This is a genomic window from Streptococcus cristatus (genome assembly GCF_003943535.1).
GTDB classification, from domain to species: Bacteria; Bacillota; Bacilli; order Lactobacillales; family Streptococcaceae; genus Streptococcus; species Streptococcus cristatus_L.
This window is the reverse complement of record NZ_RJPU01000008.1, coordinates 1-55,969: the sequence shown is the minus strand read 5'-3', so window position 1 is coordinate 55,969 and position 55,969 is coordinate 1. Positions and strand designations below refer to the sequence as shown.

Here is a 55,969-nt window from a genome sequence, read left to right as displayed (position 1 = left end):
TCCCAGTTTTCTTTGCTCTTGCCTTTGGTGGAGCTTTTGTAGAAACTGTTGTTACAGGTCTCGGTAATGTACAATGGTTGGCAAACGGTTTGAAACTTGCAGGTCAAATGCTTCCAGGTCTTGGATTTGCAATCTTGCTTCGTTATCTCCCAGTGAAACGCAACCTTCACTACTTGGCACTTGGATTTGGCTTGACAGCTATGTTGACAGTGCTTTACAGTAATGTTCAAAGCCTTGGTGCTGCAGTGTCTAGCATTGTTGGTTCTGAAGTGTTCTCTAAACTTCCAAAAGAACAAGCTATTACTTTTGTTAACAACTTCAAGAGTGTATCTATGATTGGTATCGCCATCATTGGCGTCTTCCTTGCAGTACAACACTTCAAAAACAGCCAACGTACAGTCGTAGCTGCTCCAGTAACTGAATCAGAAAGCGGGGAAATTGAAGATGACGAATTCTAATTACAAACTAACAAAAGAAGATTTTAAACAGATTAACAAACGTAGCTTGTTTACCTTCCAATTGGGTTGGAACTATGAGCGTATGCAGGCTTCTGGTTACCTTTACATGATTTTGCCACAATTGCGCAAAATGTATGGAGACGGTACACCTGAACTGAAAGAAATGATGAAATTGCATACGCAATTCTTCAATACTTCACCATTCTTCCACACTATTATCACTGGTTTTGACCTTGCTTTGGAAGAAAAAGATGGTGTGAAATCAAAAGATGCGGTCAATGGTATCAAGACGGGTCTCATGGGGCCATTCGCTCCCCTTGGAGACTCAATCTTTGGATCATTGGTACCAGCTATTATGGGTTCAATCGCAGCAACTTTGGCTGTTGCAGGAAACCCAGCCGGTATCTTCCTATGGATCGCTGTTGCAGTTGCTTATGACATTTTCCGTTGGAAACAATTGGAATTTGCCTATAAAGAAGGGGTTAACCTCATCAACAACATGCAAAGTACTTTGACAGCTTTGATTGATGCTGCATCTGTACTTGGTGTCTTCATGGTTGGTGCCTTGATTGCCAGCATGATTGGTGTTGAAGTTTCTTGGGCTCCACACATCGGGGACAAAGCAATTGAAATTCAAGATATGCTTAACCTCATCTTCCCACGCTTGGTACCAGCTATCATCACAGGTGTAATCTTCTGGTTGCTTGGACGTAAGGGTATGAACTCTACAAAAGCTATCTTGCTCATCATTCTTGCAGCGATTGCTTTCTCAGCGTTTGGTCACTTCTTCTTTGGAATGGCATAATGGTGTAAATTATGAGCAAACAATTAATTTTGATTAGTCATGGTCGCTTTTGTGAAGAGCTGAAAACAACCACTGAGATGATTATGGGACCTCAAGCGGATATCCATGCCGTTGCCTTGTTGCCAGAGGAGGGACCAGATGATTTCACAGCTAAGTTTTTAGATACAGTCAAGGATTTTGATGACTATATTGTCTTTGCAGATCTTTTGGGAGGCACACCATGTAATGTAGTCAGCCGCCTTATTTTAGAAGGCAAGGATATTGACTTGTACGCCGGCATGAATCTGCCGATGGTGATTGAGTTTCTCAATGCTTCTCTGACAGGAGCTGATGTTGACTATCCGAAAAATGCAGTCGAAAATATCGTTAAAGTCAATGATATTTTAGCAGGCTTATCAGATGATGAGGATGAGTAGGACTGTTTTCTAAGGAAAAAAGAAATGAAGGGGAGTGGGGAATTTTCCCATTCCCTCTTTTAAAGGCAAATAACTAATATATCAATGTTTATTTTTGAAAGGACTATCATGCTAGATTATTCAAAAGAGAAACTGGTTGAATTAGGCGCGGAAATCACCACGCGTGAAATCTACCAACAGCCAGATGTTTGGCAGACAGCTTTTAATCATTACAAGGCTCAGGCTGACCAAGTCGCTGCTTTTCTAAAAGGTATCGAAGAAAAGCATGACTATATAAAAGTTATCTTTACAGGTGCAGGAACTTCGGCTTATGTAGGGGACACGCTGCTGCCATATTTCAGAAAGCTTTATGATGAGCGCAAATGGAATTTTAATTCGGTTGCGACGACTGATATTGTGGCGAGTCCTGAAGTGCATCTGCACAAGGAAATTCCAACGGTTCTCGTTTCTTTTGCCCGCAGTGGCAATTCGCCAGAAAGTGTTGCGACAGTGGACTTGGCCAAGCAGTTGGTTGATGAGCTTTATCAAGTGACTATTACCTGTGCTGCAGAGGGGAAACTAGCTCAGCAGGCACATGGTGATGAGCGGAATCTCCTCTTATTGCAACCAGCTCCATCAAATGATGCTGGCTTTGCCATGACTTCTAGCTTCACCTCCATGATGTTGACAGCTCTTCTTGTTTTTGCCCCAGCAGATTTGGCTCAAAAAGAAGCAAGAGTAGCTGAGTTGATTGCCTTGAGTCAAAAGGTTTTGGCAGATGTAGCTGATGTTCAAGCTTTGACAGAATTAGACTTTAACCGTGTCATTTACCTTGGAGCAGGGCCATTCTTTGGTTTGGCGCACGAAGCACAGCTGAAAATTTTGGAGTTGACCGCTGGGAAGGTTGCGACCATGTATGAAAGTCCAGTCGGCTTCCGTCATGGACCAAAATCTCTGATTAACGAAAAGACGCTTGTGCTGGTATTTGGCTCAAGGGATGCATACACCAAACGTTACGACTTGGATTTGGTGCGTGAAGTGGCAGGAGATCAGATTGCTCGCAAAGTGGTCTTCTTTACAGAGCGCAGAGAAGATTTGGAAAATGTTGAGCAAGTGGTTCTTGAAAGTGATATCTTGGAAGATAGCTATCGAGCCTTCCCTTACATCGTCTATGCTCAGCTCTTCTCTCTCTTGACTTCTTTGAAAGTAAAAAATCGACCAGATACACCGTCTCCGACAGGTACGGTCAATCGAGTCGTTCAGGGAGTTATCATCCACCCTTTCCAGCAGTAGGAAGCTAAATATGGAAAAGTCAAACATTAGTCATGGGAAAGCTAGTTATTAAAAAGACTTTCAGATCAAAAGGATGGCCTTCCATCCTTGTCCCTTGACTAAGTCAAGAAAGAGAGTGGGACAGAAATCGGTAATTCGTTAGAATTCGATTTCATCGTCCCACCTCCGCACAGTTGAGTAGGGCTGTAAAAGCTGATGAAATCAGCGTAGTAGAGCCCACTCAACCACTGCGTCTTGCTCGACAATCCAAAGACAATTGAGAGGCTAGGACTTTTGTCCCAGACTCGAGACAGAGGGAGATTGTATGAAATCTTATCAAGAATCTATTTTTGGTACTTTTAAAGGACAGGATGTCTTAGCCTACACCTTTGAAAATAAGCTAGGCTATCGCTTCAAGGTCATGAACTATGGCGCAACGATTTTGGAATATCGGACGCCGGATAAAAATGGTGATTTTGCCAATATTATTCTAGGCTTTGAGCGTTTTGAGGATTATATTGGCAATAGTCCCAAGCATGGTGCCAGCGTGGGACCAGTTGCGGGGCGGATTGCGAAGGCTAGCTTTGAGCTGAATGGGCAGTCCTACCAGCTGGAAGTCAATAATGGTCAGAATTGTAACCACAGTGGTTCTACTGGCTGGGACAGTGTGATTTTTCAGACAGAAGAAGTCACAAACGAGGGCGTCACATTTTACACAGAGCGCCCAGATGGGACGGGCGGCTTCCCAGGAAATTTGAAAATCTGGATTTCCTATTCCTTATCGGAAAAAGGGGAGATTGAGATTTCCTATCAAGTCCAGACAGACCAGGATAGTCTGGTTAATCCAACCAACCACAGCTATTTCAATCTGTCAGGTAATTTTAGTCAGCCGATTGATCAGCATGTCCTCCAGCTGCATACCAAAGGGGTGTATCCGATTGCTCCTGACGGCGTGCCAGCAAAAGAAGTGGATGCAGATCGTGGCTTTGTCAAAGGTCTACAAAAAGGTCTGGCGCTGAAAGAAATTTTTGCAGACCAAGACGAGCAAATTCAGGTCGTGTCAGGGCTGGATCATCCCTTTGCTCTCGATAAAGAGCAGGAAGAGGCAGGATATCTTTATGATGCGGCATCAGGTCGTTACCTGACTTTCCGTACGGATGCTCCTTGTGTCGTGACTTATTCGGCAAATTTTGTAGATGAGTCAGTTATCATCAATGGACAGCCAATGATTCAGCATAATGGTCTAGCGCTGGAAGCACAAGCCTTGCCTGATGCGATTCATAGTGACTTGAAGGATCAGGTCATTCTCAAGGCAGGCCACATTTTCACCAGCACCACCGTTTATTTCGCAGGAGTGAAATAAATACTAAACTTGCTTCATTTGAAGTGTATCTAACATGGCGATACTAGCCTCAGATACAAGAAAACGGCAGATTCCCCCTCTGCCGTTTTTACTATTTATTTTATTGGTTGTCTAAGTCTTGTGGTTGGAAGAATTGATTGTAACGTTCTTCGTCTTCTTGGTTATCACGGATAACTTTTGCAAGAGTGAATGAAGAAGAAATCAGTCCGACAGAACCCATGAGATAGTATCCTTTAACCATCAAAGGTTCTTTCAAAGTATAGAGGCCGACGAGAACAAGAGTCACAAAGAAGGCGAATGAGCCCCAAGCCATAAACATAAAGGCTGGTGTATTCCGATAAGTTTTCTTTTTAAGGTTGTTCATATCTAAAATCTCCTTTTCGATTTTTTTCATTGTATCATGAGTTCCTGAGACAGTCAATGAAATAGAGGTTATTTTAATCAGACTGAACAATTCATATTAGTTTGTATCATCTTAGTAAGATGTTTAAAAGTATTTTATTTTTAAAAAATATTTTTTCTTTAAGCAAATTTTAAGATAAAGACGTTATACTAATACCATCAAATGAAGACCTCCTAACTTTATTTGATAGAAATCCTAAAACTTTTTCATAATAATCTCCCATAAGAGCCACCAATTTGGTGGCTTTTTTTGTGCTCAGAAGCGGGTCGGATTGCTTCCTCTGCCCTATTTTTTGCTATAATAGTCCTATGAGTAGAATTTTAGATAATGAATTAATGGGGGATGAGGAGCTGGTAGAACGTACCCTCCGTCCTCAGTATTTACGAGAATATATTGGTCAGGACAAGGTCAAGGATCAGCTAAAGATTTTTATTGAAGCGGCTAAATTGCGGGATGAGGCGTTGGATCATACTCTCCTTTTTGGTCCTCCAGGTTTGGGAAAGACGACTATGGCCTTTGTCATCGCCAACGAACTCGGTGTGAATATCAAGCAGACTTCTGGTCCGGTCATTGAAAAGTCTGGTGATTTGGTGGCCATTCTTAATGATTTGGAACCAGGCGATGTCCTCTTTATCGATGAGATTCACCGTTTGCCTATGGCGGTTGAGGAAGTGCTGTATAGCGCCATGGAGGACTTTTACATTGACATTATGATTGGGACTGGCGAAACCAGTCGCAGCGTCCACCTGGAATTGCCACCTTTCACTCTGATTGGGGCTACCACTCGGGCGGGCATGCTGTCCAATCCTCTGCGGGCTCGTTTTGGGATTACCGGTCATATGGAGTATTATGAACCTGACGATCTGACCGAAATCGTCGAGCGGACGGCAGAGATTTTTGAGATGGATATTACCCACGAGGCTGCTCGGGAGCTTGCTCTACGTAGCCGAGGCACACCGCGGATTGCCAATCGTTTGCTCAAGCGGGTGCGGGACTACGCGCAGATTATGGGCAATGGCCTGATTGATGATAAGATAACTGACCAAGCTCTCTCCATGCTGGATGTGGACCAGGAAGGTCTGGACTATGTGGACCAGAAAATCCTACGAACCATGATTGAAGTTTATGGGGGTGGTCCAGTGGGGTTGGGAACCCTCTCAGTCAATATTGCTGAGGAGCGCGAAACGGTGGAGGACATGTATGAGCCTTACCTGATTCAGAAAGGCTTTGTCATGCGGACACGGACTGGGCGCGTGGCGACTCGCAAAGCCTATGAGCATCTAGGATATGAGTATATGAAGGAATGATGACAGAAAAGGAGATTTTAGAGAGACTGGGTCAGGATCGGGATATCCGAGCGATTCTGGAAATAATCCGCAATCTGCAGCTAGAGGACTCTTGGCTGGCTGCGGGTAGTGTCAGAAATTTTATTTGGAATATCTTGTCTGGCAAGTCGGGCTTTGATGCTGAAACGGATGTGGATGTCATATTCTTTGATCCAACTGTGTCTTATGAGAAAACTTTGCAGCTGGAGATGGAGTTGAGAAAAGCTTTTCCCGCTTATTCTTGGGAGCTGAAAAATCAAGTCTATATGCATAGTCATAGTCCCAACACCCAGCCCTATACTAGCTCGAAAGATGCCATAAGCAAGTATCCTGAGTGCTGCACGGCTATCGGTCTTCGATTGCTGGAAAATGATAAGTTAGAGCTTTTTGCACCCTATGGTTTGGCAGATATTCGAGCATTTCAGGTGCGACCAACACCACATTTTTTGGCGGATGCGGAGCGAAAGAAGCTTTATATGGAAAGACTTAGCAAGAAAAATTGGCAGGCTAAATGGCCACAATTAAGTTTTGAAACTCTTTCTGAAGAAAAGTAAAGTTGAATCTGGTGCAAGCTAGATTGAGTGGGTTACTGCCTCAATGATCTGCACTTTTATGTAAGTCGGTATAATTAGCTGTTTTTCAGAGCCCGCTTCCGCTGTCACAGAATAATCAAGAAAGCTCCACTGTTTTCTTTTTATTCTGGTATAATAGATCTATGAAGAAAATTGTATTTGTTTGTTTAGGAAATATCTGCCGCAGTCCGATGGCAGAGTTTGTTATGAAAAGTCTGACCGATGACTTACATATTGAGAGTCGTGCAACGTCTAGCTGGGAGCATGGAAACCCTATACATCAGGGGACTCAGGCTATTTTTAAGAAACATGCGATTTCTTATGACAAAGGAAAGACTTCTCAGCAGATTTCAGCGCAAGATTTTGCAGAATTTGATTATATCATTGGCATGGATGAAGCCAATATTCGAGATTTGAAGAAAATGGCGCCAGCGGATTTTCAGGATAAAATCTACCAGTTTGCCGATATCGGTGTTCCGGATCCTTGGTACACGGGTGATTTTGATGAGACTTATGAGCTGATTTTGGCTGGTTGCCACAAGTGGCTAGAACGCTTAAATGGGTGAAAAATGGATAAAATAAAAGAATTTTACGATAAATATAAAATCTATCTGACCCGTCAGAATCTAGAAATCCTAGCGGTGACAGTGATTGCCTTGTCAGCAATTTTAGTGTTTACCTCCAATATCCCTAGCAAGGGTGCGCTAACGCTGGATCAAGGTAAGATAAAATATGAAGGCAGTCTAGTTCACGGAAAAATGAATGGCGAAGGTACCCTGACTTTTAAAAATGGGGATAGCTACAAAGGTCATTTCAAAAATGGTACTTTTGATGGTAAGGGTACTTTTACATCGAAGGCTGGTTGGAAATATGAAGGTGAATTTGCCAACGGTCAGGCCAATGGTAAAGGAAAACTGACGACAGAAAGTAATGTCGTCTATGAAGGAACGTTCAAGCAAGGAATTTATCAAAATGCGCATTAGATGGTTTTCACTGGTTCGGATTACTGGACTGGTCTTGGTGTTACTCTATCATTACTTTCAGGGAGTTTTTCCTGGAGGTTTTATTGGAGTGGACATCTTTTTCACTTTTTCAGGATTTTTGATTACTTCATTATTGATTGATGAGTTTACAAGAAGTCGTACGATTGATATTATGGGCTTTCTGAAACGGCGCTTTTATCGTATCGTTCCTCCGCTCGTTTTTATGATTTTGGTCATCATGCCCTTTACTTTATTGATCCGTCGGGACTTTGTAGCAGGTATCGGGACGCAGATTTCAGCTGCTCTTGGTTTTGTGACCAATTTTTATGAAATGATGTCGGGCGGTAGTTATGAAAGCCAGTTTGTACCGCATTTGCTGATTCACACTTGGAGTTTGGCACTGGAAGTGCATTACTATATCCTCTGGGGCTTGGCTGCTTGGGGAATTAGCAAGATTAGCAAGTCAGTTGCTCAGTATCGGGGGCTGATTTCTCTGACTTCAATTGCTCTGTTTCTGTTCAGTTTCTTGGCTATGTTTATCGGAGCCTTTTTCAGCAAGAATTACTCCAATATTTATTTCTCAAGTTTGACCCATGTCTTTCCTTTCTTTGCTGGGACAGTGCTAGCGACTTTCTCTGGAGTCGGAAATGTAGGCGTTCAGATGAGGAAACTGGAAGAAAAGGTAGAAATCAAGCAAGTCTTGATCGCTTTAGCTGGCAGTTTTGTTCTTCTTATTTTGCTCAGTTTTATTTTGAAATTTGACAGCCTGTGGACTTATTTATTTGGTTTCTTGATTTCAACACTTCTGGCTTGTGTCATGATAGCAGCAACTCGCATCTTGCACGATAAATTGCCAAATATTAAGGAGCCTAGTCCTCTCAACTTTATTGCAGACACTAGCTATGGAGTTTACCTCTTCCATTGGCCTTTCTATATTATTTTTACTCAGTTGATGAGCAATGGATGGGCTGTGCTTTTGACTACAATCTTGAGTTTTGGTTTCGCGGCTCTTTCCTTCTATATCTTAGAGCCGACTTTAGCTGGACGGAAGCCTCGGATTTTTGGCAAGGAGATGAATGTGAGTTCCATCACCAAGCCGATTTTCTACAGTTTCATTCCGCTGACATTTATCTTGCTTATTATCACCATCACAGCTCCGTCTGTTGGTGCCTTTGAGGAAAGCCTGATTGTCAACTCTTTGAACCAATCCGATACGAAAATGCAGACAACCCGTAAGCACGCAGACCAGAAAACTGCAACAAATTATAACGTGGCAGAGGGAACGACTGTTATCGGTGATTCGGTCACCTTGCGCTCTGCTGAATGGATCCAAGAGGCTATACCTGACGCTCAAGTCGATGCAGTTGTTAGTCGTAATTTAGTGTCTGGTCTGGAATTTTTCAAGAACGATATTGCTAACCAAACACTGCTTCAAAACGTCGTCTTGGCATTGGGAACCAATCCAGTTGACAATTATGAAGAATTGCTGGATCAGTATATCGAGCTCTTGCCAAAAGGCCATCGCTTGATTTTAGTCACGCCATATGATGGCCGGACAGCCAATGATCCAAGTAGTATTCCTGTTAAGATGCGACAATACGAACTTGAACTTGCTAAGAAATACGATTTTGTATATGTAGCAGACTGGTATCAGGTAGCGATTAATAATCCGCAGATTTGGATTGGAACAGACTATGTCCATTATGGGGCAGATTCAGAGTCCATGGCAGAGGGAGGTAAACTCTACTCTAACATGATAAAAGAAGCTTTGGCTGCCGCTTCAAATGGCAGTGTTAAGCCATAAAACTAGCTCGGTTATTTAGCCGAGCTAGTTTTATAACAAAAAAGAAAGCGCTAACACATTTTTAAAGAAAAGTATGTGAAATTTTTGAGAATAAATAGAGACTTTAGTAAAAAAGCTTGAAGTATCAGTGCTTAAAAAATAATCCATAAAAAGTTTGTGAACTTTTGTTGAAAGTGTTTACAAATTTGTAGGAATAGAGTATAATTATATTGTGAAATAATTAACAAAGGTTGAAATCTCTATTTAACCTTTTGGCAGAAACCATTGGAGGACTATGATGGCTGATAAGAAGAAAACTGTTGAACAAGAAGATAAAGTGCTAGCGGCTGAAAAACATGTTGACGAGCTTGTGCAAAAAGGTCTCCTAGCTCTTGAAGAAATGAGAAAACTAAATCAAGAGCAAGTAGATTACATCGTAGCAAAAGCTTCAGTTGCAGCTCTTGATGCACACGGGATCCTTGCTCAACATGCGGTTGAAGAAACTGGTCGTGGTGTATTTGAAGACAAGGCAACAAAAAACCTTTTTGCCTGTGAGCACGTTGTCAACAACATGCGTGGTGTGAAAACTGCTGGTGTTATCGAAGATGATCCTGTTACTGGATTGACAAAGATTGCTGAGCCTGTTGGAGTTATTTGTGGTATCACTCCAACAACGAACCCAACATCAACAGCAATTTTTAAAGCATTGATTGCCTTGAAGACACGTAATCCAATCGTTTTTGCCTTCCACCCATCTGCTCAAGAGTCATCTGCTCACGCAGCGCAAATCGTTCGTGACGCAGCAATCGCAGCTGGCGCACCTGAAAACTGTGTGCAATGGATTACTCAACCATCTATGGAAGCAACAGCAGCTTTGATGAACCACGATGGTATTGCAACAATTCTTGCAACAGGTGGTAACGCGATGGTTAAGGCTGCCTACTCTTGCGGAAAACCAGCTCTTGGGGTAGGTGCCGGAAACGTACCAGCTTACATCGAAAAATCTGCTGACCTTCGCCAAGCAGCTCATGATATCGTAATGTCTAAATCATTTGACAATGGTATGGTCTGCGCATCTGAGCAAGCGGTAATCATTGACAAGGAAGTTTATGACGAATTTGTAGAAGAATTCAAGTCATACCACACTTACTTTGTAAACAAAAAAGAAAAAGCCCTTCTTGAAGAATTCTGCTTTGGTGCTAAAGCAAACAGCAAAAACTGTGCGGGTGCCAAGCTCAATGCAGATATTGTAGGTAAACCAGCTACATGGATTGCAGAACAAGCAGGCTTTAAAGTACCAGAAGGTACCAACATTTTGGCTGCAGAATGTGCGGAAGTAGGTCCAAATGAGCCATTGACTCGCGAAAAATTGTCACCAGTTATAGCTGTCTTGAAAGCTGAAGATAGAGAAGACGGTCTTAAAAAAGCTCGTCAAATGGTTGAATTTAACGGACTTGGTCACTCAGCAGCTATCCATACAAAAGACGAAGAATTGGCTAAACGCTTTGGTACTGAAATCAAAGCGATGCGGATTATCTGGAACTCTCCATCTACTTTCGGTGGTATCGGGGACGTATATAATGCCTTCATCCCATCATTAACACTTGGATGTGGTTCATACGGACGTAACTCAGTTGGTGATAACGTGAGCGCTATTAACCTTCTAAACATCAAGAAAGTAGGGAAACGTAGAAATAATATGCAATGGTTTAAAGTTCCTTCAAAAATTTACTTCGAGCGCAACTCTATCCAATACCTTCAAACATGTGAAGATATTGAACGCGTTATGATCGTTACTGACAAATCTATCGAAAAACTTGGCTTTGTTCAACGTGTGATCGATCAATTGAACGCCCGTAGCAACCGTGTAACGATCCAAGTCTTCTCAGATGTTGAACCAGATCCAGACATCACAACTGTAGAACGTGGTGCTGAAGTGATGAAAGCATTTGAACCAGATACAATCATCGCTCTTGGTGGTGGTTCTCCAATGGACGCGGCCAAAGTTATGTGGCTCTTCTACGAGCAACCAGAAATCGACTTCCGTGACTTGGTTCAAAAATTCATGGATATCCGTAAACGTGCCTTCCGCTTCCCATCACTTGGTAAGAAAGCGAAGTACATCGGTATCCCAACGACTTCAGGTACAGGTTCAGAAGTAACACCATTTGCCGTTATCTCTGATAAGAAAAACAACCGTAAATATCCATTGGCTGACTACTCATTGACACCAACTATTGCGATTGTTGACCCTGCTTTGGTTGAGTCAGTTCCAGACTTCATCGCTGCTGATACAGGTATGGACGTCTTGACTCACGCGACTGAAGCCTATACTTCAAACTTTGCTAACGACTACACAGACGGTATTGCGCTTCAAACTATCAAGCTTGTCTTTGAATGGTTGGAAAAATCTGTTAAGACAGCTGACCCAGAAGCACGTGAAAAAATGCATAATGCGTCTACAATGGCTGGTATGGCCTTCGCCAATGCCTTCCTTGGTATGAGCCACTCAATGGCCCACAAGATCGGTGGTGTTCACCATACTGTTCACGGACGTACAAACGCAATCTTACTACCATACGTTATCCGTTACAACGGTACTCGTCCATCTAAGACAACTACATGGCCTAAGTACAACTACTGGAAAGCTGATGAGAAATTCCAAGACATCGCGAAAATGCTTGGCTTGCCTCACTCAACTCCAGAAGAAGCTGTTGAAGCTTATGCCAAAGCAGTTTACGATCTTGGTGAAGCAGTCGGAATTACAATGAACTTCAAAGGCTTTGGAATCGATGAAAAAGTTTGGAAAGACAGCTTGCATGAAATCGCATTGCTTGCTTATGAAGACCAATGTTCTCCTGCAAACCCACGCTTACCAATGGTAGCTGACATGGAAGAAATCATGGCAGATGCTTACTATGGTTACGGAGAACGTCCAGGACGCCGTAAATAATGTAGAATCAATCCCTCACTAAGTGGGGGATTTTTCTTTCTTTAAAATGTATGAAATAGACGACTTTTTAAAAAACTAGGGAAAAGATAGGCCAGAAAGCTTTTTTGAAACTAGTTTCAAAAAGAAAAAGAATCATAGCAAAAACAGAAACTAAATTCTTAATATTGTAAAGGATTGAAAAAGGAAAGGTGCTGTGCTATTATTTTGTAAGGGTTTACAAAAAACAATATTGTTGGAGGATAAGATGCGCAATCCAGATTTATTAGCAGAAGCAAAAGATTATAGAGGTAGAGATGAAGTTCCAGCAGATTTTGATGCTTTTTGGGATCGTCAGATTAGCAGTTTGAGTGGCTTGCCGGACTATCAGCTGATTGAAAAAGACTTTCAAATCGCTGGGGTAACCTGCTATGAGCTAGTTTTTGAGGGGACGAATCAGGGGCGAACCTATGCCCGTATGGTCCTTCCTAAATCGAGTAAAAAAGTTCCGATTATCTTTCATTTCCACGGTTATATGGGGCGTGGCTGGGATTGGTCCGATATGCTAGCTTATACGGTTGCTGGCTATGGTGTTGTATCTATGGATGTACGCGGCCAGTCAGGCTATTCCTTGGATGGTGGAGCGCCTGTAAGGGGTAATACCGTCAAGGGACAGATTATCCGTGGGGCAGTGGATGGACCAGAGCGTCTCTTTTATAAGGATGTCTATCTGGATATCTACAGCTTGATTGAGATTGTGGCGAGTTTGGACCTTGTGGACGAGGATCATCTATCCAGTTACGGTGCTTCTCAGGGCGGAGCCTTGGCTTTGGTGGCAGCGGCTCTCAATCCGCGCATTAAGCAGACAGTGGCTATCTATCCTTTCTTGTCAGACTTTCGGAGGGTGCTGGAGATTGGCAATACCAGCGAGGCCTATGATGAGCTCTTTCGTTATTTTAAATTCCACGATCCTTTCCACGAAACGGAGGATGAGATTATTCAGACCTTGTCCTATATCGATGTGAAAAATATGGCTCACCGCATTCAAGGTAAGGTGCGGATGATAACAGGACTTGCTGACGATGTTTGTTATCCGATTACCCAGTTTGCGATTTACAACCGGCTGGAGTGTACTAAGGAGCACCATCTCATGCCAGAGTACGAGCATGAAGCTATGAATGTCTATGTCAATGATAGGGTCTTCAACTGGCTTTGTGGCTCAAAGATTAACCATCCATCCTTGCTGGAAGCTTTTAAAGACTGGTAAAAATAGATAGTACTAAGAAAGAAACTAAGCCTGAGATTAGCATAATCTCAGGCTTTTTATGATAAATATTCAAAAATCTATAGTAACTTTTTTGTAGAAACACTTCTAATCCTGAAAGTAGTTTCAGCTTTTAAGAAAGGAAGTCGGTTTTTAGAAACTAAAATCTAAATCTAAAAACATATTGAAAGCGCTTTATTTTTTGTATATAATGACATTATAAAAAGAACGGAGAAAACATAGAAAAAGGAGAGATTATTTATGTCACAGATTAGCAAAGATCAATTAATTGCAAAAATCAAAGATGGCATTATCGTTTCCTGTCAAGCTCTGCCGCATGAGCCCCTCTATACGGAGGCTGGCGGTGTCATCCCTCTCTTGGTCAAGGCGGCTGAAGAGGGTGGGGCAGTTGGTATTCGAGCCAACAGCGTGCGAGACATCAAGGAGATTAAGGAAGTAACCGAGCTCCCGATTATTGGGATTATCAAACGGGACTATCCGCCACAGGAGCCTTTTATCACTGCGACTATGCGGGAAGTGGATGAGCTGGCTGCCCTTGATATAGAGGTCATCGCTCTGGACTGCACCCAGCGGGAACGCTATGATGGTTTAAAGATTGAGGACTTTATCCGCCAAGTCAAGGAGAAATATCCGCAGCAACTGCTGATGGCTGACATCAGTACCTTTGAGGAAGGCGTGGCAGCTGTAGCAGCTGGCGTTGACTTTGTCGGTACGACCTTATCAGGCTACACTTCCTACAGTCCTAAGGTAGACGGACCAGATTTTGAACTGGTCAAGAAGCTCTGTGATGCGGGGGTAGATGTGATTGCTGAGGGCAAGATTCATTATCCAGATCAAGCCAAGAAAATCCATGATTTGGGTGTTCGTGGTATTGTAGTAGGCGGAGCTATTACTCGACCAAAGGAAATCACCGAGCGTTTCGTTGCAGCAGTAAAATAAAGTGAGGTAAAGCAATGACGACCTTAAAGTTAAATAAGCTCTACAAAAAATATCCTAATAGTGATTTCTACTCTGTAGAAAATTTCGACTTGCAAATCAAAGACAAAGAATTTATCGTCTTTGTCGGTCCTTCAGGTTGTGGGAAATCGACGACCTTGCGCATGATTGCGGGACTGGAGGACATCACTGAGGGCGAGCTCTATATCGATGAGACACTAGTCAATGATATTGCTCCTAAAGATCGTGATATTGCCATGGTTTTCCAGAACTATGCCCTCTATCCACACATGACAGTCTATGACAACATGGCGTTCGGATTGAAACTGCGCAAGTACAGCAAGGAAGATATCGACAAACGGGTGCAAGAAGCAGCTGAAATCCTTGGTTTGAAAGAGTTTCTAGACCGCAAACCAGCGGACTTGTCTGGTGGTCAACGTCAACGGGTAGCTATGGGACGGGCCATCGTCCGAGATGCCAAGGTTTTCCTGATGGATGAACCTTTGTCAAACTTGGATGCGAAACTGCGTGTGTCCATGCGTGCTGAGATTGCCAAAATCCACCGCCGTATCGGAGCAACAACCATCTACGTTACCCACGACCAAACCGAGGCCATGACCTTGGCCGACCGCATTGTTATCATGTCAGCGACGAAAAATGAAGCGGGCACGGGAACTATCGGTCGTATCGAGCAAGTCGGAACTCCGCAAGAGCTTTACAATGAACCAGCGAATAAGTTTGTTGCAGGCTTTATCGGCAGTCCAGCTATGAACTTCTTTGAAGTGATGGTATCTGGTCATCAACTGACTGATGGTGATCAACTCAATCTTACTCTGACGGGTGGTCAAGAGAAGCTTTTGACAGAAAAAGGCTACCAAGGTAAGAAAGTTATTTTGGGTATCCGACCAGAGGATATCTCAGCCGACTTGATTGTAGAGGATACTTTCCCTGGCGATGTGGTCGATGCGGAAGTTGTCGTGTCAGAGTTGCTGGGTAGTGACTCAGTGCTCTACTGTAAGGTGGGCAGCCAAGAGTTTTCAGCTAAGGTAGATGCTTCCAATTATCTGGAGCCAGGTTCGAAGCTTCGCTTCACCTTCAAACTACCTAAGAGTCATCTGTTTGATAGTGAGACTCAAAAACGAATTACTTTGTAAAACAACCTAAAATGAACTGACTGACTTTATTTTAGGATAAAAGAAAGGTCACAGAGAAGGAGTGATTGTACTTTTAAAAGTTTAGGATTTTAATCAAATATAGGTGGACGCTTGTCCAGAGAAATAACACAGGAAAAACGAGGCTGGGGCGCCTAATGAAAGAGGTCTGTCCCACTCTCCAATAGGCAGGTAAAAGCTGTTTAGGTCAGCTTGGAATCTTAATTTTAAAGGAGAAAAACAAATGAAAATGAAGAAATTGCTTTGTTCATTGGTAGCGGGAGCTGCAGTTCTTACGTTAGCAGCTTGTAGCGGTGGTGGTAGCTCAAATAAAGCAGCTAGCTCTGGTGATAAATCTGGTAAGACAGAGATTACTTGGTGGGCATTCCCGGTCTTCACTCAAGAAAATGCTAATGACGGTGTGGGAACTTATGAGAAATCCATCATTGAAGCATTTGAAAAAGCAAATCCAGATATTCATGTTAATTTGGAAACAATCGACTTCAAGTCAGGTCCAGAAAAAATTACGACAGCTATCGAGGCTGGAACAGCGCCAGATGTGCTCTTCGATGCACCAGGCCGGATTATTCAATACGGTAAAAACGGTAAGTTGGCAGACTTGAACGACCTCTTCACAGATGATTTCGTCAAAGATGTTAACAACGACAATATTATCCAAGCCAGCAAGGCTGGAGACAAAGCTTATATGTATCCAATCAGCTCTGCTCCATTCTACATGGCAATGAATAAGAAAATGTTGGAAGATGCTGGTGTCCTCAACCTAGTTAAAGAAGGCTGGACAACAGATGACTTTGAAAAAGTTTTGAAAGCGCTTAAAGACAAAGGTTATACACCTGGATCTCTCTTCAGTAATGGTCAAGGTGGAGATCAAGGAACTCGTGCCTTCATCGCTAACCTCTACGGTGGATCTGTTACAGACGAAAAAGTAACTAAATATACAACTGATGATCCGAAATTTGTCAAAGGTCTTGAAAAAGCAGTGAGCTGGATCAACAATGGCCTTATGATGAACGGTTCTCAATACGATGGCGGAGCAGATATCCAAAACTTCGCTAACGGTCAAACTTCTTATACTGTTCTTTGGGCACCAGCACAAAATGGTATCCAAGCTAAATTGTTGGAAGCAAGTAAAGTAGAAGTGGTTGAAGTACCATTTCCATCAGACTCAGGTAAACCAGCACTTGAATATCTTGTAAATGGTTTTGCAGTCTTTAACAACAAAGACGACAAGAAAGTAGAAGCAGCCAAGAAATTTGTGAAATTCATCGCTGATGACAAAGAATGGGGACCTAAGAACGTTGTTCGTACAGGTGCTTTCCCAGTTCGTACATCCTTTGGTAAACTCTATGATGACAAGCGTATGGAAACAATCAGTGGCTGGACTAAATACTACTCACCATACTACAACACCATTGATGGATTTGCAGAAATGAGAACACTCTGGTTCCCAATGTTGCAATCTGTATCTAATGGAGATGAAAAAGTTGAACCTGCTTTGAAGACATTTACTGAAAAAGCAAACGAAACGATTACTAAAAAATAAGCAAGTTTAAAATCCGCCCCTTTTTCTGTTGTCAGTCTCTAAAAATAGAAAAAGGGGTATTTTGTTAGAAAATCTTGAAAGAGGGGTACCTCATTGTGAAAGTCAATAAAATCAGAATGAAAGAAACCCTAATATCATATGCGTTTTTAGCTCCAATTCTTATATTCTTTACAGTATTTGTTTTGGCGCCTATGATAATGGGATTTATCACTAGTTTCTTTAATTATACAATGACCTCATTTACATTCGTTGGGTTTGATAACTACATTCGGATGTTCAATGATCCAGTTTTTGTTAAGTCACTCATTAATACAGTCATTATTGTAATCGGCTCTGTGCCGGTAGTTGTGCTCTTCTCCTTGTTTGTGGCTTCACAGACCTATGAGATGAATGCTGTTTCTCGCTCTTTCTACCGTTTTGTCTTCTTCCTACCGGTTGTTACAGGTAGTGTTGCCGTGACAGTCGTGTGGAAGTGGATCTACGATCCCCTATCTGGTATTTTGAACTTTGTTTTGAAATCTGGCCATATCATCAACCAAAACATTTCTTGGTTGGGAGACAAACAGTGGGCCTTAGCTGCTATTATTGTTATTTTGCTGACAACATCTGTCGGTCAGCCCATCATTCTCTACATTGCAGCTATGGGAAACATTGACAATTCTCTAGTTGAGGCTGCGCGTGTGGATGGGGCGACAGAGATGCAAGTTTTTTGGAAAATCAAATGGCCGAGTCTCTTACCAACGACACTTTATATCGCTATCATCACCACTATTAACTCATTCCAATGTTTCGCCTTGATTCAGCTGTTGACATCAGGTGGACCAAACTACTCAACTAGTACGCTTATGTACTATCTATATGAAAAAGCCTTCAAGCTATCTGAATATGGCTATGCAAACACCATGGGAGTCTTTCTGGCGATTATGATTGCGATTATCAGTTTCGCTCAGTTCAAGATTCTCGGTAACGATGTGGAATATTAAAGAAAGGAGCAGGAATATGAAACCAAAAAAATTTAATTCATTTAAAGTGTTCTCATCTGTTATTTTAGCACTTTTGACCGTGCTCTTTGTCTTTCCATTCTACTGGATTCTGACTGGAGCTTTTAAATCTCAGCCGGATACCATTATGATTCCGCCGCAATGGTGGCCACAAAACCCGACAACAGAGAACTTCCAGCAATTAGCCGTTCAAAATCCGGCTTTGCAGTGGATGTGGAACAGTGTCTTCATTTCTCTTGCGACCATGTTCTTGGTTTGTGCGACGTCATCCCTAGCTGGTTACGTTTTGGCTAAGAAACGCTTTTACGGGCAACGGATTCTCTTTGCTATCTTTATCGCGGCTATGGCCTTGCCTAAGCAGGTTGTCCTAGTACCTCTAGTGCGGATTGTCAATTTCATGGGAATCCACGATACCCTTTGGGCAGTTATTTTACCTTTAGTTGGCTGGCCGTTCGGGGTCTTCCTCATGAAGCAGTTTAGTGAAAATATCCCGACAGAGCTTCTGGAATCAGCTAAGATTGACGGTTGTGGTGAAATTCGGACTTTCTGGAGTGTAGCTTTTCCTATCGTCAAACCCGGCTTTGCTGCTCTAGCTATCTTTACCTTTATCAACACTTGGAATGACTACTTCATGCAGCTTGTAATGTTGACCTCGCGGAACAATCTAACGATTTCGTTAGGCGTTGCGACTATGCAGGCTGAGATGGCAACCAACTACGGTCTGATTATGGCCGGTGCTGCTTTGGCGGCGGTGCCAATCGTAGCAGTCTTCCTCATCTTCCAAAAATCCTTCACCCAAGGGATTACTATGGGAGCTGTCAAAGGATAAGGCACTCAATAGAGGAAATAAAACTATGATTTTTGATGATTTAAAAAATGTGACTCGTTACAAGGGCCTTCATCCAAATCTGGATAAAGCGATTGATTATCTCTATGAGCACCGCAAAGACAGCTTTGACTTGGGACGCTATGAAGTGGATGGAGATAAGGTCTTTCTCTTGGTTCAGGAAAATACCCTCAATCAAGAGGTCAATGATCAATTTGAGTATCATAAAAAATATGCAGATTTTCATCTGCTAGTAGCAGGGCATGAATATTCTGCCTATGGTAGCCAGGTGGTCGATGAGGCGGTAGCCTTTGATGAAGAGGCAGATATCGGCTTTGTTCATTGTCAAAATCGTTATCCTCTCTTGTTGGGTTATCATAATTTTGCGATTTTCTTTCCAGGAGAAGCTCATCAGCCGAATGGCTATGCGGGTCTGGAAGAAAATGTTAGAAAGTATCTTTTTAAAGTTTTAATAGACTAGCCCTAGGTGAGCGAGATTTTTGAGTGTGCCAGGCTAGCAGAGAAAGGAGAGACTTATGTCAGATAAGGGAACAGGACTCATCAGAGCTATATTTGATACAGATAATTTTTTCATGCAAATCTGTGAGAAAATCCTGGATTTGATGACAGTCAATCTTCTCTTTCTCTTGTCTTGCCTGCCCTTGGTGACCATTGGGATTGCCAAGCTCAGTCTCTATCAGACACTTTTTGAAATCAAGGGAAACCGTCGAGTAAAAGTAATCAGAACTTACACTCGAATCTTTCGAGAAAATTGGAGGCAAGGACTCAAACTGGGCTTGCTGGAATTGGCTTTAGTCGGCATCAGTCTCTTTGACCTCCTGCTTTTTCGGACGCAGGAAGCCCTGCCTTTCCAAGTTTTAAAGGCGGTTTGTTTTGGAATTATTATTTTTACAATCCTGCTTTCTCTTTGCGTCTATCCCTTGGCTGGTAAGTTTCTCATGTCTTTTAGAGACATTTTACAGACCAGCCTAGTGATTGTAAGTCTGAATTTTCCTCGGTTCTTTGTTATGATGGTGGTTATAGCTGCGATCCTTGTCATCATCTACAGTTCAGGCTTTGTGTTGCTGTTAGGATTTTCCCTCTTTGCCTTTATCGGCTTTGCAGGTCTGGCTTTTTTGCAGCTTCCTATTTTGGAAAAAATCTTCGCTAAATATAGCAGTCTATAATCTAGAATTAATACATTGGAGAAAATTTGAAAATGAAAGATTTAAAGAAATATCACGGTGTCATCCCAGCTTTTTATGCCTGTTATGACGAGGAGGGTGAGATCAGCCCGGAGCGGACTCGCGCTTTGGTGGAGTATTTCATCGACAAGGGCGTGCAAGGTCTCTATGTCAACGGTTCATCAGGCGAATGTATCTACCAGAGCGTGGCCGACAGAAAAGTAATTTTGGAAGAAGTAATGAAAGTTGCTAAGGGCAAACTGACTATAATTGCTCACGTAGCCTGCAACAATACTAAGGACAGTATCGAGTTGGCAAAACATGCGGAAGCTCTAGGAGTTGATGCCATTGCGGCTATTCCGCCGATTTATTTCCGACTGCCAGAATACTCTGTCGCTCAGTACTGGAATGATATCAGTGCGGCTGCCCCACACACTGATTTTGTGATTTATAATATTCCGCAATTGGCTGGTGCAGCGCTGACTCCGAGTCTTTATAAGGAAATGCTGAAGAATGAGCGCGTGATTGGGGTGAAAAATTCCTCCATGCCAGTTCAGGACATCCAGACCTTTGCAGCACTTGGTGGCAGTGACCATTTGGTCTTTAACGGTCCAGATGAGCAGTTCTTGGGAGGTCGTCTCATGGGAGCAGCAGCTGGAATTGGTGGTACCTATGGGGCTATGCCAGAACTCTTCCTCAAGCTTAATCAACTGATTGCAGACAAGGAGCTAGAAAGAGCTAAAGAGTTGCAGTTTGCCATTAACAATATTATCGGCAAGCTAACCAGTGCTCACGGCAATATGTATGCTGTTATCAAAGAAGTTCTCAAGCTCAACGAAGGACTGACTATCGGCTCTGTTCGTGCTCCTCTGACACCAGTCGTAGAAGCAGACCGTCCAGTCGTAGAAGCAGCAGCAGCCTTGATCCAAGAAACTAAGGAGCGCTTCCTCTAAAAAGAAAGAAGGATACTTATGGGAAATTATGTTACGATTGACATTGGCGGTACCAATATCAAATACGGCCTGATAGACGACCAAGAAACGTTAGTAGAAGCCCATGAAATACCTACGGAAGCCCATAAGGGTGGTCCAGAAATTATGCGTAAGGTTCAAAAGATAGTTGCGGACTATGCGCAGGCTGGTTTGATTGAGGGGATTTGTATCTCCTCAGCTGGCATGGTCGATCCAGACAAGGGAGAAATCTTTTACGCTGGCCCTCAGATTCCTAACTATGCTGGGACGCAATTTAAGAAGGTCTTGGAGGAGGAGTTTTTCATTCCTTGCGAGATTGAGAACGACGTCAACTGTGCCGGTCTGGCTGAGGTCATGTCTGGCCATGGTAAGGGAGCAAAAATTGCGGTCTGTCTAACGATTGGGACAGGGATTGGTGGCTGTCTAGTAGCGGATGGGCAAGTTTTTCACGGCTTTAGCAACTCAGCCTGCGAAGTAGGCTATCTGCACCTGCCGGACGGAGCCTTTCAGGATGTAGCTTCGACCACAGCCTTGGTTCAATATGTTGCTGACTTGCACGGAGAAGATCCCTCTCTCTGGAATGGTCGCAGGATTTTCAAAGAAGCGACCGAAGGCAATACCTTCTGTATCAAAGGAATTGACCGCATGGTAGGCTATCTGGGGCAGGGCATTGCCAATATCTGCTATGTCGTCAATCCGGAAATCGTCGTCTTGGGCGGTGGTATTATGGGGCAAGAGGCCATTCTCCGACCGCGGATCCAAGCGGCTCTCAAGGATGCTCTGGTGCCGAGCATAGCTGAGAAGACCAAACTAGCCTTTGCCTATCACCAAAATACGGCAGGCATGTTCGGAGCCTACTACCACTTTAAAAATAAACATCAGTAATCCAAGCAAACCTGGGGAGTGACCTCAGGTTTCTTGCTTTTAGACAAACTGCTTCTGTAGATGGCTAGACGATATTTTAGAAGGAATTGAAATGACAGGAAAAATTCGGTGGATAGAGCTAAATTTTCAAAAAATTTAACTTTGCCCACTTGTCTTTAGGAGTAGATTTAAAAGGTTGCCCAAGCCTTTTAAGAAGTAGCAGTCCCTCGAGGTTGAGCAATCAGTAACCCATCAAGGGGTTAAAAATAAGGCCAGAATTTTTGTCCTAGCCTTTTATTGATGTCTACGGTAATAACCGTTAAGTTTGTGGTTTTCCCAGTAACTATTGAAGATTTTTTCCTTTCTCTCTCGGTCAATTTCTAGGAAAAAGGCATAAAGTATATCGATCATCAGCAGCATTGGGAACTGAGCTGAGATTCGTTGGATGAACTGAGGTTTACTTTGCATTGCAACTGGGATGATTTCTGAAAAGTCTTCTTTAATCAAATCAGGCTGGCCAGTGATTAACACGGTCTTGGCCCCCATGCCTTTAGCATCAATCAGGCTGTCAATAATGGATGGGGTTTGACCTGAAAGAGAAAAGCCGATAACTAGGCAGTTTTTGTCTAAAATGCTCGTTGTCCAAGCAAAGCCATCCGCATCTGTCAGAGCTTCACAAATAACCCCTAAGCGCATGAAGCGCAGTTTCATATCGCGAGCGACGAGCCCCGAGCTTCCCGTGCCAAAAAAATAGACACGATCTGCTTTTTCAATCAGCTGGGCTACGCGCTCCAACCTTTTTTCGTCAATCAAGTCCTCGGTTTGTTGCCGAATTTGAATATAGTTGCGTAGCACCTGGCGGGACGAATCATTTTTCAGATTTGTATGCTCCGTTTTGCTGATTTTCAGCTGTTGGAGATATTGGAAGTTGAACTCTCGATAGCCCTTAAAGCCACATTTTTTTGCAAAACGGGTCAAGGCCGCCTGCGAGATGTGTAAAGTTTGGGCTACTTCGAGGGAGGACAGGTCCCCTTCTATATCGGTCGGATTCAAAAAATAGTCGGCAATCCGCTTTTCGACATCGGTCATAGTGTCGTAACAGCTTTCGATGATGGCCAAGATATTCTGTTGGTGTCTCATGATGGGTCACTTTCTTTGGTCAAAATAATAAAAACGTATTTTCATTATAACATAGTTTAGAGGGAATAAAGTGTTTTCACAGCCAAGAATTATCAGACCTTACTTTCCATTGGAGTATGAGCGATCAGTAGTTTCAGTATTTCCTGATAATATGACGGTCTTTCTTTCTGAGCAGCTATTTCCTAAAGATTGTGTCGGGTACAGGAAAAAGTGATATAATTTACACAAGTAATGTTCCAAGTTTGGATCTGAAGCAAGGGAGATAGGAGCCACTGCTACTTACAGCTTCCAATTCTTATTTTGGAAATCAGTAAAGCTAGATTGTGAGGTTTTTTATGCGAATCAATGAACTAGGCCAGCCTATTGGAGAGGCTCTGTCGGACTTTAAACCGGGGGATCTGCCCAAGATGGAGCGAATAGAAGGACAGTATGTTGTCATTGAGCAGCTATCCAAGGACAAGCATGGAGCAGATTTGTATGAAGTGTATGGTCCGGATTCACCTGCTGATATGTGGACCTATCTCTTTCAAAATGTTGCTCAGAGTCAGGAGGAGTGGGATGGTTTGCTAGATCGGATGCTGGCAGCTCAGGATCGTTTCCACTATGCCATTGTGGACAAGGAGAGTGGCAAGGCGCTGGGAACCTTCGCATTAATGAGGATTGACCGAGGCAACCGTGTGATTGAAGTAGGCGCTGTGACCTATTCACCGCAGCTGAAGCGCACCAGACTGGCTACAGAAGCCCAGTACTTACTGGCACGCTATGTCTTTGAAGAGCTGGAGTATCGCCGTTACGAATGGAAATGCGATGCACTCAATCAGCCCTCAAGACGGGCAGCAGAGAGACTTGATTTCACCTATGAAGGCAGGTTTCGTCAGGCGGTCGTCTATAAGGGGCGCAACCGAGACACGGACTGGCTGTCTATGATTGACAGCGATTGGCCGGCCGTCAAGACTCGTCTGGAGAAATGGCTGAGCCCAGACAATTTCGACGAAAAGGGCCAGCAAATAAAAGCCTTGTCTGAGTTTTAACATTTGATTGAGTCTGGGACAAAAGTCCTAGCCTCTCAATTGTCTTTGGATTGTCGAGCAAGACGCAGTGGTTGAGTGGGCTCTACTACGCTGATTTCATCAGCTTTTACAGCCCTACTCAACTGTGCGGAGGTGGGACGACGAAATCGAATTCTAACGAATTACCGATTTCTGTCCCACTCTCTTTTTGTTTTTTAATTTTGATAAAAATGGAGAATTTTCTGATAAATTTTGATATAATAAAACGAACTACAGATAAAGGAAAAGAAAGAATGACTTTAGTTTATCAATCAACACGTGACGAAAATAATAGAGTAACAGCCAGCCAGGCGATTCTGCAAGGTTTGGCGACAGACGGCGGGCTCTTTACGCCCATTACCTATCCGCAGGTCGATTTGGACTTTGCCAAGCTCAAAGACGCTTCTTATCAGGAAGTAGCCAAGCTGGTTTTGTCTGCATTTTTGGATGATTTTTCTGAAGCGGAGCTGGACCACTGTATCAACCATGCCTACGACAGCAAGTTTGATGATGCGGCGATTGCTCTCTTGGTCAAGCTGGATGGTCAGTACAATCTAGAGCTTTTCCACGGAGCGACCATTGCCTTCAAGGATATGGCTTTGTCTATCCTGCCTCACTTGATGACAACCGCAGCCAAAAAGCACGGCTTGGAAAACAAAATTGTCATTCTGACAGCGACTTCTGGCGACACAGGCAAGGCGGCTATGGCAGGCTTTGCGGACGTTCCTGGGACTGAGATTATCGTCTTTTATCCCAAAGACGGTGTCAGCAAGGTCCAAGAGTTGCAAATGACGACGCAGACAGGTGCCAATACGCATGTTGTTGCCATTGACGGCAACTTTGACGATGCCCAGACCAATGTCAAGCACATGTTCAATGACACAGACCTACGAGCTCGTCTCTTGGGGCACAAACTCCAGTTTTCATCAGCTAATTCCATGAACATCGGCCGTTTGGTGCCGCAGATTGTCTACTATGTCTATGCCTATGCTCAGCTAGTGAAGACGGGAGAAATCACAGCAGGAGACAAGGTCAACTTTACAGTTCCGACAGGGAACTTTGGTAATATCCTGGCGGCCTACTATGCCAAGCAAATCGGTCTGCCGGTTGGCAAGCTGATTTGCGCATCAAATGAGAACAATGTCCTGACGGATTTCTTCAAGACTCAGGTTTATGACAAGAAGCGGAGTTTCAAGGTGACGACTAGTCCGTCCATGGATATTCTGGTTTCCTCTAACTTGGAGCGCTTGATTTTCCATCTGTCTGGTAACAGCGCTGAGAAAACGTCTGCCCTGATGGCGGCTCTGAATGAGCATGGACAGTATGAACTGACGGACTTTGACGCTGAGATTTTAGAGCTCTTTGCGGCTGACTATGCGACAGAAGAAGAAACAGCAGCTGAAATCAAGCGGGTCTATCAAGTCTCTAACTACATCGAAGACCCTCATACAGCCGTTGCGTCTGCTGTCTATCAAAAATATCTGGCAGAGACAGGTGATCAGCGCAAGACTGTTATCGCGTCTACCGCTAGTCCTTATAAATTCCCAGTAGTGGCCGTTGAGGCTGTGACTGGTCAGACAGGCCTCAGTGATTTTGAGGCTTTGGGCCAACTGCATGAACTTTCTGGCGTAGCCCTGCCACCAGCTGTGGATGGCTTAGAATCAGCACCAGTTCGCCACAAAACCACAGTCGCTGCAGACCAAATGCAGGCAGCAGTCGAAGATTACTTGGAATTGTAAAAATGGCTTAGAAAGCCTAAAATCAGCTGGATATCTGGCTGATTTTTTCTTAGGATGTCCAATGAAAGAAAGTGAAGTAGCTGATGCTTAAGAGGGAGAATTTTCTCTATGACGACGTATAAAAAAATCATGAATATCGCCTTGCCAGCTATGGCGGAGAATTTTTTGCAGATGCTCATGGGTATGGTCGACAGCTATCTGGTGGCCGGTCTAGGGCTGATTGCAATCTCTGGTGTCTCGGTGGCCGGTAACATCATTACTATTTATCAGGCAATTTTTATCGCGCTGGGGGCTGCTATTTCCAGTATCATTTCCAAGACTCTGGCGCAGGGGGACAAGGAGCATCTGGCCTATCATACAGCTGAGGCTATCAAGCTGACTTTGCTTCTGAGTCTTCTGTTGGGGCTGGTTTCCCTGCTCTTTGGCAGGCAGATGCTGGACCTTCTGGGGACGGAAAAAGCGGTGGCTGAAGCAGGTGGTCTCTATCTGGCTCTGGTTGGTGGGACTATTGTCTTGTTGGGCTTGATGACTTCCTTTGGAGCTCTGGTGCGGGTTATGCGCAATCCTAGATTTCCCATGTATGTCAGTCTTCTGACCAATGTTCTCAATGCCCTCTTTTCCGGTCTGGGGATTTACGTCTTTCGGCTTGGTATTGTCGGTGTAGCGCTGGGAACGGTGCTGGCTCGTTTGGTCGGTGTGCTGATTCTCTGGCGGGAGCTAGACTTGTCCACGATCCGCTGGAGCTGGGGCCTAGATGGCGAGCTCTTGCGCCTGTCTCTGCCGGCTGCTGGAGAGCGGCTCATGATGCGGGCAGGTGATGTGGTAATCATCGCCATTGTGGTCGTCTTTGGGACGGACGCAGTAGCGGGGAATGCCATTGGTGAAGTCCTGACTCAGTTTAACTACATGCCGGCTTTCGGGGTCGCGACAGCAACAGTCATGCTGGTCGCCCATGCGGTTGGCGAGGGTGATATGCAAGCGGTTGGTCTGATTCGTCAGCGGGCCTTCTGGCTGTCTTTTGCTTGCATGCTGCCCTTGGCTTTAGGGATTTTCGCCCTTGGTCGACCCCTGACCGTGCTCTATACGGACAATAGCGGAGCGATCACAGCTAGTCTTTCAGTTATCCTCTTTTCCCTGCTGGGAACTCCTATGACAGTGGGAACCGTGATTTACACAGCTGTCTGGCAGGGGCTGGGCAATGCTAGATTGCCCTTTTATGCCACGACCGTTGGCATGTGGCTGATTCGCATCATTGCGGGTTATGTGCTGGGCGTGACATTTGGCTTGGGCCTTCCGGGTGTCTGGGCTGGGACTCTCTTGGACAATGGCTTCCGCTGGCTATTTTTAAAGGTTTTATTTGACAGAAAAATGAGGGAAATTGCATGACAAAAGCGTTTATTTGGGATTTGGACGGCACCTTGCTGGACTCCTATGATGCTATTTTGGCAGGAATTGAGGAAACCTATGCTCACTATAGTCTGGACTTCGATAGAGCCAGTATTCACAGCTATATCCTAAAGCACTCTGTCCAGAAGCTTTTGGAAAAAGTAGCGTCTGAGAAAGGTCTGGACGCTGCCGAGATGAATGCCTTCCGTGGAGCAAGCCTAAAGGAGAAAAATGCTCAGGTCCATATGATGGAAGGAGCTGCGGAGATACTGGCTTGGGCTAAGGAGCAGGGCATTGCCCAGTTTGTCTATACCCACAAGGGACTCAATGCCCATCAAATCTTGCAAGACTTGGGCATTCATGATTATTTTACAGAAATCATCACAACAGCCAATGGCTTTGAGCGCAAGCCCCACCCAGAAGGTGTCGACTATCTGGTCGAGAAATACGGTCTGGACAAGCAAGAAACCTACTATATCGGCGACCGGACGCTGGATGTGGATGTTGCCGTCAACAGTGGCATCCAGAGCATTAACTTCTGTGACTACCGACCAGAAATCAATCAGAAAATAGAGAAGTTGCTGGATATCAAGCAATTATTTACAAGATAAAAAGCAGACTAGAACTGATTTACTGTCAGTCTAGCCTGCTTTTTCTTTTACATATGCTCAATGTGAAGTTCTAGCAAGAACTCAAGAGCCTCGGGAGTACAGTTCTTTTTTTCAATAGGGAAGCCGACATTTGGCCCCAACATGATATAAAAATCTTCCTTGGTATTAAAAACTTTGACGATGTCATCATAGCTATAAAGAAACTCTCCTCGTTTGCTTTTCACAGAAAAGTTATCTTTCTCAAATATAAGAGTTTGCTCCATATCCTTCCAGAAAGGAGTTTTTTGATAGGCTTTCTTTATCTGAAAGTCCATGCCAAAGTATATGGCTGAGAATGTAATCAAAGATGCAAATAGCATGGTAAACACAGAGAATCGCTTCAGTTGCTCAGGTATAAAGGTCAGATAGAGCGACATGATTCCTATAAAGATGAGAATATTTAGTAAAAATCCTTTTCCACGTATGAAAACAGACCATGCAAATCGTTGATAGACTTCCTCAGTCACAAGAGTTGGAATGGTTATTGGGAACATGCTTTACCTCCTAGTTTTTATTATTATACCATAGAAGAGCGACAAGATATAGCTGGCTCTTGCTAGGCGATGCCATCTTTTATAGGAGGCGAGAGATAGTCCCATTTTTATCTAAAACCAGCACATCTGGCATGTTTAGGCTGCGCCAGAAGTCATAATTAATGCTGGAGTCAAATGCGCTCAGCAAGATGCAGATCAGGTTACCGTGGGAGCTAATGATAATTTCTTCGTTTTGGTGTTTGCTTTCCAGTTCATGAAGAAGAGCTAAGGCACGCTGTTGAGCTTGCTGATTGGATTCACCATCAACAAGTGAAAATGTTGGCCGTGACCAAAGTTGCATGAGACATTCTTCAAAGTCTTGGTCGGTAATCGCTTGACTACTTAGTTTTCGCTCTATTAGTCGTTTGTCGGTTTGAATAGCGAGTTTCAGACTCTGAGCCAAAGGCTCAACCATTTGGATAGCTCTTCGGTAGGGGCTGGAATAAATAGCGGTAATGGGTTTATCTGCTAAAAAGTCAAGCTGCGCCAAGGATTCTTGTCCTTTATCTGATAATGGTCGGTTGATTTCATCAGGTGTATAGTTAGAATGCGCATGACGGATAAAATAGTAGGTGTTGTTCATAAGATGATTATAGCAAAATTTAAATCTCAATTCATTTTCTACCTATTTTCCACGCCGCCTTTTCTGTCTTTGCCCGCCTTTCGTGTTATAATAAACCTATGGAAAAAAAGAACAAATTATTATTAATCGACGGTTCGTCCGTTGCTTTTCGCGCTTTTTTTGCGCTTTATAATCAAATCGATCGTTTCAAGAGTCCATCGGGCCTGCATACCAACGCCATTTATGGCTTCCACCTCATGCTCAATCATCTCTTGGAGCGCGTGCAGCCGACTCATGTCCTGGTAGCTTTTGATGCTGGCAAGACGACTTTCCGGACCGAGATGTACGCCGACTATAAGGCTGGTCGGGCCAAGACGCCGGATGAATTTCGTGAGCAACTGCCCTTTATCCGTGAAATGCTGAAGCACCTAGGCATTCACTACTACGATTTGGCTCAGTATGAGGCAGATGACATCATCGGAACCTTGGACAAGATGGCTGAAAAGACAGCAGTGCCTTACGATGTGACCATTGTCAGCGGCGATAAAGACTTGATTCAGCTAACGGATGACAATACCGTGGTGGAGATTTCCAAGAAAGGTGTGGCCGAGTTTGAAGAATTTACCCCAGCCTACCTCATGGAAAAGATGGGCATCACACCAGAGCAGTTCATTGACCTCAAGGCGCTGATGGGCGATCAGTCGGATAATATCCCCGGAGTGACCAAGATTGGTGAGAAGACTGGTCTCAAGCTCCTCTTGGAGTATGGTTCTTTGGAAAATCTCTATGAAAACATTGACCAGCTCAAGGCTTCCAAGATGAAGGAAAATCTGATCAATGACAAGGACAAGGCCTTTTTATCTAAAACTCTAGCTACTATCAATACTCAGGCTCCGATTGAAATCGGACTGGATGATTTGGTTTATAAGGGTCCGCAGGTAGAGGCTCTGAGCAAGTTCTATGACGAGATGGGCTTCAAGCAGCTCAAGGCTCAGCTAGGGACTAGTCAAGAGCCGGTAGAAGTCAAACCAATTGAATTTACCAAAGTGACTGAGGTGACAGCGGATATGCTGGCACCAGAGCAATTCTTCTATTTTGAAATCTTGGGTGACAACTACCACAAGGAAGAGATTGTCGGCCTTGCTTGGGGAGATAGTCGTCAGATTTATGTTGGCTCCAGCGATTTACTACAGCAACCTCTCTTTCAGGAGTTTTTGACAAAAACAGCTCTGAAAACCTACGATCTCAAGCGGACTAAGGTACTGCTCAGTCATTACGGCATTGAACTGCCGGCAGCAGCCTTTGATGCGCGTCTAGCCAAGTATCTGCTTTCGACGGTCGAGGATAATGAGCTGGCGACTATTGCTCGCCTCTACGGCCAAACAATTCTGCCGACGGATGACGAGGTTTATGGCAAGGGAGCCAAGCGCGCTTTGCCGGAGCAAGAGCAGCTCTTTAAGCATCTAGCTCGTAAAATCCAAGTGTTGCTGGAAACAGAAGAGCCAATGCAAGAACAGCTCCGTTCCCACGATCAGCTGGATTTGTTGCTTGAAATGGAGCAGCCTCTGGCCTTTGTCCTAGCCAAGATGGAGATTGCAGGAATCAAGGTTGAGCGGGAAACCCTGCAGGGCATGCAGGCGGAAAATGAAAAGACGCTGGAAAGTCTGACGCAGGAGATTTATGATCTGGCTGGTCAGGAGTTCAATATCAACTCACCGAAACAGCTGGGAACCATTCTCTTTGAGGATATGGGATTGCCACTGGAGTACACCAAAAAGACCAAGACGGGCTACTCGACAGCAGTTGATGTGCTGGAGCGTTTAGCACCCATTGCACCGATTGTGTCTAAGATTCTGGAATACCGTCAAATCAGCAAGCTCCAGTCTACTTATATCATCGGACTTCAGGAGGCGATAGCGGCTGACGGCAAGATTCACACTCGCTATGTTCAGGATTTGACCCAGACGGGCCGCTTGTCCTCGGTTGATCCGAACCTGCAGAATATCCCCGTTCGTTTGGAGCAGGGGCGTCTTATTCGCAAGGCCTTTGTGCCAGAGTGGGCAGACAGTGTGCTTCTCAGCTCGGATTATTCCCAGATTGAGCTGCGGGTGCTGGCTCATATTTCTCAGGACGAGCATTTGATTGCTGCCTTTCAGCATGGAGAAGACATTCACACGGCTACAGCCATGCGGGTCTTTGGTATTGAAAAGGCAGAGGATGTGACGCCGAATGACCGCCGCAATGCCAAGGCTGTCAACTTCGGAGTAGTCTATGGCATTTCCGACTTCGGACTGGCTAATAATTTGGGCATTTCCCGTAAGGCAGCTAAAGACTACATTGAGACTTATTTTGAGCGCTTCCCTGGTATCAAGAATTATATGGAAACCATCGTTCGCGAAGCGCGTGATAAGGGCTATGTAGAGACCATTTACCATCGCCGTCGCTCCTTGCCGGACATCAATTCCCGCAACTTTAACATCCGAAATTTTGCGGAGCGCACAGCTATTAACAGCCCCATCCAAGGATCTGCCGCAGACATTCTCAAAGTCGCTATGATTAATCTGGACCGAGCACTGACAGAGAAGAATTTCAAGTCTCGCATGCTCTTGCAGGTTCACGATGAAATCGTGCTGGAAGTGCCAAATGACGAGCTAACAGCCGTCCGCCAGCTAGTCAAAGAAACCATGGAAGCCGCGATTGAGCTAGCCGTTCCACTAGTGGCTGATGAAAATGCCGGCCAAACTTGGTACGAGGCGAAGTAAGATAAGATACAAAGAGCGTCAAAAAACGACTGAAAATCAGGAATCTGGCCGAAGGAGTCATGCTCCTAGAACGGATTATCTATTTTCTAAGGTTTTAGCTCGTATTCAGTTTAAGATATCAAGGGCGTAAAACACAAAGTGAAAATAGAAAGCTGACACAGAGAGTGGGACAGAAATCGGTAATTCGTTAGAATTCGATTTCGTCGTCCCACCTCCGCACAGTTGAGTAGGGCTCTAAAAGCTGATGAAATCAGCGTAATAGAGCCCACTCAACCACTGCGCCTTGCTCGACAATCCAAAGACAATTGAGAGGCTAGGACTTTTGTCCCAGCCTCGAGGGAAACCATCTTTTTTGTACCGCATTTGGCTAATATATCATTGTAAAAAAGTTGAAAATTATTTATAAAACAGGAGGAAGTTTATGACTTACCATTTTCAAAATCCCAGTGACGGCGTTGTCAAGCGCTATCTAGAAACCAGCAAGGTGATTGCCGTTGTCGGTCTATCAGACCGTGAGGAAACGACCAGTAACCGTGTGTCCAAGGAAATGCAAGCGCGGGGCTATCGGATTATCCCAGTCAATCCGCGAGCAGCGGGCAGTCAGATTTTTGGTGAAACGGTTTATGCCAGTCTCAAAGATATCCCTTTCCCAGTGGATATTGTCGATGTTTACCGTCGTAGCGAGTTTTTGCCAGATGTGGCGCGTGATTTTCTGGAAGCAGATGCCAAGATTTTCTGGGCTCAGTTGGGCTTGGAAAATGAAGAAGCTGAGCAGATTTTGCGGGAAGCTGGTTATGAAGATATCGTTATGGATCGCTGCATCAAACGCGAGCATACCCGCTTGATTCTAGGCGAATAAGATGACCAAGTTAGTTATCATTCATGGTAATTCTGGCTCTGGCAAGTCGAGTTTGGCTAAGAAACTGCAGGCATACTATGGTCGAGGGACTCTTTTGATTGCGCAGGACACAGTTAGACGGGACATGCTCAAGGAAAAAGTCGAGCCGGGAAATTTGTCTATTGACCTGACAGAGACATTGGCACGCTTCGGCTACGAACATGATTTGCTGGTCTTGGTAGAAGGTTTCTATGAGACAGATATTTATGGGCACATGCTAGAGCGTTTGCGGAATTTATTTGGTTCTCAGACTCTAGCATATTACTATGATTTGACTTTCGAAGAAACCGTCCGCCGCCATCAGACTAGAGCGAAGCAAGAAGAATTTACCCCGGCCGACATGAAGCGCTGGTGGAAAGATCGAAATTTCTTAGGCTGGCAAGAAGAATCGTTCTTTAGGGACGAAGATTCCTTGGAGGCAGCCTTTGAGCGGATCGTTCAGGATTTAAAGAAAATTTGAAACGAAGCACAGGAGGAAGAACTTCTGTGCTTTTTGCATCAAAAAGGCATTTTCAGAAATTTTAAATAAATTTTGAGAAAAATATCACACAAAATGTTGACAAAATTATTTCACAGGATTACAATTAGATTACAAAATATTTCTTTTGTTACAAAAAAGTTTTAAAGAATATATTTTAGTGGGGTAAGATGTCCCCTATGCAAGCCAACATCGCTACTATCGTTTAGCAAATTGATGATAAACTGACAAGGAGATTCCATTATGAAACGTAGTAAATTTATTCTATTGACAGCCACTGCCTTATGCTCTGCTTTCCTGCTCGCAGCCTGTAGTTCCAAACCTTCCACGGAGGCTAGTAGTTCTACCTCTCAGAGCTCTAAAATTAGCAGTTCTAGCAAGTCTTCTACCAAACCATCAGCTAAGCAAAGTTCTGCTTCTAACTCCGTGACATCCTCTTCAACTCCTCAGACATCTAGCGACCAGAGTGTTTCCAGCCAGGCTGAGAAGCCCGTGGACAACAAGACTTCAGCAGATTCGAACACGTCACCAACTCCAGCTGCCCCAGTGACTCCAACAACTTCCGGTATGGATGTCAATGCTCTAGCAAATGGTGATTTCTCTAGCATTGCAGGTACTTGGCAAGACGATTTGGGCAATCAATTAGTATTTGATGCAAATGGCTTGGTGTCTCATACTTACAGAGGAAATGAATCAAGCGACTACACTTTGACAAATAGTCAAGTATATGAAGGTAAGTTTGGAGCGTTTTTAACTCATAAATCAGGGAATCAAGTGGCCTCCTTCACAGCCATTCCTAAAGGAGCTCGTCTTTATGATACTGGAAGTGAAAATCCGAAAGAACGCATTTTAGTGGGGCAAGATTTTACCTATGCAAGCCAACATCCCTACTATCGCGTAGCGAATTGATGTATTGAATGATGAACATCGTGGTGCGAGTGACTTTCCAAGGTACTCGTCATGCTGACAATATAAAAACAAGGAACAGAATTAATTGCTGTTCCTTTTTCTTTGCTTTATCGAAAAAAGTTTGTTCATAGGGCTGTTTTGGATTATTTTTTTGTAAAATGGCTCTTTCTTCTCCAAAAATTGGTACAATAAAAGAAAGCGTTTTAATCGAATGATGAGGTAGTAACGATGAAAATATCTTTAGAAGAAATTCAAAGAGTTGCCAACCAAGGCCCTTTCTATCCAGACTGGGACTCTCTTGCGACCTATCAAGTTCCCCACTGGTTCAAAAGGGCTAAGTTTGGGATTTTTATCCACTGGGGACTTTACAGCCTTCCTGCCTTTGGGAGCGAGTGGTACTCTCGAAATATGTACATCCAGGGTACGGCAGAGTTTGACCATCATATCAAAACTTACGGGCCTCACAAAGATTTCGGCTACAAGGATTTTATCCCACTCTTTACTGCCGAAAATTTTCATGCGGACGAATGGCTGCGCCTCTTTAAAGAAGCGGGAGCCCAATACATGTTTCCAGTGGCGGAGCATCACGACGGCTTCCAGCTTTATGCCAGCCAGCTCTCTTCTTTTAATAGTGTGGAAATGGGCCCAAAGCGTGACATCTTGGGGGAATTGAGTCAGGCAGCCCAAAGAGAGCAGGTTCATTTTTGTACTTCCTCCCATCGGGCGGAGCATCATTTTTTCTTTTCACATGGGAAGGAGTTTGCTAGTGACATTGCCAGCGAAGTCAGTCGCGAGGAACTCTATTGGCCGGCTATGCCAGAGCCAGACCACCATGATTTGTTTGGTCAGCCTTATCCGAGTCAGGAGTTTCTAGATGATTGGCTCCTGCGCACCTGTGAGTTGGTTCGAGATTACCAGCCTGAGATTTTGTATTTTGACTGGTGGATTCAGCATGCAGCTTTTAAAGAGTATATAAAGCTTTTTGCGGCCTATTACTATAATTTAGGAGCAGCTTCTGAGAAGCCGACTAGCATCTGCTACAAGCATGGTGCGCTGGCTTTTGGTGCGGGGATTGTGGAAGTGGAGCGCGGCGGTTTCGCAGAGATCCAGCCTTTCACTTGGCAGACGGATACAGCTATTGCGCGAAATTCTTGGGGTTACACAGAAAACCTTGACTATAAATCAGCTAAAGAAATCATCCAGACCTTGATTGATGTTGTGTCCAAAAATGGGAATTTGCTGCTGAATATTGGGCCAAAAGGAGACGGGGCGATTCCAGAAAAAGATCAAGAAATCTTGAGAGAAATCGGGGCTTGGCTCCAAGTGAATGGTCAAGCGATCTATGATTCACGCGCGTGGAGGCAATTTGGAGAAGGTCCGACACAAGTAGATAGTGGGCCATTTTCGGATGGAAAAAACATCCCGTATACAAACCAGGATTTCCGTTTCACGGCCAAGGGCGGAGCGGTGTATGCCTTTTTGATGGAGCCTGCAGTAAATCAGTGGCTGACGATTCAGGCTTTGGCTGACGAAAGAGAAAATCCCGCTTCTCGCTTTCATGGTATCATAGAAAAGCTATCTTTACTAGGCTATGATGAAGCGCTTGAATGGGAGCAAATGCCTCAAGGTTTGTGTCTTTTCATGCCGAGTGTAGCAGCCGACTTACCCTTGGTAGTGAAAGTCCAACTGCGTTAAATCTAGACGAAAAAATGAGGCTGGGACAAAAGTCCTAGCCTCTCAATTGTCTTTGGATTGTCGAGCAAGGCGCAGTGGTTGTGTGGGCTCTACTACGCTGATTTCATCAGCTTTTACAGCCCTACTCAACTGTGCGGAGGTGGGACGACGAAATCGAATTCTAACGAATTACCGATTTCTGTCCCACTCTCATTTTACTTACCTAGTGATTTTAAATTTTCATGAAAGAGTACTCGGGCTGTTGTGATGTAAGGATAGGCCACAACTCCAGCGATTCCCAGTGTAATACCAATCAGGATATACCAGCCGATAAAGCTCAGATCCAGCAAGAAACGTTTCCATTTATAGCCTTTCATCATGCGTCTGCTTTGCACAATGACTTGCCAAGGTCCTTGGTAGGTGCCTGTACTCAGCTGATCATAAAGGATGAAGTCGGTCTGAGAGTAAGCATAGTTGGCCATCAGGAAGATTGCCGTACCAGCCAAGACAATGAGAGTACCGAGAAACATCATGGGCGCATAGCTGACGATTTGCTCCACCTCAGGACTAGCAGCTGTCAATTGGGACACATCGGATATTTTCCCATAAATAGCTAGCACCTTGTAACTGCTGAAAATAAGGAAAAATGAACCGACAAGGCTGATAGAATTCCACAGCAAGAGGAGGATACTCTTAGTCAGCTGTGTGATAAAAATCGGTGAAAAAAGCTCGGCAGAAAAGATTCGGCCAATATCCGTAAAGCCAACCGTATCGCGTTTTTTCCGGACGACATCCATCATGCTGAAGCCAGCAGATAAAAAGAGCAGGGCGATGATAAATTCTACGATTTGTGGAAAAATTTGACGACCAAAAATCACAACAAAGGCCTGATTGACCTCCAACTGGGGAACGATCTCCTCTAGATGACGGTTGGGAGACAGATAGGTAGATAAGATGGTTACCAGAGTTGGAATGGCAAAGAGCGAGTAAATGCCGTTGGTTTGATTTCGGATAGTGCGTGCCTGGGCACGGATTTCGCTTAAATTCATACAGACCTCCATTTCATGATTTTTATTATACCACATATCGTGACAGACAAGACTTTTTTTGGTAAAATCATACGGTATCTTATGAGCGCCTGTCGCTTATTTTATAGAAGAAAATAGCTGGGACTGTCTTTCCCAGCAGGAGGAAACATGTCAGATTCACCGATTCAGTATCGTTTGATCAAAAAAGAAAAGCACACAGGTGCTCGTTTGGGGGAGATTATCACGCCCCACGGAACCTTCCCAACGCCTATGTTTATGCCGGTCGGCACTCAGGCTACGGTCAAGACCCAGTCGCCAGAAGAGCTCAAGCAAATGGGTTCTGGTATCATCTTGGCCAATACTTACCACCTCTGGTTGCGGCCGGGTGATGAGCTGATTGCCCGTGCAGGTGGCCTACACAAGTTCATGAACTGGGACCAGCCTATTCTGACCGATAGTGGTGGCTTTCAGGTTTATTCTCTAGCGGATAGTCGCAACATCACAGAAGAAGGAGTGACTTTTAAGAACCACCTTAATGGTTCCAAGATGTTCCTTTCGCCAGAAAAGGCTATCTCTATCCAGAACAACTTAGGTAGCGACATCATGATGTCCTTTGATGAGTGCCCGCAGTTCTACCAGCCTTATGACTATGTCAAGAAGTCCATTGAGCGGACTAGCCGTTGGGCAGAGCGCGGACTCAAGGCCCACACTCGTCCACACGATCAAGGTCTCTTTGGGATTGTTCAGGGAGCTGGCTTTGAAGATTTGCGCCGCCAGTCTGCTCAAGATTTGGTCAGCATGGATTTCCCAGGCTACTCTATTGGAGGATTGGCTGTTGGTGAGTCTCATGAGGAAATGAATGCGGTACTGGACTTCACAACGCCTTTGCTGCCTGAAAACAAGCCTCGCTATCTCATGGGAGTGGGAGCGCCAGATAGCTTGATTGATGGTGTTATCCGTGGCGTTGATATGTTTGACTGCGTCCTGCCGACTCGGATTGCCCGAAACGGCACCTGCATGACCAGCGAGGGACGTCTGGTTGTCAAAAATGCCCAGTTTGAGGAAGATTTCACGCCACTGGATCACGACTGTGATTGCTACACTTGTACAAACTACACGCGGGCCTATATCCGCCACCTACTCAAAGCTGATGAAACCTTTGGCCTCCGCTTGACCAGTTACCACAATCTTTACTTCTTGGTAAACCTTATGAAGAAAGTTCGCCAAGCTATTATGGATGATAACTTGTTAGAATTCCGAGAAGACTTTGTTGAGCGCTACGGCTACAACCGCTCCAAGAGGAATTTCTAAGAGTCTTCATTAGAAAGGAAGAAGTATGTCTGATGAAGGAAAATTGTTGGAAAGCTTGGTAGACTACCTGTCGGATGGTCAAAAGCACACTCTGAGGATTTTTGGTCACGGAGCTTCGGGTAAGTCAACTTTTGCTCGAAAACTCCAGCTTACCTTGGGTGAGGAAGGAACCAATCTGCTGGAAACAGATCCTTATGTAATTACTGGGGAGTATCGAGATTTGCTCAGTTCTAAGGATTTTCCTCATCAAAAAGTAACGGCTTCTATCCCAGCCGTTCATGAACTGAGTAGTCTGGAGCGTGATATTTGTGCTTTGCAGTCTGGTCTGGATATTCTGACCATTGGAAAAGCTTGGTCACCAAGTTTGCGTTTGTCAGCTCAAAAGCCAATTTTAATAGTAGAAGGCATGTCAGCAGCTTTTTTGCCTAAAAGCTTGTTTGATTTATCGATTTGCTTTTACACGGATGATCAAACTGAGTTAGAACGCCGCTTGTCGCGGGATGTGGCTGTGCGAGAGCGCAGGCCTGAGTGGATAGAGCAGACGCACCTAGCTCGGCGAGAGCAATATCAGCACTTTTATCAGCCTTATCTAGCAGCTGCCGACCTTGTCATCTGCCAGTCAGGCAACGATTTTCGCATTGAAAAGAACAGCCCGTTGTTATAAAACAAAGCAGCTAAAAGCAAATTTTTCATTTTTTATCTCACTGACGTGCGTCAGTGAGCATTTTTATTTTTTGAGCAAAAACTCAAACGACTAGGTAGAATAATCTAAATTTTCTTCTATATAAATGATTACAAGACTTATAAGTCACCTAGAAAACACTTTCATAAAAAATTATCCTAAAAATCTTTAAAAACTTGCTCAAATCCCTTGCAATGCTTGGTTCTTTGTGTTAAGATACTATGGTGCTGTAAAAAACAGCTTGTAGCTTTGATGCAAGAGGTTGCGACACGCTCGGTTGCATTGCCACGCAATCACCTGTCGGTTTTCTTGTGGAGCTAGCCTATTATCTTAAATAGACGAAAAAAGGAGAAAAAGATGGCAAACAAAAAAATCCGCATCCGTTTGAAAGCTTACGAACATCGTACACTTGATACAGCGGCTGCAAAAATCGTAGAAACTGCTGCACGTACAGGTGCTGAAGTTGCGGGTCCAATCCCACTTCCAACTGAACGTAGCCTCTACACAATCATTCGTGCGACTCACAAATACAAAGATTCTCGCGAACAATTTGAAATGCGTACTCACAAACGCTTGATCGACATCATCAACCCAACTCAAAAAACAGTTGACGCTTTGATGAAGTTGGACCTTCCAAGTGGTGTGAACGTAGAAATCAAACTTTAATCTAAAGCTTGATATCTTGAGCATAAAAAACGCTCGTTAAAAACTTTTTAGACAAAAAAATAGAAAAGGAAACATTTTCTCATGACAAAAGGAATCTTAGGGAAAAAAGTGGGAATGACTCAAATCTTCACTGAAGCTGGCGAATTAATCCCTGTAACTGTTGTTGAAGCAACTCCAAACGTTGTTCTTCAAGTAAAAACAGTTGAAACAGACGGTTACAACGCAGTTCAAGTTGGTTTTGATGACCTTCGTGACGTATTGAGCAACAAACCTGCTAAAGGACATGTAGCGAAAGCTAACACGGCTCCTAAGCGCTTCATTCGTGAATTCAAAAACATTGAAGGCTTGGAAGTTGGTGCGGAAATCACAGTTGATACATTCGAAGCTGGTGATGTTGTTGATGTAACAGGAACTTCAAAAGGTAAAGGTTTCCAAGGTGTAATCAAACGCCACGGCCAATCTCGTGGTCCAATGGCTCACGGTTCACGTTACCACCGTCGTCCTGGTTCAATGGGACCAGTTGCGCCAAACCGTGTTTTCAAAAACAAACACTTGGCTGGACGTATGGGTGGCAACCGTGTAACGATTCAAAATCTTGAAATCGTACAAGTTGTTCCAGAGAAAAACGTTATCTTGATCAAAGGAAACGTACCTGGTGCTAAGAAATCTCTTATCACTATCAAATCAGCAGTTAAAGCTGGTAAATAATAAAGAAAGGGGAAATCAGTCACAATGGCAAACGTAAAATTATTTGACCAAACTGGTAAAGAAGCTGGTGAAGTAGTTCTTAACGACGCAATCTTTGGTATCGAACCAAATGAATCAGTTGTCTTCGACGTGATCATCAGCCAACGCGCTAGCCTCCGTCAAGGAACTCACGCTGTTAAAAACCGTTCTGCAGTATCAGGCGGCGGACGCAAACCATGGCGTCAAAAAGGAACTGGACGTGCTCGTCAAGGTTCTATCCGCTCTCCACAATGGCGTGGTGGTGGTATCGTCTTCGGTCCAACTCCTCGTTCATATGCCTACAAACTTCCACAAAAAGTTCGTAGATTGGCATTGAAATCAGTTTACTCTGAAAAAGTTGCTGAAAACAAATTCGTAGCTGTAGACAGCCTTTCATTTACAGCTCCAAAAACTGCTGAGTTTGCAAAAGTGCTTGCAGCATTGAGCATTGACACAAAAGTACTTGTTATTCTTGAAGAAGGAAATGAATTTGCTGCACTTTCAGCACGTAACCTTCCAAATGTTAAAGTTGCAACAGCAACAACAGCAAGTGTTCTTGACATCGCAAACAGCGACAAACTTCTTGTTACTCAAGCAGCTATCTCTAAAATTGAGGAGGTTCTTGCATAATGAATTTGTATGACGTTATCAAAAAGCCTGTCATCACTGAAAGCTCAATGGCTCAGCTTGAAGCAGGCAAATACGTATTTGAAGTAGACACTCGCGCTCACAAACTTTTGATCAAGCAAGCTGTTGAAGCTGCTTTTGAAGGAGTTAAAGTTGCTAATGTCAACACTATCAACGTAAAACCTAAAGCAAAACGCGTTGGACGTTACACTGGTTTTACTAACAAAACTAAAAAAGCTATCATCACTCTGACAGCAGATTCAAAAGCAATCGAGTTGTTCGGAGCTGCTGAAGCAGAATAATCTAAGGAGGAAATATCGTGGGAATTCGTGTTTATAAACCAACAACAAACGGTCGCCGTAATATGACTTCTTTGGATTTCGCTGAAATCACTACTAGCACTCCAGAAAAATCTTTGCTCGTTTCTCTTAAGAGCAAAGCTGGTCGTAACAACAACGGACGCATCACTGTTCGTCACCAAGGTGGCGGTCACAAACGTCACTACCGTTTGATTGACTTCAAACGCAACAAAGATGCTGTTGAAGCAGTAGTTAAAACTATCGAGTACGATCCAAACCGTTCAGCAAACATCGCTTTGGTTCACTATACTGACGGTGTGAAGGCATACATCATCGCTCCTAAAGGTCTTGAAGTAGGTCAACGTATCGTTTCAGGTCCTGAAGCAGATATCAAGATCGGTAACGCACTTCCGCTTGCTAACATCCCAGTTGGTACTTTGGTTCACAACATTGAGTTGAAACCAGGTCGTGGTGGTGAATTGGTTCGTGCTGCTGGAGCTTCTGCTCAAGTATTGGGTCAAGAAGGTAAATACACTCTTGTTCGTCTTCAATCAGGCGAAGTTCGTATGATCCTTGGCACTTGCCGCGCTACAGTTGGTGTTGTCGGAAACGAACAACATGGCTTGGTTAACCTTGGTAAAGCAGGTCGTAGCCGTTGGAAAGGTATCCGTCCAACAGTTCGCGGTTCTGTAATGAACCCTAACGATCACCCACACGGTGGTGGTGAAGGTAAAGCACCAGTTGGTCGTAAAGCGCCATCTACTCCATGGGGCAAACCTGCTCTTGGTCTTAAAACTCGTAACAAGAAAGCGAAATCTGACAAACTTATCGTTCGTCGTCGCAACGAGAAATAATCTAAAACAATCTATCCGCCAGCTCGGTAGCGCTGCCTAGCAGCGCAGGCCGCTGTGGTACTTATTTTAAAGGAGAAAACATAAAAATGGGACGCAGTCTTAAAAAAGGACCTTTCGTCGATGAGCATTTGATGAAAAAAGTTGAAGCTCAAGCTAACGACGAAAAGAAAAAAGTTATCAAAACTTGGTCACGTCGTTCAACGATTTTCCCAAGTTTCATCGGTTACACAATCGCAGTCTATGACGGACGTAAACACGTGCCTGTTTACATCCAAGAAGACATGGTAGGTCACAAACTTGGTGAATTTGCACCAACTCGTACTTACAAAGGTCACGCTGCAGACGACAAGAAAACACGTAGAAAATAAGGAGAACATAAATGGCAGAAATTACTTCAGCTAAAGCAATGGCTCGTACAGTGCGTGTTTCACCTCGTAAAACTCGTCTAGTTCTTGACAATATCCGTGGTAAAAACGTCGCTGACGCAATCGCAATCTTGAAATTCACTCCAAACAAAGCTGCTGGCATTATCGAAAAAGTATTGATCTCTGCAATCGCTAATGCTGAAAACAACTTTGGTTTGGAAAAAGCTAACTTGGTAGTATCTGAAGCTTTCGCAAACGAAGGACCAACTATGAAACGTTTCCGTCCACGTGCTAAAGGTTCAGCTTCACCAATCAACAAACGCACAAGCCACATCACTGTGGTTGTTGCAGAAAAATAAGGAGGTAACATCGTGGGTCAAAAAGTACATCCAATTGGTATGCGTGTCGGCATCATCCGTGATTGGGATGCCAAATGGTATGCTGAAAAAGAATACGCGGATTACCTTCATGAAGATCTTGCAATCCGTAAATTCGTTCAAAAAGAATTGGCTGACGCAGCTGTTTCAACTATTGAAATCGAACGCGCAGTAAACAAAGTTAACGTTTCACTTCACACTGCTAAACCAGGTATGGTTATCGGTAAAGGTGGAGCTAACGTTGATGCACTTCGTGCAAAACTCAACAAATTAACTGGAAAACAAGTACACATCAACATCATCGAGATCAAATCTCCAGATTTGGATGCTCACCTTGTTGGTGAAGGAATTGCTCGTCAATTGGAGCAACGTGTTGCTTTCCGTCGTGCTCAAAAACAAGCAATCCAACGTGCAATGCGTGCAGGAGCTAAAGGAATCAAAACCCAAGTATCAGGTCGTTTGAACGGTGCAGATATCGCTCGTAGCGAAGGATACTCTGAAGGAACTGTTCCACTTCACACCCTTCGTGCGGATATCGATTACGCTTGGGAAGAAGCTGATACTACTTACGGTAAACTTGGTGTTAAAGTATGGATCTACCGTGGAGAAGTTCTTCCAGCTCGTAAAAACACTAAAGGAGGTAAATAACCAATGTTAGTACCTAAACGTGTTAAACACCGTCGCGAATTCCGCGGAAAAATGCGTGGTGAAGCTAAAGGTGGTAAAGAAGTAACTTTTGGAGAATATGGTCTTCAAGCAACTACTAGCCACTGGATCACTAACCGTCAAATTGAAGCTGCCCGTATCGCTATGACTCGTTACATGAAACGTGGTGGTAAAGTTTGGATTAAAATCTTCCCACACAAGTCATACACTGCAAAAGCAATCGGTGTACGGATGGGATCTGGTAAAGGGGCTCCAGAAGGTTGGGTAGCACCAGTTAAACGTGGTAAAGTGATGTTTGAAATCGCTGGTGTATCAGAAGAAATCGCTCGTGAAGCTCTTCGTCTTGCAAGCCACAAATTGCCAGTTAAATGTAAATTCGTAAAGCGTGAAGCAGAATAAGGAGAAAGCATGAAACTTAAAGAAATTCAAGATTTTGTTAAAGAACTTCGTGGTCTTTCTCAAGAAGAACTCGCGAAGCGTGAAAATGAATTGAAGAAAGAATTGTTTGATCTTCGTTTCCAAGCCGCTACTGGTCAATTGGAGCAGACAGCGCGTTTGAAAGAAGTGAAAAAACAAATCGCACGTATCAAAACTGTTCAATCAGAAGTTAAATAATAGACTTGGGAAAGGAGAAATTCTAAAATGGAACGTAATCAACGTAAAACCCTCGTCGGACGCGTCGTTTCTGACAAGATGGATAAGACAATCACAGTTGTAGTTGAAACAAAACGTAACCACCCAGTCTATGGTAAGCGTATTAACTACTCTAAGAAGTACAAAGCACATGATGAAAACAATGTTGCCAAAGAAGGCGATATCGTTCGTATCATGGAAACTCGTCCGCTTTCAGCTACAAAACGCTTCCGTCTTGTAGAAGTTGTTGAAGAAGCGGTTATCATCTAATCAAACCAGAAAGGAGAAAACTTAAATGATTCAAACAGAAACTCGTTTGAAAGTTGCTGACAACAGCGGTGCTCGCGAAATCCTGACAATCAAAGTTCTTGGTGGTTCAGGACGTAAGTTCGCCAACATCGGTGATGTCATCGTTGCATCTGTAAAACAAGCTACTCCTGGTGGTGCGGTTAAAAAAGGTGACGTTGTAAAAGCGGTTATCGTTCGTACTAAATCAGGTGCTCGTCGTAAAGATGGTTCATACATCAAATTCGACGAAAACGCTGCAGTCATCATCCGTGAAGACAAAACTCCTCGCGGAACTCGTATCTTCGGCCCAGTTGCTCGCGAATTGCGTGACGGTGGCTTCATGAAGATCGTATCATTGGCTCCAGAAGTACTTTAATCTAAAATCAAACAAGTCCCCTGGAAGTTTTCCAGGGTGCCCTCATGGGCGTAAGAAATTAAAGGAGAAACCTAAGAATGTTTGTAAAAAAAGGCGACAAAGTTCGCGTAATTGCTGGTAAGGACAAGGGTGTTGAAGCACTTGTTGTTGCAGCTCTTCCAAAAGTAAACAAAGTTGTTGTTGAAGGTGTTAACCTTGTTAAGAAGCACCAAAAACCAAATAGCGAAAACCCTCAAGGTGCTATCGTAGAAAAAGAAGCACCAATCCATGCGTCAAACGTTCAAGTTCTTGACAAAAATGGTGTTGCAGGACGCGTTGGTTACAAGTTTGTAGACGGCAAAAAAGTTCGTTACAACAAAAAATCAGGCGAAGTGCTTGACTAATCACGAAGGAAAGGAGAAGTATAATGGCAAATCGTTTAAAAGAAAAATATCTTAATGAAGTAGTACCTGCTTTGACTGAAAAGTTCAACTACTCATCTGTTATGGCTGTGCCAAAAGTGGATAAGATCGTTTTGAACATGGGTGTCGGTGACGCTGTATCAAACGCTAAAAACCTTGAAAAAGCTGCTGAAGAATTGGCTCTTATCTCAGGTCAAAAACCACTTATCACTAAAGCTAAAAAATCAATCGCCGGCTTCCGTCTTCGTGAAGGTGTAGCGATCGGTGCTAAAGTAACCCTTCGTGGCGAACGTATGTATGAGTTCTTGGATAAATTGGTTACTGTATCACTTCCACGTGTGCGTGACTTCCATGGTGTTCCAACAAAATCATTTGATGGACGCGGAAACTACACACTTGGTGTGAAAGAACAATTGATCTTCCCAGAAATCAACTTTGATGACGTTGATAAGACTCGCGGTCTTGATATCGTTATCGTAACAACTGCTAACACTGACGAAGAGTCACGTGCATTGCTTACAGGCCTTGGAATGCCTTTTGCAAAATAATATAGGAGGTAAAACAAATGGCTAAAAAATCAATGATTGCTAAGAACAAACGCCCAGCGAAGTTCTCTACGCAAGCTTATACTCGTTGTGAAAAATGTGGCCGTCCACATTCAGTTTACCGCAAGTTTAAACTTTGCCGTGTTTGCTTCCGTGAATTAGCATACAAAGGACAAATCCCTGGCGTTACCAAAGCATCTTGGTAATTCTAGCTTCCAATTCCGTCACGATTCTTCGTTATCGGCTTTTGCCTAACTTTAGTTATGCCTACAAGCCGATGCCTAGACTCACTTAGGACTTGAAGCCTAGAAACTTATTCTGAGCCTAGCTCAATCATTAACTAGCAAGTGCAGCTTGCAAACTACTAGTAAGAGGAGAAATATAAAATGGTTATGACTGACCCAATTGCAGACTTTTTGACTCGTATCCGTAACGCTAATCAAGCGAACCACGAAGTACTTGAAGTACCTGCATCAAACATCAAAAAAGGGATTGCTGAAATCCTGAAGCGTGAAGGTTTTGTAAAAAACGTTGAAATCATCGAAGATGACAAACAAGGCATCATCCGTGTCTTCCTTAAATACGGACAAAATGGTGAAAAAGTTATCACTGGTTTGAAACGTGTTTCAAAACCAGGTCTACGTGTTTACAAGAAACGCGAAGACCTTCCAAAAGTCTTGAACGGACTTGGAATTGCTATCCTTTCAACATCTGAAGGTTTGCTGACTGATAAAGAAGCACGCCAAAAGAACGTTGGTGGAGAAGTTATCGCTTACGTTTGGTAAAATCAAGATACAAAGAGCGTCATGGGCAATGTGAAAATAGGAAATCTGACAAAGAGTGTTAACACTCTAGGAAGATTTGTCTTTTTCACACAGACCATAGCTCGTGTTCAATTTAGCTGATTTACTGATCAGCTAAATAGAGAGTAAATTAGTTTAGGAGAAAAAGATGAAAGCTACTGAATTGAATGAAAAACTTATTGTTGCAGAAGACGCTTTGGCTGAATTGTCAAAAGATGACCTTGTATCTCTTTTATGTGAAATTGGTTATAGTCCTGCGGCTATTGATGTATTGACAGAATATCAGGAGTTTGTCAAAGCTTTTCGAAAGAAACTAGGTTTGCTCTAATCCGAATGCCCCCCGTGAAAACTGGTCGCTTGCGGCCTGACAATTTAACAGGAGAAAATAAACATGTCACGTATTGGTAATAAAGTTATCGTGTTGCCTGCTGGTGTTGAAATCACTAACAATGACAACGTTGTAACTGTAAAAGGACCTAAAGGAGAACTGACTCGTGAGTTCTCAAAAGATATTGAAATCCGTGTGGAAGGAACTGAAGTAACTCTTCACCGTCCAAACGATTCAAAAGAAATGAAAACAATCCACGGAACTACTCGTGCCCTTTTGAACAACATGGTTGTTGGTGTATCAGAAGGATTCAAGAAAGAACTTGAAATGCGTGGGGTTGGTTACCGTGCACAACTTCAAGGCTCAAAACTTGTCTTGGCTGTTGGTAAATCTCACCCAGACGAAGTTGAAGCTCCAGAAGGAATTACTTTTGAACTTCCAAACCCAACAACAATCGTTGTTAGCGGAATTTCAAAAGAAGCAGTTGGACAAACAGCTGCTTATGTACGTAGCCTTCGTGCACCAGAACCATATAAAGGTAAAGGTATCCGTTACGTTGGTGAATTCGTTCGCCGCAAAGAAGGTAAAACTGGTAAATAATATTGATTGGCTGATCTTTTCAGCCAGCCAATTTATTTTCCGATTTTGTGCTAAGGCACGTCAATAAAAATAAGAGGTGAAAATTGTGATTACGAAACCAGATAAAAATAAAATCCGCCAAAAACGCCACCGTCGCGTTCGCGGAAAACTCTCTGGAACTGCTGATCGCCCACGTTTGAACGTATTCCGTTCTAATACAGGCATCTACGCTCAAGTGATTGATGACGTAGCGGGTGTAACGCTCGCAAGCGCTTCAACTCTTGACAAAGAAGTTTCAAAAGGAACTAAAACTGAACAAGCCGTTGTTGTAGGTAAACTCGTTGCAGAACGTGCAGTTGCTAAAGGTATTTCTGAAGTGGTGTTTGACCGCGGTGGATATCTCTATCACGGACGTGTAAAAGCTTTGGCTGATGCAGCTCGTGAAAACGGATTGAAATTCTAATAGGGAGGACACTAGAAAATGGCATTTAAAGACAATGCAGTTGAACTTGAAGAACGCTTAGTTGCAGTCAACCGTGTTACTAAAGTTGTTAAAGGTGGACGTCGTCTTCGTTTTGCAGCTCTTGTAGTAGTTGGTGACCGCAACGGTCGTGTTGGTTTCGGTACTGGTAAAGCTCAAGAAGTACCAGAAGCTATCCGTAAAGCAGTTGAAGATGCGAAGAAAAACTTGATCGAAGTTCCAATGGTTGGTACAACTATTCCTCACGAAGTTCTTTCAGAATTTGGTGGAGCGAAAGTATTGCTTAAGCCAGCTGTTGAAGGTTCTGGAGTTGCTGCTGGTGGTGCTGTTCGTGCCGTCATCGAATTGGCAGGTGTGGCAGATGTTACATCTAAGTCACTTGGTTCAAACACTCCAATCAACATCGTTCGCGCAACTGTTGAAGGCTTGAAACAATTGAAACGCGCTGAAGAAGTTGCTGCCCTTCGTGGTATTTCAGTTTCTGACTTGGCTTAAGAAAGGGGAACTCATGGCTCAAATTAAAATTACTTTGACTAAGTCTCCAATCGGACGCATCCCGTCACAACGTAAAACTGTTGTAGCACTTGGACTTGGCAAATTGAACAGCTCAGTTATCAAAGAAGACAATCCAGCGGTACGCGGTATGATCACTGCTGTATCTCACTTGGTAACTGTTGAAGAAGTTAAGTAAGCCTTAGCTGAAAAACTTTTATTAAGATACATTAGGGGATTTGAGAATTTTCTCAGCCCCTAAAACTAAATATATGTATAGGCGAGTTTGTATCAGAGACACCTTTTCTCTGGTACGAGCGCTAGCATTTTACAAAAGAGGAGAAAAAATAATGAAACTTCATGAATTACAACCTGCTGCAGGTTCACGTAAAGTTCGCAACCGTGTTGGTCGCGGTACTTCATCAGGTAACGGTAAAACTTCTGGTCGCGGTCAAAAAGGCCAAAAAGCACGTAGCGGTGGCGGTGTTCGTCTTGGTTTTGAAGGTGGACAAACTCCATTGTTCCGTCGTGTACCAAAACGTGGTTTCTTGAATGTAAACCGTAAAGAATACGCGATTGTTAATCTTGACCAATTAAATATCTTTGAAGATGGTGCAGAAGTAACTCCAGTGGTTCTCATCGAAGCAGGTATTGTAAAAGCTGAAAAATCTGGTGTTAAGATTCTTGGTAATGGAGAATTGACTAAGAAGTTGACTGTTAAAGCAGCTAAGTTCTCTAAATCAGCTGAAGAAGCTATCACTGCTAAAGGTGGTTCAGTCGAAGTCATCTAAGAGAGGTGACCTATGTTTTTCAAGCTATTAAAAGACGCACTTAAAATAAAACAAGTACGGTCTAAGATTTTGTTTACACTGTTCATCATCTTAGTTTTCCGTATTGGTACAACTATAACCGTTCCAGGAATTAATGCGAAAGCATTGAATAGTTTAAGTGATTTACCTTTCTTAAACATGCTTAGTTTGGTTTCTGGGAATGCCATGCGTAACTTCTCTGTTTTTGCTCTTGGGGTTAGTCCCTATATCACGGCTTCGATCGTGGTTCAGCTCTTGCAAATGGATTTGCTTCCAAAATTTGTAGAGTGGGGCAAGCAAGGGGAAGTCGGACGGAGAAAGCTTAATCAAGCAACTCGCTATATTTCCCTGGTATTGGCTTTTGTCCAATCCATCGGGATTACAGCTGGGTTTGCGACTTTGTCAAGAACCAAACTAGTAGCGAATCCAAATTGGCAAACCTATCTTTTGATTGGTGCCCTCCTCACGACAGGTTCAGTTATTGTGACTTGGTTAGGAGAGCAAATCACAGATAAGGGTTATGGTAATGGTGTATCCATGATTATCTTTGCAGGGATTGTATCTGGTATTCCTGGTATGATCAAAGGAATCTATGAAGATTACTTTGTTAATATCCCGAGCGATCGACTCAATTCGTCTTTGATTTTCGTTGGGATTTTAATTGTTGCGGTTTTGGTGATTATCTATTTCACAACCTTTGTGCAACAAGCTGAGTACAAAATTCCAATTCAATATACGAAGATTGCTCAAGGTGCACCTTCAAGTTCCTACCTACCGTTAAAAGTGAATCCTGCTGGTGTTATCCCAGTCATCTTTGCAAGTTCGATTACAGCTGCTCCAGCAGCTATCTTCCAATTTGTAAGTGCTATGGGCTATAACGCATCTTGGGTTCGGACGGCACAGGCGCTTCTGGCGACTACAACCATCAGTGGTATGTTTACCTATGCTCTCTTGATTATTCTCTTTACTTTCTTTTATACATTTGTACAAATTAATCCTGAAAAGACAGCAGAGAATTTGCAAAAGAGTGGAGCCTACATCCCAGGTGTTCGTCCAGGTAAGGGAACGGAAGAATATATGTCTAAATTGCTTCGCCGTTTGGCGACAGTTGGCTCACTATTCCTAGGGATTATCACAATCATTCCGATCCTAGCCAAAGATCTTTTTGGTCTGACCGATGCAGTCGCTCTTGGAGGAACCAGTCTTCTTATCATCATTTCGACAGGTATTGAAGGAATGAAGCAGTTGGAAGGTTACCTTCTGAAGCGTAAGTATGTCGGATTTATGGATACTACAACAGAATAGAAATAGGTTGACTTAGTCAACCTTCTATTTTGTTTTTAAAAAAGTTTATTAAGTGTTTTAATAGATTGCTTTAAAAACAAAAAAGGAGACAAAACATGAATCTTTTGATTATGGGCTTGCCAGGTGCAGGCAAGGGAACACAAGCAGCCAAAATTGTGGAACAATTCCACGTGGCACATATTTCAACTGGGGATATGTTCCGTGCTGCTATGGCCAATGAAACAGAAATGGGTGTTTTAGCGAAATCCTACATTTCTAAAGGCGAGTTGGTGCCAGATGAAGTGACAAACGGAATCGTGAAAGAGCGCTTAGCACAAGATGATATTAAAGAAACTGGTTTCTTGTTGGACGGTTATCCACGGACAATTGATCAAGCCCATGCTTTGGATAAAATCCTTGCGGATCTAGGCATCCAACTTGACGCAGTTATCAATATCGAAGTAAATCCAGATAGTTTGTTAGAACGTTTGAGTGGACGGATTATCCACCGTGAAACAGGGGAAACCTTCCACAAAGTTTTCAACCCACCAGTGGATTACAAAGAAGAAGATTACTATCAACGTGAAGACGACAAACCTGAAACAGTAAAACGTCGTTTGGATGTTAATATCGCTCAAGGCCAACCAATTATTGATCATTACCGTGCTCAAGGACTCGTTCACGACATTCAGGGCAATCAAGAGATTGAGGCAGTCTTCTCAGATATCGAAAAAGTCTTGTCAAATTTAAAATAAAAGCGTTTTTCCCGCTTGCAATATTTGACAAGTAGTGATACAATGAGTTAGTCTGACTTATAATTGTTACCTCTGTGCTCAGAGGAATCTATCGAAATTTAGGGAGGTGCTTTTGCGTGGCAAAAGACGATGTGATTGAAGTCGAAGGCAAAGTAGTTGATACGATGCCGAACGCAATGTTTACGGTTGAACTTGAAAATGGACATCAGATTTTAGCAACAGTTTCTGGTAAAATTCGTAAAAACTATATTCGTATTTTAGCGGGAGATCGTGTTACTGTCGAGATGAGTCCTTATGATTTGACACGTGGACGGATCACTTACCGCTTTAAATAATCGAAAAACTTGGAGGGATAAGAAATGAAAGTAAGACCATCGGTCAAACCAATTTGCGAATACTGTAAAGTTATTCGTCGTAATGGCCGTGTTATGGTAATTTGCCCAGCAAATCCAAAACACAAACAACGTCAAGGATAAGATAGAAAGGAGAAAACATGGCTCGTATTGCTGGAGTTGACATTCCAAATGACAAACGTGTAGTCGTTTCACTTACTTACGTGTATGGTATCGGACTTCCAACTTCTAAGAAAATTTTGGCTGCGGCTGGAATCTCAGAAGATATCCGTGTCAAAGATTTGACATCAGATCAAGAAGACGCTATCCGTCGCGAAGTGGATGCAATCAAGGTTGAAGGTGACCTTCGTCGTGAAGTAAACCTTAACATCAAACGTTTGATGGAAATCGGTTCATACCGTGGTATCCGTCACCGTCGTGGACTTCCTGTCCGTGGACAAAACACTAAAAACAATGCTCGTACTCGTAAAGGTAAAGCCGTTGCGATTGCAGGTAAGAAAAAATAATATAGGAGGTAAAAGTCTTGGCTAAACCAACACGTAAACGTCGTGTGAAGAAAAATATCGAATCTGGTATTGCACATATTCACGCTACATTTAATAACACTATTGTTATGATTACTGATGTGCATGGTAATGCGATTGCTTGGTCATCTGCTGGTGCTCTTGGTTTCAAAGGTTCTCGTAAATCTACACCATTTGCTGCCCAAATGGCATCTGAAGCGGCTGCTAAGTCTGCACAAGAACACGGTCTTAAATCAGTTGAAGTTACAGTTAAAGGTCCAGGTTCTGGTCGTGAGTCAGCTATTCGTGCACTTGCTGCAGCTGGTCTGGAAGTAACTGCTATTCGTGATGTGACTCCTGTGCCACACAATGGTGCTCGTCCTCCAAAACGTCGCCGTGTATAATCATAAACAATTACACTGCTTTTCGTTTAAGAGGGAGTTAACTAAATGATTGAGTTTGAAAAACCAAATATAACAAAAATTGATGAAAATAAAAATTATGGCAAGTTTGTAGTTGAGCCGCTAGAACGCGGTTACGGTACAACACTTGGAAATTCGCTTCGTCGTGTACTTCTCGCCTCACTTCCAGGTGCAGCAGTGACTTCTATCAACATTGAAGGAGTATTGCACGAATTTGATACGATTTCTGGGGTCCGTGAAGATGTTATGCAGATCATTCTGAACATCAAGGGGATTGCTGTAAAATCTTACGTCCAAGACGAAAAGATGATTGAATTGGATGTTGAAGGTCCTGCAGAAGTAACTGCTGGAGACATTTTGACAGACAGTGATATCGAAATTGTAAACCCTGATCATTATCTCTTTACAATCAGTGAAGGTGCTCGCTTTAAAGCGAAAATGGCTGTGAATAGCGGTCGTGGATATGTGCCAGCTGATGAAAATAAAAAAGATGATGCACCAGTAGGCACACTTGCGGTAGATTCTATCTATACGCCTGTGACAAAAGTAAATTACCAGGTTGAACCAGCTCGTGTTGGTAGCAACGATGGTTTTGATAAACTTACCCTTGAAATTTTAACGAATGGAACAATTATTCCCGAAGACGCTTTGGGACTATCAGCTCGTATCCTGACAGAGCATCTGAACCTCTTTACAGATTTAACAGAAGTTGCTATTTCAACTGATGTGATGAAGGAAGCAGAGAAATCTTCAGATGATCGCATTTTGGAACGTACAATTGAAGAATTGGATCTATCAGTTCGTTCATACAACTGTCTGAAACGCGCAGGAATTAATACTGTCTTTGATTTGACAGAAAAATCTGAGCCTGAAATGATGAAAGTTCGTAACTTGGGCCGCAAGAGTCTTGAAGAAGTTAAAGTTAAACTTGCTGACCTTGGTCTTGGGTTAAGAAATGATAAATAAAGGAGGAATACATGGCTTACCGTAAACTAGGACGCACTAGCTCACAACGTAAAGCAATGCTTCGTGATTTGACTACTGACTTGATTATCAATGAATCAATCGTAACAACTGAAGCTCGTGCTAAAGAAATCCGTAAAACAGTTGAAAAAATGATTACTCTTGGTAAACGTGGTGACTTGCATGCTCGTCGTCAAGCAGCAGCTTTTGTACGTAACGAAATTGCATCAGAAAACTACAATGAAGAGACTAACAAGTACACTACAACTACAGCTCTTCAAAAATTATTCTCTGAATTGGCACCTCGCTATGCTGAGCGCAATGGTGGATACACTCGTATTCTTAAGACTGAACCACGCCGTGGGGATGCTGCGCCAATGGCAATTATTGAATTAGTATAATTTTTATCAATTTTGTTGAGTGTTATGATGATGGAGTTCTTATACTCTTAGTCTAGCTCTGGTCTACCGCTAGGATTTTTCCTAGCGGGAACACTCATCATCATGATGAAAGGGTAGACGCTTGTTTACGAAATTGCTTTTAGTGAAAAACAATTTCGTAAGCAGGCGTTTTTGAATGGGAAAAGAAAAACTTTGTTGAGGGAAGGAGAAGAAATGCAAGATTCGATTGCTATTTTGAAAGAACGTTATTTGGCAAATATACAAGAAAATCCAGACTTATACATTGGGATTGAATTAGAATTTCCAATTGTGAATCTTCAGAGAGGAGCGACAGATACTCGTGTAACAAAGGAGCTATTAGTAAGGCTAAATTCAGACTATGGCTTTATCGTAGAAAGAAGGGATTCAGAGGGCAATCCTATCCAGTTAAAAGCTTCAGATAGCGAAGATCGGATACTTTTTGAAGTGTCTTATAATATTTTGGAATTTGCATTTGAAAAAGCGAAAACGATTCAGGAAGTCGAAAGGCGCTTTAATCATTACCTAGGCACCATTCAAAAGATTTTGCGCAAAAATCATCATGAACTTCAGGGACATGGTTTACATCCATTCTGGAAGGAGAATGATAATGGTCCTGTTAAATATCCCCGCTATCAAATGTTAATGCAATATCTAGCTTTGAGTGAGAAAATTGGAGGAGATTTCTTCCATCGCCATCCTGATTATGGTAGCTATATCTGTGGGAGCCAGGTACAGTTAGATGTTTCACGGGCAAATTTCATACAGGTAATTAACGCCTTTAATCAAATCGAGGCTGCCAAAGCTTATCTTTTTGCCAATTCAGAATTACTTACAGAAGATTTCAACACTAGAATCTCGAGAGACCGCTTCTGGGAAGAGTCCATGCATGGCTTGTTAGTAGAAAATGTCGGTGTTAATCCCCATGATTTCAAAGATGAGGAAGATTTTTTCAATTATTTAAATCATACAGCCATTTTCAATGTTGAGCGAGAGGGTGACACCTATTATTTTCCTCCTATCGTAGCTGGAGAGTATCTAAAGCAGGAGCAAATCAAGGGATACAATTTAAGTGGCAAGGAAAGTCTAGTAATCCCCCATGCAGATGATTTTTGTAATCACAGAAGCTATCAATACCAAGATTTGACAGTGCGGGGAACGATCGAATTTAGGAGCACTTGTGCCCAGCCTCTCGATAGGACCTTTGCACCAGCAGCTTTTAATTTGGGATTGTTAGCTAATCTTGAGGAAGTGACCGCTTATCTTAAAGATTGTGATTTCTTCAAATTAGAGGGGCGTAACTATAAAAGGCTGCGCAGAAAGTATTCGCAAATCGAGTTAACACAAGCGGATCAAGACTCTATTCAATCATTTGCAGCTGATCTCCTTCAATTATCTGTTAAAGGTTTGGAAAAACGAAAAGAAGGGGAAGAGTGCTACTTGCTTCCGCTTATGAATGAGGGATAAAGTAATTCCTTTTTGACCTCTAATAGCAAGCCGAAACAAATTTCTTTATGTGATTGATTGGACTGTGTATTATACTAGTTTGAGTATATTTGAATGAATTTAATTGTAGCTAGAGCATTAATAGACTTTAGCAGCACGGTGCTATAGAGAATAAGGGAGAGGTAAGAGGGAGAGGTTGGCTTTCCCTTTTAATTTATTGAGTTATAGGTGGTTTTAGAGGGGTTAGGAAGAAAAGATGAAAAAAAGATAAAAAAATTTCAAAAAAGTGTTGACAAGGGAGTGGATAGGTGATATACTGATATAGTTGTCGCTTGAGAGAGCGATAAAGACCTTTGAAAACTGAACAAGACGAACCAATGTGCAGGGCGCTACAACATCTGTTGTAGTACTGAACAAAGAAAAAACAATAAATCTGTCAGTGACAGAAATGAGTGAGAACTCAAACTTTTAATGAGAGTTTGATCCTGGCTCAGGACGAACGCTGGCGGCGTGCCTAATACATGCAAGTAGAACGCTGAAGGGAGAGCTTGCTCTTCTGGATGAGTTGCGAACGGGTGAGTAACGCGTAGGTAACCTGCCTGGTAGCGGGGGATAACTATTGGAAACGATAGCTAATA

Annotated in this window: 68 protein-coding genes and 1 rRNA gene (1 of these 69 cut by a window edge); 64 read left to right on the top strand and 5 right to left on the bottom strand. The window is 43.2% G+C overall.

Annotated elements, in window-relative coordinates; translation table 11 throughout:
- The 5 genes from D8790_RS09215 to D8790_RS09190 all read left to right on the top strand — a co-directional run.
- Positions 1-458: the 3' portion of a PTS mannose/fructose/sorbose/N-acetylgalactosamine transporter subunit IIC gene (locus D8790_RS09215; protein ID WP_005591341.1), read on the top strand. The gene continues 457 nt to the left of window position 1, outside the view; 458 of the gene's 915 nt are visible here — the last part of the coding sequence; the start codon falls outside the window, past its left edge; it ends in the stop codon at positions 456-458.
- A complete protein-coding gene (locus tag D8790_RS09210; RefSeq protein WP_005591340.1) occupies positions 445-1,263 on the top strand; it encodes a PTS system mannose/fructose/sorbose family transporter subunit IID in 819 nt (272 codons plus the stop codon). The genes D8790_RS09215 and D8790_RS09210 overlap by 14 nt, the downstream gene beginning before the upstream one ends.
- Positions 1,264-1,274: 11 nt before the next feature.
- Positions 1,275-1,679 carry a PTS sugar transporter subunit IIA gene (locus D8790_RS09205; RefSeq protein WP_015604195.1) on the top strand — a complete coding sequence of 135 codons (405 nt, stop codon included), beginning with the start codon at positions 1,275-1,277 and terminating at the stop codon, positions 1,677-1,679.
- A gap of 108 nt (positions 1,680-1,787) precedes the next feature.
- Positions 1,788-2,951, top strand: coding sequence for an SIS domain-containing protein (locus tag D8790_RS09200; RefSeq protein WP_125388396.1), 1,164 nt, complete (start codon positions 1,788-1,790; stop codon positions 2,949-2,951).
- A gap of 304 nt (positions 2,952-3,255) precedes the next feature.
- The gene (locus D8790_RS09190) at positions 3,256-4,293 is read left to right on the top strand and encodes an aldose epimerase family protein (protein WP_125388378.1); all 1,038 of its coding nucleotides are present in this window, start codon (positions 3,256-3,258) and stop codon (positions 4,291-4,293) included.
- Positions 4,294-4,393: 100 nt separating this feature from the next.
- Here the strand turns inward: D8790_RS09190 and D8790_RS09185 are convergent, their stop codons facing one another.
- Positions 4,394-4,657: a YiaA/YiaB family inner membrane protein gene (locus D8790_RS09185; protein ID WP_179856134.1), complete on the bottom strand. Its 264-nt coding sequence runs from the start codon at positions 4,655-4,657 to the stop codon at positions 4,394-4,396.
- Positions 4,658-5,004: 347 nt separating this feature from the next.
- On the opposite strand from D8790_RS09185, the gene ruvB reads away from it, so the two are divergent.
- The 16 genes from ruvB (at position 5,005) to D8790_RS09105 (ending at position 22,091) form a co-directional block, all read left to right on the top strand.
- Positions 5,005-6,003, top strand: coding sequence for a Holliday junction branch migration DNA helicase RuvB (gene ruvB, locus D8790_RS09180; RefSeq protein ID WP_125388377.1), 999 nt, complete (start codon positions 5,005-5,007; stop codon positions 6,001-6,003).
- Positions 6,000-6,575: a nucleotidyltransferase family protein gene (locus D8790_RS09175; protein WP_125388376.1), complete on the top strand. Its 576-nt coding sequence runs from the start codon at positions 6,000-6,002 to the stop codon at positions 6,573-6,575. The genes ruvB and D8790_RS09175 overlap by 4 nt, the downstream gene beginning before the upstream one ends.
- A gap of 161 nt (positions 6,576-6,736) precedes the next feature.
- Positions 6,737-7,159 (top strand): low molecular weight protein-tyrosine-phosphatase, encoded by a 423-nt coding sequence (locus D8790_RS09170; RefSeq protein ID WP_125388375.1) that lies wholly within the window; start codon positions 6,737-6,739, stop codon positions 7,157-7,159.
- 3 nt (positions 7,160-7,162) lie between these two features.
- Positions 7,163-7,576: an MORN repeat-containing protein gene (locus tag D8790_RS09165; RefSeq protein WP_005591332.1), complete on the top strand. Its 414-nt coding sequence runs from the start codon at positions 7,163-7,165 to the stop codon at positions 7,574-7,576.
- Positions 7,566-9,380: an acyltransferase family protein gene (locus D8790_RS09160; RefSeq protein ID WP_125388374.1), complete on the top strand. Its 1,815-nt coding sequence runs from the start codon at positions 7,566-7,568 to the stop codon at positions 9,378-9,380. The genes D8790_RS09165 and D8790_RS09160 overlap by 11 nt, the downstream gene beginning before the upstream one ends.
- A gap of 277 nt (positions 9,381-9,657) precedes the next feature.
- The gene (gene adhE, locus D8790_RS09155) at positions 9,658-12,312 is read left to right on the top strand and encodes a bifunctional acetaldehyde-CoA/alcohol dehydrogenase (protein ID WP_125388395.1); all 2,655 of its coding nucleotides are present in this window, start codon (positions 9,658-9,660) and stop codon (positions 12,310-12,312) included.
- Between the two features lie 244 nt (positions 12,313-12,556).
- The gene (locus D8790_RS09150) at positions 12,557-13,555 is read left to right on the top strand and encodes an acetylxylan esterase (RefSeq protein ID WP_125388373.1); all 999 of its coding nucleotides are present in this window, start codon (positions 12,557-12,559) and stop codon (positions 13,553-13,555) included.
- A gap of 258 nt (positions 13,556-13,813) precedes the next feature.
- A complete protein-coding gene (locus D8790_RS09145) occupies positions 13,814-14,512 on the top strand; it encodes an N-acetylmannosamine-6-phosphate 2-epimerase (protein ID WP_125388372.1) in 699 nt (232 codons plus the stop codon).
- A gap of 14 nt (positions 14,513-14,526) precedes the next feature.
- Complete coding sequence (locus D8790_RS09140) at positions 14,527-15,663, top strand: ABC transporter ATP-binding protein (protein WP_015604211.1); 1,137 nt, start codon at positions 14,527-14,529, stop codon at positions 15,661-15,663.
- A gap of 241 nt (positions 15,664-15,904) precedes the next feature.
- Positions 15,905-17,224 carry an ABC transporter substrate-binding protein gene (locus D8790_RS09135; RefSeq protein ID WP_125388371.1) on the top strand — a complete coding sequence of 440 codons (1,320 nt, stop codon included), beginning with the start codon at positions 15,905-15,907 and terminating at the stop codon, positions 17,222-17,224.
- A gap of 95 nt (positions 17,225-17,319) precedes the next feature.
- Positions 17,320-18,207, top strand: a complete 888-nt coding sequence (locus tag D8790_RS09130; protein WP_045498290.1) for a carbohydrate ABC transporter permease — start codon at positions 17,320-17,322, stop codon at positions 18,205-18,207.
- A 16-nt stretch (positions 18,208-18,223) separates the two neighbouring features.
- A complete protein-coding gene (locus D8790_RS09125) occupies positions 18,224-19,054 on the top strand; it encodes a carbohydrate ABC transporter permease (protein ID WP_045498288.1) in 831 nt (276 codons plus the stop codon).
- A 25-nt stretch (positions 19,055-19,079) separates the two neighbouring features.
- Complete coding sequence (locus D8790_RS09120) at positions 19,080-19,532, top strand: NanQ anomerase/TabA/YiaL family protein (protein ID WP_125388370.1); 453 nt, start codon at positions 19,080-19,082, stop codon at positions 19,530-19,532.
- A gap of 55 nt (positions 19,533-19,587) precedes the next feature.
- Positions 19,588-20,238 (top strand): DUF624 domain-containing protein, encoded by a 651-nt coding sequence (locus D8790_RS09115; protein ID WP_125388369.1) that lies wholly within the window; start codon positions 19,588-19,590, stop codon positions 20,236-20,238.
- Positions 20,239-20,270: 32 nt separating this feature from the next.
- The gene (locus D8790_RS09110; protein WP_125388368.1) at positions 20,271-21,188 is read left to right on the top strand and encodes a dihydrodipicolinate synthase family protein; all 918 of its coding nucleotides are present in this window, start codon (positions 20,271-20,273) and stop codon (positions 21,186-21,188) included.
- 18 nt (positions 21,189-21,206) lie between these two features.
- Positions 21,207-22,091: an ROK family protein gene (locus tag D8790_RS09105; protein ID WP_125388367.1), complete on the top strand. Its 885-nt coding sequence runs from the start codon at positions 21,207-21,209 to the stop codon at positions 22,089-22,091.
- 273 nt (positions 22,092-22,364) lie between these two features.
- Here the strand turns inward: D8790_RS09105 and D8790_RS09100 are convergent, their stop codons facing one another.
- Positions 22,365-23,210 carry a MurR/RpiR family transcriptional regulator gene (locus D8790_RS09100; RefSeq protein WP_045498277.1) on the bottom strand — a complete coding sequence of 282 codons (846 nt, stop codon included), beginning with the start codon at positions 23,208-23,210 and terminating at the stop codon, positions 22,365-22,367.
- Positions 23,211-23,545: 335 nt separating this feature from the next.
- Between D8790_RS09100 and D8790_RS09095 the strand changes: the two genes are divergently transcribed.
- From D8790_RS09095 to D8790_RS09075, 4 genes are all read left to right on the top strand, one after another.
- Positions 23,546-24,241 carry a GNAT family N-acetyltransferase gene (locus D8790_RS09095; RefSeq protein ID WP_125388366.1) on the top strand — a complete coding sequence of 232 codons (696 nt, stop codon included), beginning with the start codon at positions 23,546-23,548 and terminating at the stop codon, positions 24,239-24,241.
- A gap of 272 nt (positions 24,242-24,513) precedes the next feature.
- A complete protein-coding gene (thrC, locus tag D8790_RS09085; protein ID WP_125388365.1) occupies positions 24,514-25,998 on the top strand; it encodes a threonine synthase in 1,485 nt (494 codons plus the stop codon).
- 108 nt (positions 25,999-26,106) lie between these two features.
- On the top strand, positions 26,107-27,384 hold the full coding sequence (locus tag D8790_RS09080; protein ID WP_125388364.1) for an MATE family efflux transporter: 1,278 nt from the start codon (positions 26,107-26,109) through the stop codon (positions 27,382-27,384).
- Positions 27,381-27,995 (top strand): HAD-IA family hydrolase, encoded by a 615-nt coding sequence (locus D8790_RS09075; RefSeq protein ID WP_125388363.1) that lies wholly within the window; start codon positions 27,381-27,383, stop codon positions 27,993-27,995. The genes D8790_RS09080 and D8790_RS09075 overlap by 4 nt, the downstream gene beginning before the upstream one ends.
- A gap of 47 nt (positions 27,996-28,042) precedes the next feature.
- Here the strand turns inward: D8790_RS09075 and D8790_RS09070 are convergent, their stop codons facing one another.
- Together D8790_RS09070 and D8790_RS09065 are read right to left on the bottom strand one after the other, a co-directional pair.
- Complete coding sequence (locus D8790_RS09070; protein WP_125388362.1) at positions 28,043-28,528, bottom strand: YcxB family protein; 486 nt, start codon at positions 28,526-28,528, stop codon at positions 28,043-28,045.
- 79 nt (positions 28,529-28,607) lie between these two features.
- Positions 28,608-29,150 (bottom strand): histidine phosphatase family protein, encoded by a 543-nt coding sequence (locus D8790_RS09065; RefSeq protein ID WP_125388361.1) that lies wholly within the window; start codon positions 29,148-29,150, stop codon positions 28,608-28,610.
- A gap of 98 nt (positions 29,151-29,248) precedes the next feature.
- Here D8790_RS09065 and polA point away from each other — a divergent pair, with 98 nt between their 5' ends.
- From polA to D8790_RS09035, 5 genes are all read left to right on the top strand, one after another.
- Complete coding sequence (gene polA, locus D8790_RS09060) at positions 29,249-31,891, top strand: DNA polymerase I (RefSeq protein ID WP_125388360.1); 2,643 nt, start codon at positions 29,249-29,251, stop codon at positions 31,889-31,891.
- Between the two features lie 421 nt (positions 31,892-32,312).
- On the top strand, positions 32,313-32,750 hold the full coding sequence (locus tag D8790_RS09050) for a CoA-binding protein (RefSeq protein ID WP_125388359.1): 438 nt from the start codon (positions 32,313-32,315) through the stop codon (positions 32,748-32,750).
- Between the two features lies 1 nt (position 32,751).
- Positions 32,752-33,249, top strand: a complete 498-nt coding sequence (locus D8790_RS09045) for a kinase (RefSeq protein ID WP_125388358.1) — start codon at positions 32,752-32,754, stop codon at positions 33,247-33,249.
- A 261-nt stretch (positions 33,250-33,510) separates the two neighbouring features.
- The gene (locus D8790_RS09040) at positions 33,511-34,176 is read left to right on the top strand and encodes a DUF6287 domain-containing protein (RefSeq protein ID WP_125388357.1); all 666 of its coding nucleotides are present in this window, start codon (positions 33,511-33,513) and stop codon (positions 34,174-34,176) included.
- Between the two features lie 228 nt (positions 34,177-34,404).
- Positions 34,405-35,871 carry an alpha-L-fucosidase gene (locus D8790_RS09035; protein WP_125388356.1) on the top strand — a complete coding sequence of 489 codons (1,467 nt, stop codon included), beginning with the start codon at positions 34,405-34,407 and terminating at the stop codon, positions 35,869-35,871.
- Between the two features lie 194 nt (positions 35,872-36,065).
- On the opposite strand, the gene D8790_RS09025 is transcribed toward D8790_RS09035, so the two are convergent.
- The gene (locus D8790_RS09025) at positions 36,066-36,899 is read right to left on the bottom strand and encodes a DUF975 family protein (protein ID WP_125388355.1); all 834 of its coding nucleotides are present in this window, start codon (positions 36,897-36,899) and stop codon (positions 36,066-36,068) included.
- A 147-nt stretch (positions 36,900-37,046) separates the two neighbouring features.
- On the opposite strand from D8790_RS09025, the gene tgt reads away from it, so the two are divergent.
- The 34 genes from tgt to D8790_RS08850 all read left to right on the top strand — a co-directional run.
- On the top strand, positions 37,047-38,189 hold the full coding sequence (gene tgt, locus D8790_RS09020) for a tRNA guanosine(34) transglycosylase Tgt (RefSeq protein ID WP_005591306.1): 1,143 nt from the start codon (positions 37,047-37,049) through the stop codon (positions 38,187-38,189).
- A 25-nt stretch (positions 38,190-38,214) separates the two neighbouring features.
- Positions 38,215-38,853, top strand: a complete 639-nt coding sequence (locus tag D8790_RS09015; RefSeq protein ID WP_125388354.1) for a uridine kinase family protein — start codon at positions 38,215-38,217, stop codon at positions 38,851-38,853.
- Between the two features lie 375 nt (positions 38,854-39,228).
- Positions 39,229-39,537, top strand: a complete 309-nt coding sequence (gene rpsJ, locus D8790_RS09010; RefSeq protein WP_005591304.1) for a 30S ribosomal protein S10 — start codon at positions 39,229-39,231, stop codon at positions 39,535-39,537.
- An 81-nt stretch (positions 39,538-39,618) separates the two neighbouring features.
- Positions 39,619-40,245 (top strand): 50S ribosomal protein L3, encoded by a 627-nt coding sequence (gene rplC / locus D8790_RS09005; protein WP_045498245.1) that lies wholly within the window; start codon positions 39,619-39,621, stop codon positions 40,243-40,245.
- 24 nt (positions 40,246-40,269) lie between these two features.
- Entirely contained in the window at positions 40,270-40,893 is a 624-nt protein-coding gene (gene rplD, locus D8790_RS09000) for a 50S ribosomal protein L4 (RefSeq protein ID WP_005591302.1), read from the top strand.
- Positions 40,893-41,192 (top strand): 50S ribosomal protein L23, encoded by a 300-nt coding sequence (locus tag D8790_RS08995; protein ID WP_005591301.1) that lies wholly within the window; start codon positions 40,893-40,895, stop codon positions 41,190-41,192. Before rplD ends, D8790_RS08995 begins: the two co-directional genes overlap by 1 nt.
- A 17-nt stretch (positions 41,193-41,209) precedes the next feature.
- Positions 41,210-42,043, top strand: a complete 834-nt coding sequence (gene rplB, locus D8790_RS08990) for a 50S ribosomal protein L2 (protein WP_125388353.1) — start codon at positions 41,210-41,212, stop codon at positions 42,041-42,043.
- 86 nt (positions 42,044-42,129) lie between these two features.
- Entirely contained in the window at positions 42,130-42,411 is a 282-nt protein-coding gene (rpsS, locus tag D8790_RS08985; protein WP_000533766.1) for a 30S ribosomal protein S19, read from the top strand.
- An 11-nt stretch (positions 42,412-42,422) separates the two neighbouring features.
- Complete coding sequence (rplV, locus tag D8790_RS08980; RefSeq protein WP_005591300.1) at positions 42,423-42,767, top strand: 50S ribosomal protein L22; 345 nt, start codon at positions 42,423-42,425, stop codon at positions 42,765-42,767.
- A gap of 12 nt (positions 42,768-42,779) precedes the next feature.
- Positions 42,780-43,433, top strand: a complete 654-nt coding sequence (rpsC, locus tag D8790_RS08975; protein ID WP_005591299.1) for a 30S ribosomal protein S3 — start codon at positions 42,780-42,782, stop codon at positions 43,431-43,433.
- A gap of 3 nt (positions 43,434-43,436) precedes the next feature.
- Positions 43,437-43,850: a 50S ribosomal protein L16 gene (gene rplP, locus D8790_RS08970; RefSeq protein WP_005591298.1), complete on the top strand. Its 414-nt coding sequence runs from the start codon at positions 43,437-43,439 to the stop codon at positions 43,848-43,850.
- Positions 43,851-43,859: 9 nt separating this feature from the next.
- Positions 43,860-44,066, top strand: coding sequence for a 50S ribosomal protein L29 (gene rpmC, locus D8790_RS08965; RefSeq protein WP_005591297.1), 207 nt, complete (start codon positions 43,860-43,862; stop codon positions 44,064-44,066).
- Positions 44,067-44,093: 27 nt separating this feature from the next.
- The gene (rpsQ, locus tag D8790_RS08960) at positions 44,094-44,354 is read left to right on the top strand and encodes a 30S ribosomal protein S17 (protein WP_002885836.1); all 261 of its coding nucleotides are present in this window, start codon (positions 44,094-44,096) and stop codon (positions 44,352-44,354) included.
- A 25-nt stretch (positions 44,355-44,379) separates the two neighbouring features.
- Positions 44,380-44,748: a 50S ribosomal protein L14 gene (rplN, locus tag D8790_RS08955; RefSeq protein WP_002894494.1), complete on the top strand. Its 369-nt coding sequence runs from the start codon at positions 44,380-44,382 to the stop codon at positions 44,746-44,748.
- Positions 44,749-44,825: 77 nt separating this feature from the next.
- Positions 44,826-45,131: a 50S ribosomal protein L24 gene (rplX, locus tag D8790_RS08950; RefSeq protein ID WP_005591295.1), complete on the top strand. Its 306-nt coding sequence runs from the start codon at positions 44,826-44,828 to the stop codon at positions 45,129-45,131.
- Between the two features lie 23 nt (positions 45,132-45,154).
- On the top strand, positions 45,155-45,697 hold the full coding sequence (gene rplE, locus D8790_RS08945) for a 50S ribosomal protein L5 (protein ID WP_005591294.1): 543 nt from the start codon (positions 45,155-45,157) through the stop codon (positions 45,695-45,697).
- Between the two features lie 17 nt (positions 45,698-45,714).
- A complete protein-coding gene (locus D8790_RS08940) occupies positions 45,715-45,900 on the top strand; it encodes a type Z 30S ribosomal protein S14 (RefSeq protein ID WP_001085697.1) in 186 nt (61 codons plus the stop codon).
- 180 nt (positions 45,901-46,080) lie between these two features.
- Entirely contained in the window at positions 46,081-46,479 is a 399-nt protein-coding gene (rpsH, locus tag D8790_RS08935) for a 30S ribosomal protein S8 (protein WP_002899666.1), read from the top strand.
- Positions 46,480-46,645: 166 nt separating this feature from the next.
- Positions 46,646-46,825 carry a hypothetical protein gene (locus D8790_RS08930; protein ID WP_000648250.1) on the top strand — a complete coding sequence of 60 codons (180 nt, stop codon included), beginning with the start codon at positions 46,646-46,648 and terminating at the stop codon, positions 46,823-46,825.
- A gap of 63 nt (positions 46,826-46,888) precedes the next feature.
- Positions 46,889-47,425 (top strand): 50S ribosomal protein L6, encoded by a 537-nt coding sequence (gene rplF / locus D8790_RS08925; protein ID WP_005591293.1) that lies wholly within the window; start codon positions 46,889-46,891, stop codon positions 47,423-47,425.
- Positions 47,426-47,510: 85 nt separating this feature from the next.
- A complete protein-coding gene (gene rplR / locus D8790_RS08920) occupies positions 47,511-47,867 on the top strand; it encodes a 50S ribosomal protein L18 (protein WP_009659213.1) in 357 nt (118 codons plus the stop codon).
- 18 nt (positions 47,868-47,885) lie between these two features.
- Entirely contained in the window at positions 47,886-48,380 is a 495-nt protein-coding gene (gene rpsE, locus D8790_RS08915; protein WP_005591292.1) for a 30S ribosomal protein S5, read from the top strand.
- 13 nt (positions 48,381-48,393) lie between these two features.
- On the top strand, positions 48,394-48,576 hold the full coding sequence (gene rpmD / locus D8790_RS08910; RefSeq protein ID WP_002894509.1) for a 50S ribosomal protein L30: 183 nt from the start codon (positions 48,394-48,396) through the stop codon (positions 48,574-48,576).
- A gap of 151 nt (positions 48,577-48,727) precedes the next feature.
- Positions 48,728-49,168 carry a 50S ribosomal protein L15 gene (gene rplO, locus D8790_RS08905; RefSeq protein WP_037617756.1) on the top strand — a complete coding sequence of 147 codons (441 nt, stop codon included), beginning with the start codon at positions 48,728-48,730 and terminating at the stop codon, positions 49,166-49,168.
- A 12-nt stretch (positions 49,169-49,180) separates the two neighbouring features.
- Positions 49,181-50,491: a preprotein translocase subunit SecY gene (gene secY / locus D8790_RS08900; protein ID WP_005591290.1), complete on the top strand. Its 1,311-nt coding sequence runs from the start codon at positions 49,181-49,183 to the stop codon at positions 50,489-50,491.
- A 95-nt stretch (positions 50,492-50,586) separates the two neighbouring features.
- Positions 50,587-51,225 (top strand): adenylate kinase, encoded by a 639-nt coding sequence (locus tag D8790_RS08895; RefSeq protein WP_062004996.1) that lies wholly within the window; start codon positions 50,587-50,589, stop codon positions 51,223-51,225.
- A 116-nt stretch (positions 51,226-51,341) separates the two neighbouring features.
- Complete coding sequence (gene infA / locus D8790_RS08890) at positions 51,342-51,560, top strand: translation initiation factor IF-1 (RefSeq protein ID WP_001029883.1); 219 nt, start codon at positions 51,342-51,344, stop codon at positions 51,558-51,560.
- Between the two features lie 24 nt (positions 51,561-51,584).
- A complete protein-coding gene (rpmJ, locus tag D8790_RS08885; protein WP_001808836.1) occupies positions 51,585-51,701 on the top strand; it encodes a 50S ribosomal protein L36 in 117 nt (38 codons plus the stop codon).
- Between the two features lie 17 nt (positions 51,702-51,718).
- Positions 51,719-52,084: a 30S ribosomal protein S13 gene (gene rpsM / locus D8790_RS08880; protein WP_005591288.1), complete on the top strand. Its 366-nt coding sequence runs from the start codon at positions 51,719-51,721 to the stop codon at positions 52,082-52,084.
- Positions 52,085-52,101: 17 nt separating this feature from the next.
- Positions 52,102-52,485, top strand: a complete 384-nt coding sequence (gene rpsK, locus D8790_RS08875) for a 30S ribosomal protein S11 (protein ID WP_001118385.1) — start codon at positions 52,102-52,104, stop codon at positions 52,483-52,485.
- Positions 52,486-52,530: 45 nt separating this feature from the next.
- Positions 52,531-53,469 (top strand): DNA-directed RNA polymerase subunit alpha, encoded by a 939-nt coding sequence (locus D8790_RS08870; protein ID WP_005591287.1) that lies wholly within the window; start codon positions 52,531-52,533, stop codon positions 53,467-53,469.
- A gap of 11 nt (positions 53,470-53,480) precedes the next feature.
- On the top strand, positions 53,481-53,867 hold the full coding sequence (gene rplQ / locus D8790_RS08865) for a 50S ribosomal protein L17 (protein ID WP_005591286.1): 387 nt from the start codon (positions 53,481-53,483) through the stop codon (positions 53,865-53,867).
- 213 nt (positions 53,868-54,080) lie between these two features.
- On the top strand, positions 54,081-55,352 hold the full coding sequence (locus tag D8790_RS08860; RefSeq protein WP_125388352.1) for a glutamate-cysteine ligase family protein: 1,272 nt from the start codon (positions 54,081-54,083) through the stop codon (positions 55,350-55,352).
- Between the two features lie 446 nt (positions 55,353-55,798).
- Positions 55,799-55,969, top strand: a 16S ribosomal RNA gene (locus tag D8790_RS08850); the annotation flags it as partial.

Coding starts and splice junctions, on each gene's coding strand:
- D8790_RS09185 (WP_179856134.1), bottom strand. CDS start 4,657: ATGAACAACCTTAAAAAGAAAACTTATCGGAATACACCAGCCTTTATG.
- rplF (WP_005591293.1), top strand. CDS start 46,889: ATGTCACGTATTGGTAATAAAGTTATCGTGTTGCCTGCTGGTGTTGAA.
- rpsH (WP_002899666.1), top strand. CDS start 46,081: ATGGTTATGACTGACCCAATTGCAGACTTTTTGACTCGTATCCGTAAC.
- D8790_RS09040 (WP_125388357.1), top strand. CDS start 33,511: ATGAAACGTAGTAAATTTATTCTATTGACAGCCACTGCCTTATGCTCT.
- D8790_RS09165 (WP_005591332.1), top strand. CDS start 7,163: ATGGATAAAATAAAAGAATTTTACGATAAATATAAAATCTATCTGACC.
- rplE (WP_005591294.1), top strand. CDS start 45,155: ATGGCAAATCGTTTAAAAGAAAAATATCTTAATGAAGTAGTACCTGCT.
- polA (WP_125388360.1), top strand. CDS start 29,249: ATGGAAAAAAAGAACAAATTATTATTAATCGACGGTTCGTCCGTTGCT.
- D8790_RS09110 (WP_125388368.1), top strand. CDS start 20,271: ATGAAAGATTTAAAGAAATATCACGGTGTCATCCCAGCTTTTTATGCC.
- D8790_RS09075 (WP_125388363.1), top strand. CDS start 27,381: ATGACAAAAGCGTTTATTTGGGATTTGGACGGCACCTTGCTGGACTCC.
- D8790_RS09115 (WP_125388369.1), top strand. CDS start 19,588: ATGTCAGATAAGGGAACAGGACTCATCAGAGCTATATTTGATACAGAT.
- D8790_RS09150 (WP_125388373.1), top strand. CDS start 12,557: ATGCGCAATCCAGATTTATTAGCAGAAGCAAAAGATTATAGAGGTAGA.
- tgt (WP_005591306.1), top strand. CDS start 37,047: ATGTCAGATTCACCGATTCAGTATCGTTTGATCAAAAAAGAAAAGCAC.
- rpsQ (WP_002885836.1), top strand. CDS start 44,094: ATGGAACGTAATCAACGTAAAACCCTCGTCGGACGCGTCGTTTCTGAC.
- D8790_RS08995 (WP_005591301.1), top strand. CDS start 40,893: ATGAATTTGTATGACGTTATCAAAAAGCCTGTCATCACTGAAAGCTCA.
- rplQ (WP_005591286.1), top strand. CDS start 53,481: ATGGCTTACCGTAAACTAGGACGCACTAGCTCACAACGTAAAGCAATG.
- D8790_RS09125 (WP_045498288.1), top strand. CDS start 18,224: ATGAAACCAAAAAAATTTAATTCATTTAAAGTGTTCTCATCTGTTATT.
- rpsS (WP_000533766.1), top strand. CDS start 42,130: ATGGGACGCAGTCTTAAAAAAGGACCTTTCGTCGATGAGCATTTGATG.
- D8790_RS09025 (WP_125388355.1), bottom strand. CDS start 36,899: ATGAATTTAAGCGAAATCCGTGCCCAGGCACGCACTATCCGAAATCAA.
- D8790_RS09105 (WP_125388367.1), top strand. CDS start 21,207: ATGGGAAATTATGTTACGATTGACATTGGCGGTACCAATATCAAATAC.
- rplP (WP_005591298.1), top strand. CDS start 43,437: ATGTTAGTACCTAAACGTGTTAAACACCGTCGCGAATTCCGCGGAAAA.
- D8790_RS09050 (WP_125388359.1), top strand. CDS start 32,313: ATGACTTACCATTTTCAAAATCCCAGTGACGGCGTTGTCAAGCGCTAT.
- D8790_RS09170 (WP_125388375.1), top strand. CDS start 6,737: ATGAAGAAAATTGTATTTGTTTGTTTAGGAAATATCTGCCGCAGTCCG.
- rplN (WP_002894494.1), top strand. CDS start 44,380: ATGATTCAAACAGAAACTCGTTTGAAAGTTGCTGACAACAGCGGTGCT.
- D8790_RS09175 (WP_125388376.1), top strand. CDS start 6,000: ATGATGACAGAAAAGGAGATTTTAGAGAGACTGGGTCAGGATCGGGAT.
- D8790_RS08870 (WP_005591287.1), top strand. CDS start 52,531: ATGATTGAGTTTGAAAAACCAAATATAACAAAAATTGATGAAAATAAA.
- D8790_RS09095 (WP_125388366.1), top strand. CDS start 23,546: ATGCGAATCAATGAACTAGGCCAGCCTATTGGAGAGGCTCTGTCGGAC.
- rplX (WP_005591295.1), top strand. CDS start 44,826: ATGTTTGTAAAAAAAGGCGACAAAGTTCGCGTAATTGCTGGTAAGGAC.
- D8790_RS09145 (WP_125388372.1), top strand. CDS start 13,814: ATGTCACAGATTAGCAAAGATCAATTAATTGCAAAAATCAAAGATGGC.
- D8790_RS09045 (WP_125388358.1), top strand. CDS start 32,752: ATGACCAAGTTAGTTATCATTCATGGTAATTCTGGCTCTGGCAAGTCG.
- secY (WP_005591290.1), top strand. CDS start 49,181: ATGTTTTTCAAGCTATTAAAAGACGCACTTAAAATAAAACAAGTACGG.
- rpmJ (WP_001808836.1), top strand. CDS start 51,585: ATGAAAGTAAGACCATCGGTCAAACCAATTTGCGAATACTGTAAAGTT.
- D8790_RS09210 (WP_005591340.1), top strand. CDS start 445: ATGACGAATTCTAATTACAAACTAACAAAAGAAGATTTTAAACAGATT.
- D8790_RS09015 (WP_125388354.1), top strand. CDS start 38,215: ATGTCTGATGAAGGAAAATTGTTGGAAAGCTTGGTAGACTACCTGTCG.
- rplV (WP_005591300.1), top strand. CDS start 42,423: ATGGCAGAAATTACTTCAGCTAAAGCAATGGCTCGTACAGTGCGTGTT.
- D8790_RS09065 (WP_125388361.1), bottom strand. CDS start 29,150: ATGAACAACACCTACTATTTTATCCGTCATGCGCATTCTAACTATACA.
- D8790_RS09135 (WP_125388371.1), top strand. CDS start 15,905: ATGAAAATGAAGAAATTGCTTTGTTCATTGGTAGCGGGAGCTGCAGTT.
- D8790_RS08940 (WP_001085697.1), top strand. CDS start 45,715: ATGGCTAAAAAATCAATGATTGCTAAGAACAAACGCCCAGCGAAGTTC.
- adhE (WP_125388395.1), top strand. CDS start 9,658: ATGGCTGATAAGAAGAAAACTGTTGAACAAGAAGATAAAGTGCTAGCG.
- D8790_RS08895 (WP_062004996.1), top strand. CDS start 50,587: ATGAATCTTTTGATTATGGGCTTGCCAGGTGCAGGCAAGGGAACACAA.
- rplD (WP_005591302.1), top strand. CDS start 40,270: ATGGCAAACGTAAAATTATTTGACCAAACTGGTAAAGAAGCTGGTGAA.
- D8790_RS09100 (WP_045498277.1), bottom strand. CDS start 23,210: ATGAGACACCAACAGAATATCTTGGCCATCATCGAAAGCTGTTACGAC.
- D8790_RS09205 (WP_015604195.1), top strand. CDS start 1,275: ATGAGCAAACAATTAATTTTGATTAGTCATGGTCGCTTTTGTGAAGAG.
- D8790_RS09070 (WP_125388362.1), bottom strand. CDS start 28,528: ATGTTCCCAATAACCATTCCAACTCTTGTGACTGAGGAAGTCTATCAA.
- ruvB (WP_125388377.1), top strand. CDS start 5,005: ATGAGTAGAATTTTAGATAATGAATTAATGGGGGATGAGGAGCTGGTA.
- D8790_RS09160 (WP_125388374.1), top strand. CDS start 7,566: ATGCGCATTAGATGGTTTTCACTGGTTCGGATTACTGGACTGGTCTTG.
- D8790_RS09200 (WP_125388396.1), top strand. CDS start 1,788: ATGCTAGATTATTCAAAAGAGAAACTGGTTGAATTAGGCGCGGAAATC.
- thrC (WP_125388365.1), top strand. CDS start 24,514: ATGACTTTAGTTTATCAATCAACACGTGACGAAAATAATAGAGTAACA.
- D8790_RS09080 (WP_125388364.1), top strand. CDS start 26,107: ATGACGACGTATAAAAAAATCATGAATATCGCCTTGCCAGCTATGGCG.
- D8790_RS09035 (WP_125388356.1), top strand. CDS start 34,405: ATGAAAATATCTTTAGAAGAAATTCAAAGAGTTGCCAACCAAGGCCCT.
- rplO (WP_037617756.1), top strand. CDS start 48,728: ATGAAACTTCATGAATTACAACCTGCTGCAGGTTCACGTAAAGTTCGC.
- D8790_RS09190 (WP_125388378.1), top strand. CDS start 3,256: ATGAAATCTTATCAAGAATCTATTTTTGGTACTTTTAAAGGACAGGAT.
- D8790_RS08860 (WP_125388352.1), top strand. CDS start 54,081: ATGCAAGATTCGATTGCTATTTTGAAAGAACGTTATTTGGCAAATATA.
- rpsE (WP_005591292.1), top strand. CDS start 47,886: ATGGCATTTAAAGACAATGCAGTTGAACTTGAAGAACGCTTAGTTGCA.
- rpmD (WP_002894509.1), top strand. CDS start 48,394: ATGGCTCAAATTAAAATTACTTTGACTAAGTCTCCAATCGGACGCATC.
- rpmC (WP_005591297.1), top strand. CDS start 43,860: ATGAAACTTAAAGAAATTCAAGATTTTGTTAAAGAACTTCGTGGTCTT.
- D8790_RS09120 (WP_125388370.1), top strand. CDS start 19,080: ATGATTTTTGATGATTTAAAAAATGTGACTCGTTACAAGGGCCTTCAT.
- rplC (WP_045498245.1), top strand. CDS start 39,619: ATGACAAAAGGAATCTTAGGGAAAAAAGTGGGAATGACTCAAATCTTC.
- rpsM (WP_005591288.1), top strand. CDS start 51,719: ATGGCTCGTATTGCTGGAGTTGACATTCCAAATGACAAACGTGTAGTC.
- rpsJ (WP_005591304.1), top strand. CDS start 39,229: ATGGCAAACAAAAAAATCCGCATCCGTTTGAAAGCTTACGAACATCGT.
- D8790_RS09140 (WP_015604211.1), top strand. CDS start 14,527: ATGACGACCTTAAAGTTAAATAAGCTCTACAAAAAATATCCTAATAGT.
- D8790_RS08930 (WP_000648250.1), top strand. CDS start 46,646: ATGAAAGCTACTGAATTGAATGAAAAACTTATTGTTGCAGAAGACGCT.